This is a genomic window from Serratia sp. CY40230, from assembly GCF_052168835.1.
GTDB lineage: Bacteria > Pseudomonadota > Gammaproteobacteria > Enterobacterales > Enterobacteriaceae > Serratia > Serratia nematodiphila.
In genome coordinates, this window is record NZ_JBJNLX010000002.1 from 341327 (window position 1) to 397388 (window position 56062).

Genomic DNA, 56062 nt, shown 5'->3' on the forward strand with positions numbered 1-56062 from the left:
GACAGCATACGACACGGTAACCGTCAGCGGTCTGGCCGGAGACAGGCAGCGGCTGCCCGAACGACGGCATTCCGTGCCGGGCCCCACGTCCTGGCGTGCGCCCTTAGTCGGTTTAACATCGATCCCCTGATAAGTGACACCCACTTCGATCGAGTTATGGATCTGACTCATGCGAGCCTGAGGATCCCAATATAAGTAGGCGTTTTCACCTTGCGGCATACCATCCGTATCCGAGCACTGAAAAACGGAAGTAAAGGTCTGCGAACGCCACAGCAACGCGCCCGGCGCGGTATTGGCGGTCGACACCTTGATGGCTTTATCCAGCACGATATCCTGGCGAATGCTGCCGTTCTGCTTACACGACAGCGCATAGCTGCTCTGCGAAAACGCGCCCAGCGTGACCAGCAGCCCAGCCGCCAACCCGAGATTCTTATGCTTTAACAAAGAAGACATATCCTTTCCTTTTACGGTTTTCCGCAGGTCAGCGAAAGTTCCTGATAACCCATCAACTGTTCGGTCGCCGCTTTCAATTCCGGCACCACCAGTGAGCAGCTCTCGCCCGCGTCGTTGCCCCATTTCACCAGCAGACGATCCCCTGCGGAGGCACCTGAGATATAAATATCGCCGTTGGTACCGACAGTACCGTTGTTCTTGCCGTCCGCACTGAAGACGTTGGCGCCAATCGGCGGTACGCTGCCGTCGGTCATCTTGCTGTGTACCAACAGGCTTTGGCCCGTGTGCGTTTCAAACTTCACGCGGGTGATTGCGCCGTAAGTCGGCACCACGTCTCTTGCCGCCATCGGGATATCCAGGCCGTTGCCGATATCTTCGGTGCGCAGCGCCACGCGGTTATGGCGGTATGGCGACGCAGAGGTCATCACTGCGTAACCGAAGCGGTCGATGGCGACGCCCGGTTGGTTTTCGATACGAACGCCCTTGGCGTCTTTGGCTTCCACCAGCACAAACGTATTCTGCAGCGGCTGGGTCAACGTCACACCGCCGGAGTGTGCGACGATACCGCCCGCCACGCCCAACGAAGACTGCTGATAATCTTTGCTGTAGCTATAACCGGCATTGATGGTCCCCATGCTGCCCTGATAACCGACGTTGGCCGAGCTGGTTTGGCCCGAGTAACGATCATGGCCGCTTTGCACCGCATAGTTCAAGCGGTTGTCATCCAGCGCGGTGCCGCTCAGGCCGGCGCTGTAGGTGTTGCCGCTCTGCTTGCTGTGGCCGGCGTTGAAGCTGGCGGTCATGTCCGACGAATCCTTGCTGAAGAAGCTGAACGGAATCGATACGGTCAGGTTGACGCTGCGGTCTTTATAGCCGTAGTTGCTGCGGCTGTCCTGATAAAAGACGCCATAGCTGATATTTTTATAGCTGCTGTTAAAACCGGTTTGTACGGTGCGGTCTTCGCCGGATCCGCCCCAGTAAGACTGGTTGCTGAGGTTGGCGTACAGCGTCGAATTACCGGCGATGCGCTGGTTGACAGACAGCTCAACGCGCTGGCGTTTGTTGTTGAAACGGCTGGTGTAATAGCTGCGGCGGCGAGATTCCGCCCAGTCCGGCACGCCCAGGTTGCGATCGTTTTGATCGTAGTAATCGTTACGGTAATAACCGTTCTCATAGCGTTCGCGCTCGGCAACCGCATCGGAGAAATCATAATAGCCGGAGGTCGAGTAACGGTAACCGGCAATGCGGAATTCCGTCCCCCAATCGTTGAGCGACTTGGAATATAGGAAACGGAAACTCTCCCCCTGCTTGTCATCGCCGTTCACCAGGTTGGTGTCGGAATAGGACATATCAAAAGAGACAGCCCCCCAGTTCCCCAGGTTTTTACCGAGGCCCACGACCGCTGAACGGTAGTTTTCCGCCACCAGCACGCCACCGTAAGGCGTGATGTCATACGCCATACCGTGCGACAAGGTGCCTTGGACAAACTTGGGCTGATAGCGGCTGGTGCCGTCGTGGTATTTACCGGCGGTCAGCTGATAGTTCCAAATCCCTTCGCGCAGCATGTTCGGCACCGAGGAGAACGGCACGACGAAAGAGGTTCTCGAACCGTTGGCTTCGATCACCGTCACGTCCAGGTTACCGCTCAGGGTGCTTGGGAAAATGTCCGTCAGTGCAAACGGCCCTGGCGGCACGTTGGTGCTGTAAATGGTATAGCCGTTCTGACGCACTTCAACGCGCGCGTTGGTCGTCGCCACACCGCGCACCACCGGCGCATAGCCGCGCTGGCTTTCCGGCAGCATGTCGTCGGCGCTGGACATCTGCACACCGCGGAATTGAATGCTGTCGAAAACATTGTTATTGGTGTTGGTCTGGCCGATCACCAGACGGCTGCGCAGAGAAACGATGTCCGTTTCCGCCCAGCTGGAAATGTTCTTCCAATGCGTACCGGCGCCCGACTGTTGGTTCAACGTCGAGTTGTTGCGCAGGCGCCAATCGCCAATATTGAGGCCATTGTTAAGGCTCAGGAAGTAATAGTCGGAAGTCTTGTCGTTCTGATTGTTGCCGTAGCGGTTATGAGTGCCGCTAAAGTTATAGTTAACAAAGCCGGCATTGATGCCGCGATCGTAAACTTTCGGCGAAATGGCACCTTGCGGGCGCGGGATCAGAAACACCTGCGGCACTTCCAGATCCATACGCTGTACGGCGGCGTCATAGCTCAGCTTGGCGCCGGAGATCTGTTGTGGCAATGCGTAGCATTGCGCGGCACCGGCGGTGGTCAGATCGCCGGGCAGCTTTACGCCGTAATCCTGATAGTCCGCGGCCGTCAGGCACGGCGCTACCGGAGAGTCTTTGGATTCTTTCTTGAACTCGATTTCGCGGTGATCGATACGCTGCCCGTTGAGATAAATATCAAACGGATATTTACCCGGCAGAATGTCATCCCCGCTGGCCAACGACGCCACCTGGGCGATATTGTCATCGCCATGGATGAAGGAGGTGTTGAACTGCTCCTCCGCCATGGCCATATGTGAGAATGAAAAAGGCACAGCAGAAAAATAAATTACACCATTAATCAGCTTCACCAAACGTTTTGGCGCGAGGGTTGTTATTCTTTTGTGTGCCATTTCTTTCATTCCTTGAAGTGCTTCAAATCAATTCAGTGCGACGTTTTTAATCTCGGTGTGACCGCCATAGTCGTTGATATAGGTAAACGACATATTGTTGGCTGATTGCGCCCCCTGAGGCAGGGAAATACGCAGGCTGTCGTGTGGCTTGACCATGTCGGCGTTCACTTTCCAGCTCTTGCCGCCGCTCTTCAGGTTCAACACGCCCAGCGTGACGAACAGCGGGCCATCGTTAGTCACGACTAAATTGCCGCCCTGGCGCTTCCACTTCAGCGCTTCCGCCTGCTGTTGCAGGTTGGTTTTCAACGAATCCGGGCGATAGAACAGTTTGATACGAGTACGGATCGCCACCTGCAGCACGTTATCTTGCTTAGGCGTTGGCGGAATTTCCTGTACGTTGACCCAGAGCAGAGATTCTCTGTCCTGCGGCAAACCGCTGCCGGAATAGATAAAACGCAAAATGGCGTCTTTCTTGGCAGCCAGCTTCAAAATGGGTGGCGTCACCACGATCGGCAAATTCTTAGGCATCTGGCTTGCATCGCCAGTATCCAGCCAGGTTTGCACCATATAGGTATCGTCGCTGTCATTGCTGATTGAGAGCGATGCGGATTTACTTGCGCTGTTATAGATGACACGCGTCGCATCAACCTGAATGCCGGCAAAGGCATTAACAGAGAATGCGAATAAAATACCAGTCAGAATTTTTTTCATCGGAATGTCTCAACTCTCAAAATTTAGCCATCCTTGGCCAATAACTCTATCTATCCTGCCAGCGAATTATTTGTATTCGATGGTGAAGGTAGCGTTAGAGTTTGCCTGACCGGCAGTTACCAGATCCTGGAAGGATTTGTAACGAGCGCGCAGGTTGAAAGTCGCAGCGCCTGGGTTATCGCCATCAGCAGCAACAGTTACGGTAGCTGGGGTAGCCACTTCCTGAGAGATTGGCAGAGTAGAACCGTTGTTATCCAGAATTTCAACGCCAACGCCAGTCGCGCCGCCAGTTACAGCCAACAGCTCTGGGTGACCGGCTGGGGTGTTACCGTCGAAACGCAGGGTGTAGTTACCCGCTTCACATTTCTCCAGGCTGATATCGAAAGCTTTAGCACCGCTGGTAGAACCGGCAGTTGGGAAAGCGGTGGTAGGATATTTACCCAGGTAAACTTCTTTATTCTGGTCTTTATCAACAACTTTACAGGTGGACTGTACAATTTCACCGGTGAATTTAACGTTGCCGTTTGCTGCCATTGCGTTGGAAGCAGTTGCAGACAATACCAGGGCAGCCAAAGGCAATAATACTTTTTTCATTTCCAGCTCCATAGAACAATAAAATAATCGATTCAGTGGCGGGCTTATATATATATTGCCGCCACTGAGCATACACTCAGCGATAGCACTCCCTTGCTGAAAAGGAGCGTTGCCTCGATGAACTCATTGCCGGACGAAATATAGACTAAGCATATTCTTAATGTTAAATCGTTTAAAACATTCATAAGCCCCCTCTTGATAGGAATAAACTATCGGCGGATACCTATCGATCGATGTTGACGATTCATATGAATAGGAATAATCTGTGTTTGGGAAAGCTGCAGAGTTCAAGATTTTGCGTTAAGGCCTGAAAATCAGAATATTATCCCGAATATTTACATTTAGTAACAGATTGCGACGTTTGGACTTTGGCACGAATTACGCGTTTAATGGTCTGTCGACACGTTTCGGCCATCCTGACGCTTTAAATAAGAAATTTACCAATAAACCTGGAGTAACTTTCTTTTTAATCATTTAAAATCAACAAGTTAAATATCAATCCAAGGATTGGGAAATGAGCGGTTCTTTCAGAGAGAAAAATAACGGCATTAATTATGTTTTTCAGCCAATGTTCGCGAAATCGGGACAATTGCTGGCCGTTGAATGTCTGTCTCGCTTTACGTTTAATAGCGAATATGCCCATTTTTCTCCTGAACAGTTCTTTCGCCATGCCGACAGCGCCACCCGGATTGAGATTTTGATGGATCAGATCAATCTGATCGATAAATACAAACACTGGTTTCATGAAAACCAAGTGATAGCCACTTTGAATGTTGACGATTATTCCCTGCAATCGCTGGCGAATAGTCACTTTGCCGAGAGAATTAATGCCCTGCGCTGTATTCATTTTGAGATCAGCGAGAATTCAACCCGGCTGGTGAAAGATCGCGTGCACGGCGATCCGTCATTGAATAGTTATTCATTTTGGCTCGATGATTTTGGTTCTGGCTATGCGGGTTTTTCCGCGTTGTACAACAGCCAGTTCCGCTTCGTTAAGCTCGATCGTTTTCTGCTCTGGGACTTTATGAAAAAGTCCGGCGGCGAGGGCTTGATGCGCGCGTTACTGCGCTTCTTTTACCTTAATCATTACAAGGTAATTATCGAAGGAGTTGAAACTCCCGAACACAAGAAATGGCTGGATGAAATGCCATATTACGCACTGCAGGGAAAGCTGTGGAAGGAATCCAGCATCAAGGATTTGAACTCGCTTCTTACAGCTGAATACTTTTAACTCGGTATTGGTGTTTGCCCTATGTCTAAAAACAACGTTCTTGTGATTAGTGAGTGTAAGTACAGCTATGTTGGCCTGTCGGTGCTGCTGAAGAAACATTACGGCGCGTACGATATCCGCCTGTTTTCCGATTTCATGCACGGCGGCGCTAAAGCAGAGAAGATCACCAAGCACGATATCGCGCTGATTTTCACCTCGCAAAACCTGGAACAGAGCGTCAACGTGATCGAAAGCCTGGTGTCCCTGCACCAGCAATACAACAGCAAGACGCGCCTGCTGGTGTTCTATGACGACGAGCGCGTAGTGAAACTGCTGTCGATCCTGGGGATTTCCGTTGAATTGGTCTCTACCCGCATTCCGCTTTATTCGCTGCAGGAAAAAATCCAGCGGCTGCTGGAAAGCAAAGAACCGGGCGGTATCAGAGTGCAGAAAACCCGCGAGCTTAGCCCGGCGGAAAGCGATGTGATCTTCAACCTGCTGCGCGGCGACAGCCTGCTGCACATTGCGGAAAAGCGCGGCACGCACCCGAAAACCATCTTCTCGCAAAAATACAGCGCGATGAAAAAGCTGCGGCTGCGCAGCATGAGCACCATCTTCGTCGCCGGCAAATAAACATCTTGGCTTGTTGCGCGGCACGCCGCGCGGCAACCCCTCCCTTCCGCCAGGTTAAATTAATGTAACAACCGGCGACAAAGCAGCAACAGACACACAACATCCTCTCCTGTTGGTTACGATTTGCACACGGATTATCCGTGAGTCATGTCGTGTGGATTAAAATAAACATCAGGAGATGTTATGAAGTCGTCCTTATTCAGCCGCTATACCTGCTTTGTGCTGAGCATCTTGCTCACCCTGGTTTTCTTGATCATGATGCACAACCATCCCTGGTTCTGGCTGCCAGCCCTGGCCTGCGGTTGCCTGATGGTACTGGGTATCTACGATCTCACGCAGCAGCGCCACGCCATCTGCCGCAACTACCCGATCATCGGCCGCCTGCGCTTCTTCTTCGAGTTCATCCGTCCGGAACTGCGCCAGTATTTCCTCGAGCAGGATAATGAAGAGATCCCGTTTTCGCGCACCCAGCGCACGCTGGTGTATCGCCGGGCGAAAAACGAGATGGGTGACAAACCGTTCGGCACCCTGCTGGACGTCTACCAAACCGGCTATGAGTGCATCGGCCACTCCATGCGGCCGGTGGAAGCCGCCGACCCAACCAGTTTCCGCATCACCATCGGCGGCGCCGACTGCCGCCAGCCCTACTCCGCGTCGATCTTCAACATTTCGGCCATGAGCTTCGGCGCACTCTCCGCCAACGCCATCCGCGCGCTCAACCTCGGCGCGGCCAAGGGTAACTTCTACCACGACACCGGTGAGGGCAGCATCAGCCGCTATCACCGCGAAAACAACGGCGACCTGGTGTGGGAACTGGGCAGCGGCTATTTCGGCTGCCGCACCGCCGACGGCCATTTCGATCCGCGCCGCTTTGCCGAACAGGCGCAAAGCCCGCAGGTGAAAATGATTGAAATCAAGCTCAGCCAGGGCGCCAAGCCGGGCCACGGCGGCATTCTGCCGGCGAAAAAGGTAGATGCGGAAATCGCCGCCACCCGCGGCGTGCCGGAAGGCGTGGATTGCATCTCGCCGGCCTCGCACAGCGCCTTCACCACCCCGCTGGAAATGATGCAATTTATCCAACAGCTGCGCGAGCTGTCAGGCGGCAAACCGGTCGGTTTCAAGCTGTGCATCGGCCACCCGTGGGAGTTCGTCGCCATCGTAAAGGCGATGCTGCACACCCGCATCCTGCCGGATTTCATCGTGGTGGACGGCAAGGAGGGCGGCACCGGTGCCGCGCCGCTCGAACTCTCCAACTATATGGGCATGCCGCTGCGCGAAGGGCTGCTGTTCGTGCATAACACGCTGGTGGGCTGCGGCCTGCGCGACCAAATCAAGATTGGCGCCAGCGGCAAGATCATCAGCGCCTTTGACATCGCCAGCGTGCTGGTGCTCGGCGCCGACTGGGTGAATTCGGCGCGCGGCTTTATGTTCGCCGTCGGCTGCATCCAGTCGCAAAGCTGCCACACCAACCACTGCCCGACCGGCGTAGCGACGCAAGATCCGCTGCGGCAAAAGGCGCTGGTGGTGCCGAACAAGGCGGAACGCGTCTACCACTTCCATCAGAATACGGTGAAAGCGCTGGCAGACATGCTGGCGGCGGCCGGCGTCAGCCGCCCGGAGCAGCTGACCTCGCACCATATGCTGCGCCGCATCACGCCGACCGAGATCAAGGTGTACGCCGATATCTATTACTATCTGGAGCCGGGCGCGCTGCTGCAGCCGGAAATCAAAAGCGAGTTCTACGCCCGCATGTGGCGCATGGCGACGCCCACCAGTTTCGATCAGGCGATCTCGCTGCCGGCGGCATGATGGGATAAGGGATAAAAGAGAGTTGCCCCCTCGCCTTGGGGAAGAGCATATGGAGAGGGGTTGCTTGCTACGGCGGCCCTCCCCCTCAACGGCGAGAGGGCGTGTCGGTTACTGCTTGCGCACCGGCGCATCGCCGGCGACGTAGTAGTCGGCGGTGCTGCGCGGCAGCGGCGCGCGCTGGCGAATGCGGTCGGCGATCTTTTCGGCGATCATGATGGTGGTAGCGTTCAGGTTGCCGGTAATGATCAGCGGCATAATCGACGCATCCACCACCCGCAATCCTTCCATGCCGTGCACCCGGCCCTGGCCGTCGACCACCGCCATCTCGTCTTCGCCCATCTTGCACGAGCAGGACGGGTGGAAGGCGGTTTCGGCGTGCTCGCGCACGAAGGCGTCCAGCTGCTCGTCGGTCTGCACCTCCGGCCCTGGGCTGATCTCGCGGCCGCGGTATTCGTCCAGGGCAGGCTGCGCCATGATTTCGCGCGTGATGCGGATAGCGTCGCGGAACTCCTGCCAATCCTGTTCGGTCGACATGTAGTTGAACAGAATGCTCGGATGCTGGCGCGGATCCTTCGACTTCACCTGCACCCGGCCGCGGCTCGGCGAACGCATCGAGCCGACGTGGGCCTGGAAGCCATGCTCTTTCACCGCGTTGCTGCCGTTGTAGTTAATCGCCACCGGCAGGAAGTGATACTGAATGTTCGGCCAGGCAAACTCTGCGCGGCTGCGGATGAAACCGCCGGCCTCGAACTGGTTGCTGGCGCCGACGCCGGTGCCGTTGAACAGCCATTCCGCGCCGATCTTCGGCTGATTGAACCATTGCAACGCCGGGTACAGCGACACCGGTTTCTTGCAGGCGTACTGCAGGTACATCTCCAGATGGTCCTGCAGGTTTTCCCCTACCCCCGGCAGATCGTGCACCACGTTGATGTCCAGACTTTTCAGCAGCGCCGCCGGGCCGACGCCCGAACGCTGCAGAATTTGCGGCGAGGCGATGGCGCCGGCGCACAGCAGCACTTCGCGGCGCGCTTTGGCATGGGTCAACTGATTGCTGTCGCCCTGCAGATAGTTGACGCCCACTGCGCGCTTGCCGTCGAACACGATATGGTCGGTCAGCGCATGGGTGACGATCTTCAGGTTCGGCCGGGAACGCGCCTGATCCAGATAACCGCGGGCGGTGCTGGCGCGGCGCCCCTTCGGCGTCACGGTGCGATCCATCGGGCCGAAGCCTTCTTGTTGGTAACCGTTCAGATCGTCAGTGCGCGGGTAACCCGCCTGCACGCCAGCTTCCACCATGGCGTGGAACAGTTCGTTGTTACCGGCCTTCGGCGTGGTGACGCTCACCGGGCCCTCACCGCCGTGGTAATCGTTCGGGCCGATATCGCGCGTTTCCGCCTTGCGGAAATACGGCAGACAGTCCAGATAGGTCCAGTCTTCCAGACCCGGCGCCTTGGCCCAGTTGTCGAAATCCATCGCGTTGCCGCGAATGTAACACATGCCGTTGATCAGGGATGAACCGCCCAGCCCTTTGCCGCGGCCGCATTCCATCCGGCGGTTGTTCATGTGCGGCTCAGGATCGGTTTCATACGCCCAGTTATAGCGGCGGCCCTGCAGCGGAAACGCCAGCGCGGCCGGCATCTGGGTACGGAAATCCATCCGGTAATCCGGGCCGCCGGCTTCCAGCAGCAGGACGCTGACGTCGGCGTCTTCGGTCAATCGGGTGGCTAACACGTTGCCGGCGGAACCGGCACCGATAATGATGTAGTCAAATTCCATTCATTATCTCCTTACTTTATTGGCCTGCATGAGACGAAAACGCGAAACGCGGATCCGCAACAGGCGGTGTATTTGGCTCTCGGGGAGTGTCGGCCGCAGCCAACCCGGCTGCGGCTCGAAAGACGACGGGGATAGTTAAAATACCGAGGCGTAATCGCCCAGCTCAACCTGCACCGATTTGATCTGGGTGTAGTGCTCCAGCGTGGTCAGGCCGTTTTCGCGGCCGACGCCGGACTGCTTGTAGCCACCGACCGGCATTTCCGCCGCCGACTCGCCCCAGGTGTTGATCCAGCAAATGCCGGCTTCCAGCTGGTGGATCACGCGGTGCGCGCGGGCCAGATCGTGGGTCACCACGCCCGCGGCCAGGCCGAAGGTGGTGTCGTTGGCACGGCGCACCACTTCCTCTTCGCTCTGGTAGCTGAGAATGCTCATCACCGGCCCGAAGATCTCTTCGCGCACGATTTCCATGTCGTCGCGGCAGTCGCTGAATACCGTCGGCGCCACGTAAGCGCCCTTGCCGAATTCGCCATGGGTGACGCGTTCGCCGCCGCACAGCAGGCGCGCGCCGCTGTTCTTGCCGCTCTCGATAAAGCGCAGCACCGACTCCATGTGCGCAAAGCTGACCAGCGGCCCGAAGTTGGTTTGCGGATCGGTCGGATCGCCGAGGCGAATGCGCTTCACGCGCTCGAGAATTTTCGCCTCAAACTGCGCCTGCAGCGCCGCCGGCACAAAGACACGGGTGCCGTTGGTGCACACCTGGCCGGAACTGTAGAAGTTGGCCATCATGGCGATATCGGCGGCGCGATCCAGATCGGCGTCGTCGAAGATAATCAGCGGCGACTTGCCGCCCAGTTCCATGGTGACTTCTTTCAGCGTCGAACCCGACGCGTTGGCCATCACCTTCTTGCCGGTTTTCACCCCGCCGGTGAAAGAGACTTTGGCAATGCCCGGATGGTCGGTCAGGTATTGCCCCACTTCCGCCCCGCTGCCGGTCACCACGTTGAACACGCCGTCCGGCAAACCGGCTTCGGTGTAGATTTCCGCCAGCTTCAGCGCCGTCAGCGACGTGACTTCACTCGGTTTGAAAATCATCGCATTGCCCGCCGCCAGCGCCGGCGCGGACTTCCACAGCGCGATCTGAATCGGGTAGTTCCAGGCGCCGATGCCGGCCACCACGCCCAGCGGTTCGCGGCGGGTGTAGACGAACGAGGTATCGCGCAGCGGGATCTGTTCGCCTTCAATGGCCGGGATCAGGCCGGCGTAATACTCCAGCACGTCGGCGCCGGTGACGATGTCCACCGCGGTGGTTTCCGACATCGCTTTGCCGGTATCCAGCGTTTCCAGCGCCGCCAGCTCATCGTTGCGCTCGCGCAGAATATCCACCGCGCGACGCAGGATGCGCGAACGCGCCATCGCCGTCATCGCCGCCCACACCTTCTGCCCGCTGGCCGCGCTGGCCACCGCACGATCGACGTCTTCAGCGCCGGCGGACTGGACTTCAGCCAGAACTTCGCCGTTCGCCGGGTTAATGGCGTTGAAGGTTTTTCCAGCGGTGCTGTCTACATAGGCGCCATGAATATAGAGCTTCTGCAAGCCAAAACGGGACATAGGATCTCCTTGAGTTATCCTCCGGGCGGCGTCTGCCCCCGGAGTTGGAACGTGATGTATTCGGTCGTGAGCGCCAGCGCCTGCGCCTGATTGAACGCGGAGCCGCGCAGCGCGCTGCGCAGCCACAGCCCATCGATCAGCGCCGCCAACCCCTTGGCCGCCAACCGCGCCTGCGGCTGCGGCATGACGCGGCGAAACTCGGCGCACAGGTTGGAATAAAGCCGGCGGCCGTTCACCTGTTGCAGCCGGTTGAGCTGCGGCTGGTGCAGGCTGCTGGCCCAAAAGGCCAGCCAGGTCTTCATCGCCGCGCTGTTGATCTGGCTGTCGTCGAAGTTGCCGGCGACGATCGCCTGCAGCCGCGCCGCCGGGCTGTTATCGGTCAGCGCCTGCAACCGCAGCTTCACCGCCTCGCCCAGGTGGCTGATCAGATAGCGCATCGTGGCTTCCAGCAGGCCGTTCTTGTCCTTGAAATAATGGCTGATGATGCCGTTGGAAACGCCGGCCCGCCGCGCGATCTGCGCGATGGTGGCGTCATGCATTCCCACTTCGTTTACCGCGGCGAGCGTGGCATCAATCAACTGCTGCCTTCTGATTGGCTGCATTCCTACCTTTGGCATATTTCGACTCTCACAAAACCGACTTCGGCCTTATCTCAGCGGGCAAATTTCACTGCCGTTTCGCCCGTGATTCAGGTCATCATGCGGACTATTAAACTTTTTTTTGATTGAACGTTCAATAAAAATTGCATATATTTTATTGCCGCCTGGTTAAAAATTTGTACTATCTGGTTGTGGAACTGGCTGATTTTTGTGAGGTAATTAACGAATCTGACCAAAATCAGTGGCTGTAAGCGGTTCCCACCGCGAAGCGCTCCGGTGCTTCGGCAACAGGCGAAAGCGGCGTTACTCAGGCCATTCCCATGGGGATGGTCGCCGCCTTCATTCGCCCGTTTTCCGGCGGCGCCAACGCGCCCCGAAATGCGGAGCGGCACGATTTTACTCAGTTCAGAGGATGACGATGACAACACGCGAAACCTCCTCCAAACCGCAGCAGGACCGCCTCAACCCTGTGGTTTTCTTCACCTCGGCGGGGCTGATCCTGGCCTTCTCGCTGATGACCATCTTTTTCACCGACTTCTCCGGGCAGTGGATCACCCGCACGCTGAATTGGGTGTCGACCACCTTCGGTTGGTACTACCTGCTGGCGGCGACGCTGTACATCGTGTTTGTGGTGTTTATCGCCGCCTCGCGCTTCGGTTCCATCAAGCTCGGGCCGGAACAGTCCAAACCGGAGTTCAGCCTGATGAGTTGGGCGGCGATGCTGTTCGCCGCCGGCATCGGCATCGATTTGATGTTCTTCTCGGTCGCCGAGCCGGTGACCCAGTACATGATGCCGCCGGAAGGCGACGCGCAAACGCTGGAGGCCGCCCGCCAGGCGATGGTCTGGACGCTGTTCCACTACGGCCTGACTGGCTGGTCGATGTACGCGCTGATGGGCATCGCCCTCGGCTACTTCAGCTATCGCTACAATCTGCCGCTGACCATCCGCTCGGCGCTGTACCCGATCTTCGGTAAACGCATCAACGGCCCGATCGGCCACAGCGTGGACATCGCCGCGGTGCTCGGCACCATCTTCGGCATCGCCACCACGCTGGGCATTGGCGTGGTGCAGCTCAACTACGGCCTCAAGGTGCTGTTCGAGATCCCGGAAAACCTGACGGTGCAGGGCTCGCTGATCCTGCTGTCGGTGATCATGGCCACCATCTCGGTGACTTCGGGCGTCAACAAGGGCATCCGCATCCTGTCCGAGCTGAACGTGCTGCTGGCGCTGGGCCTGATCCTGTTCGTGCTGTTCTTCGGCGACACCGAGTTCCTGCTCAACGCGCTGGTGCTTAACGTCGGCGATTACGTCAACCGCTTTATGGGCATGACGCTCAACAGCTTCGCCTTCGATCGGCCGGTGGAATGGATGAACAACTGGACGCTGTTCTTCTGGGCCTGGTGGGTGGCGTGGTCGCCGTTCGTCGGCCTGTTCCTGGCGCGCATCTCGCGCGGGCGCACCATTCGTCAGTTCGTGGTCGGCACGCTGATCATACCGTTCGTGTTCACCCTGCTGTGGCTGTCTATCTTCGGCAACAGCGCGCTGTACCAGATCATCCACGGCAACGCCGAGTTTGCTCAGGAAGTGATGCAGTTCCCGGAGCGCGGCTTCTACAGCCTGCTGGCGCAATACCCCGGCTTCACCTTCAGCGCCTCGGTCGCCACCATCACCGGCCTGCTGTTCTACGTCACCTCGGCGGACTCCGGCTCGCTGGTGCTGGGTAACTTCACCTCGCGCCTGGCCGACATCAATAATGATGCGCCGAACTGGCTGCGGATTTTCTGGTCGGTGGCCATCGGCCTGCTGACCATCGGCATGCTGATGACCGACGGTGTGCCGGCGCTGCAGAAAACCACGGTGATCATGGGTCTGCCGTTCAGCTTCGTGATCTTCTTCGTTATGGCCGGGCTGTACAAATCGCTGCGGGTGGAGGACTACCGCAAGGCCAGCGCGCTCAGCACCCTGGCGCCGGTGCCGGTCTCCAGCCACGACGTGCTCAACTGGAAACAGCGCCTGTCGCGGGTGATGAACTATCCGGGCACGCAGTACACGCAGAAAATGTTGGATAAGGTTTGCCGCCCGGCGATGCAGGACGTGGCGCGCGAGCTGGAGTTGCGCGGCGCGAAAGTGGAGTTCAGCGAAGTGCCGCCGACCGAAGACGAACGCCTGAACCACCTGGAGCTGCTGGTGCACCTGGGCGAGGAACAGAACTTCATCTATCAGATCTGGCCGATGCGCTACTCGGTGCCGGGCTTCACCTACCGCGCCCGCTCCGGCAAGTCGCACTACTACCGGCTGGAAACCTTCCTGATGGAAGGCACCCAGGGCAACGACCTGATGGACTACAGCAAGGAACAGGTGATTGGCGATATTCTCGACCAGTACGAGAAGCACCTGAACTTCCTGCACATTCATCGCGAAGCGCCGGGGGGCACCCTGACCTTCCCGGATATGTGACGGTCAATCAATAACCAGAGGGCGTAGCCAGGCTACGCCCTTTTTTATGCCTGCTCGGCCGGCAAGTCGGCTTTCAGCAGCACCAGGGAGCCGGCCAACAACACCAGATCCTTGATTAAAAAGCTGGTGGCGCCGGCCATGGCGGGAAAACCGCCGGCGGAGGGCTCCCAGGCGCCCGGCGTAGAAAAGATCAGCGTCAACGTGGTCAGGTAGGTCACCGTCGATCCGATCGCCCCCAGCAACCCCAACCGCCGCGACCAGAATCCCGCCAGCAGCAGCAAACCGAAGCTCCACTCGGCGACGCCCAGCGCATAACTGGCGCCGCGAATGCCAAACGCCTGGTGCATCCAGCTCAGCAGTGGGCTGTTGCCGATCAGAGGCACCAGTCCCTGCGCCTCGTAATCAAACCACTTGGCGTAACCGAAGGCGGCGAAAATCACCACCAGCGCCGCGCGCATAAAGATAACGTCCCCGTTCGAGCGCTGAAAGCGCCGTAACCAACTCGCCAGCATCATCCTCTCTCCTTATGTTGCCCGCAGCCGCAGCGGATCTGCCGCTTGCGGCCACGGGGTGCGGCGGCTTAGTGCCCCATCGCATCCTTCTTCATCTCATCTTTCTTCATGCCGTCTTTGGCCATACCGTCTTTCGCCATGCCATCCTTTTTCATGGCGTCTTGGCCCATCTTGTCTTTCTTCATGCAGTCCTTGCCCATGCACTCTTTCTTCATGCCGTCGTGCGACATCTGGCTCATGCCGTCCTTTTTCATCGCGTCTTTGCTCATGTCATCGGCGGCGTTGGCGCCGGCCACACCCAGCATCAGCGCGCTGCACATCATCATTGCGAATAACTTTTTCATGGTATTTCCTTCCGTCATGTCAAAGGCACCTGAGTGCCGGAGAATGGCCGGCGGCCGCCTCAGCTGCCGCCAAACCAGTTGTAGCCCTGGTCTTCCCAGTAACCGCCCGGGAAGCGGTTGGTGACCTCGATCACCTGAATGTGTTTCGGATTCTTGTAGCCCAGCTTGGTCGGCATGCGCAGCTTCATCGGGTAGCCGTACTTGCGCGGCAAGATCTGGCCGTCGTAGGTCAGCGCGATAATCGTCTGCGGATGCAGCGCGGTGGCCATATCGATGCTGGTGTAGTAGTCGTCGCTGCATTTGAAGCTGACGTAGCGGGCGCTCAGATCCGCGCCGATTACCTTAAGAAAGGTGGCGAACGGCACGCCGCCCCACTTGCCGATGGCGCTCCAACCCTCGACGCAAATATGACGCGTCACCTGGCTGACCTGCGCCATCCGATGCAGCTGCGGCAGGCTCCAGGCGCGCTTGTCCTGCACCAGCCCCGCCACCTCCAGCCGATAGTCGTCGCCGTTGATGTCGGGCGCGTCCTCCTCGGCGTAAAAGGCGTTGAACGGGAATGGCCGGGTGATCATCGACTCCGGGTAGACCGGCGCCAGGCGATCGCCGTTGAACAGCCAACCCTGCACCCGATCGTTGAGGCGCGAAATGCGGCTCAGCGCCTGCTCGACGTTAGCGTTGCCGCTGAGATCGCAGCCGGTGAGCATGGCGATGCCGCCCAGCGTCAGACCGTTGCGCAGAAAGCGGCGGCGGGACGACGCGGTCAACAAGCGCTGCGCTTCTTTAACGATCGCCTGCCCTTCAACGATCGTCATGGTCTGTTTATCCTTTTTCATCGTGAACTCCTTAACGTCCGCGCAGCATGGCCAGCAGCGTGCGGGGCACCAGCGCCACCATCACCAGATGGATCGCGACGAAGGCCACCAGCGCCGACATGGCGAGAAAGTGGATATAGCGCGCCGCTTCATAGCCGCCGAGCAGCGTGCGCAGCAGTGGAAACTGCACCGATTTCCACAGCACCAGTCCGGACAACGCGCTCAGCACGCCCAGGAGCATCACCGACAGATAGGCCACGCGCTGCACCATGTTGTAGTGACGCAGATCGGCGTGCTGCAGCCGGCCGCGCAGCGCCGCGCCGACATCGGCGAGAAACTGCTTCGGGCTGAGCGGCCAATATTTGCGTTTGAAACGCCCGCTGGCGAGGTTAAGCAGCAGGTAGCACAGCCCGTTGACGCCAAACAGCCACATGCCGGCGAAGTGCCACTGCAGCGCGCCGCCCAGCCAGCCGCCAAGCGTCAGCTCGTTGAGAAAACTGAAATTGAACAGCGGCGAGGCGTTATAGATGCGCCAGCCGCTGGTCACCATGATCAGCATCGCCAGCGCATTCAGCCAATGCGTCAACCGCAGCCAGAGAGGATGTACCGTCTGTCGTTGTTCCGGGGTGAGGGTGAAGCTCATAGCGATTCCTGCCAGCTAACGATGCGATGAGCCCAGTATTCCCCGGATTTGTTCCCCAAGACCTCACGCAAAGTTAAATAAAATGTGATAACTCCGCCGGTGGCGGTTGTGTAGACTTCAGAGAGAATCGGGCAATCAGCGGTAATGAGAATGGACAAGCCAAAACGAATTTTGATCGTCGAGGACGACGGCGACATCGCCGAGCTGCTGCAGCTGCATCTGCGTGACGAGGGTTACGCCATCAGCCACGCCGCCGACGGCAATCAGGGCATGGCGATGCTGGAACAGGGCGGCTGGGACGCCTTGATCCTCGATCTGATGTTGCCGGGCGTCGATGGATTGGAGATTTGCCGCCGGGCGCGCACCATGACGCGCTACACGCCGATCATCATCACCAGCGCGCGCTCCAGCGAGGTGCACCGCGTGCTGGGGCTGGAACTGGGCGCCGACGACTATCTGGCCAAACCTTTTTCCATGCTGGAGCTGGTGGCGCGGGTCAAGGCGCTGTTTCGCCGTCAGGAGGCGATGAGCCGCAACCTGCGCCTGGACGCCGGCGCGCTCAGCTTCAACGATCTGACCATCGATCCTATCGCCCGCGAGGTGCGCCTGCACCAACAGCCGATCGAGCTGACGCCGCGCGAATTCGACCTGCTGTACTTTTTCGCCCGCCACCCGGGCCAGGTATTCTCGCGCCTCAGCCTGTTGAATCAGGTCTGGGGCTATCAGCACGAAGGGTATGAGCACACCGTCAACACCCATATCAACCGGCTGCGCATCAAGATTGAGCGCAACCCGGCGGAACCCGAGCGCATCCTCACGGTGTGGGGCATGGGCTATAAATTCGCGGCTGCGCCGCAAGAGTGAGCCATGAAAAACCTTACGTTAGCGCAACGCCTCACGATTATCTTCGCGCTGCTGATCGTCATCGGCTGCGCCTTTTCCGGCTGGATGCAGGTGCGCAGCAATACCCAGTACAGCCAGGCGGTGATCCAGCGCCTGTCCGGCAACCTGGCGCAGCATATCGCCGACAGCAATCCGCTGCTGGGGGTGAACGGGCCGGAGCCGCAGGCGGTGCATATCCTGTTCGATCAGCTGATGGCGGTGAACCCCAGCGTTGAGGTTTATCTGCTCGACAAACAGGGCACGATTATCGGCAACGCCGCGCCGGCCGGGCATCTGAAGCGGCAGCGGGTCGCGCTGGCGCCGCTGCAGGCGCTGCTCGATGGCGCGCAGATGCCGGTGTATGGCGACGATCCGCGCAGCGCGGACGGGCGCAAAGTGTTCAGCGTTGCGCCGCTGAAGGTCGACGGCCGGATCGAAGGTTACCTGTATGTGGTCTTGCTCGGTGAAGAGTACACGGCGCTGGCCAGCAACGCCCAGTTCAACTCGGCGGCCAGGATGGCGCTGTGGACCTCCGGGGTGATGGTGATGTTCAGCCTGCTGGCCGGCGGTTTCGCGTTCTACTGGGTCACTCGCCCCATCCGGCGCCTGACCCGCCAGGTCAATGCGCTGGACAGCGGCGGCATCGAGGCGGTGCAGGCCTACGCGGCGCTGCCGGCGGCGCCGGCCGGGCGCGACGAGGTCAGCCAGCTGCAACAGGCCTTTCACCGCATGGCGCAGCGTCTTGCCGAACAGTGGCAAACGCTGGCGCAGCAGGATCGGCTGCGGCGCGAATTCATCGCCAACATCTCGCACGATCTGCGCACCCCGCTCACCTCGCTGCACGGCTATCTGGAAACGCTGTCGGTCAAGGCCGCCACCCTGAGCGACGCCGATCGGCGCCGCTATCTGGAGATCGCCCTGGCGCAGAGCCGCAAAGTGGGCAAGCTGGCGCAGGAGCTGTTCGAGCTGGCGCGGCTGGAGTACGGCGTGGTGAAACCGCAGAAAGAGCCCTTCTCCCTCAGCGAGCTGTTGCAGGACGTGTTCCAAAAGTTCGAGCTGGCGGCGGAGGCGCGTAATCAGCGGCTGCATGCCGATATTGCTCCCGGCATTCCGCTGGTGTTCGCCGATCTCAGCATGATTGAGCGGGTGCTGACCAACCTGCTGGACAACGCCATTCGCCATACGCCGCCCGGCGGCGACATCGGCGTGCGGCTGTGGCGGCAGGAAGATCGGGTGATGGTGCAGGTCAGCGACAGCGGCCCCGGCATTCCGCAGACGCTGCGCGCCGATCTGTTCGTGCGGCCGTCTGTCCTGAGCGGCGCCCGGCGCCCTGCGGGCGGGCTGGGGTTAATGATCGTGCGGCGCATTCTGCAGCTGCACGACAGCGATATTCAGCTGATCGAACAACCGCAAAGCGGCGCCTGCTTCCGCTTTGCCATTCCGCCGCGTTAATCGAGGCAGCTGCGATCGACGCTGATAAATTTGTTGTTATAAATAATGAATTTCTGCCCCTTCTGCCGAATACCGGCATGGGTCAGCGTATCGCCGGGGCGCAGGTATTCGGTGACGCCCTCTTCATCCGTGCTGTTGCAGCCCGGCTTGAGCAGGAACTTGAAGTAGGTGTTGCCGGTGTTGGTGAGCGTACCGCGCTGCGCATCGAGCCGATAGGCAAAGTTTACCTGACGCGGGCGCACCACCAGAATGGTGTCCATCACCACGATCGGCTCCAGGTTGACGCCGGCGCCCCGACGCGGCCCCGGCTCGAACAATCGGGTCGGCACTTCGCGAAATGATACCCGGTAATAACGCTCGCGATTATCCTGCGGCCCGCGGTAGAAAAACTTGTAGTACTCCGCCTGCCCGGCCTGCAGCGTCAGCTGGCGCGGCGCGAACAGCAGCTCGCCGTCCGCCGGCCGGCTGCGCACCTCGCGCTCTCCCGGCCGATCGATGGCGCGAATGCTCACCTGATACAGGCGCGCGCTACGGTTGTTATTCAACACCCGCTTGGCGGTGAATGAGCGATCCTGATCCATGGCAAACGTCAGGGTACCGACATTGATCGCGGCGGCGGTAAAGGGAAAGGACAAACACAGCAACCCTATCAGCACAAGTTTCACGCCCTGCCCTCAATTGATGTTGCGCCAGGTGGCTTCGACATGAATTTCACCGGCGGCGCTGACGTCGCCATACCAACCGTTGCCGTCGACGGTTCTCAGCGAGATCGGATTGTTCATCGGAATGCTAAAGGTCACGCGGGTCTTGTTCAGCACACCCACTTCACCGGAGATATCATTCCACGGCGTGCTGCTCCAGAGCGCATTGGTCATGTCGTGCCACTGGCCATCGCAGCCGGCGGCGAAGCTCTGCTGGCCGTTGGTGCTGGTGGTGATGCCGAGGGTGGCGGGGAACGGCACCTGGGTACTGTTATCCGCCGAAGAAAAGAGGCAATAGTTCACCCCGTTGATCGCCTGAGTCGGCCCGGTCGCCATCACCCTCACCTGATCGGCGGCGGTTTTGCCGCTGGTGGTCACGAAGTAGCCGAACTCCAGCGCCGGCTCCGCCGGGCCGACATAACCTTCACGGTGTGGGCTGTTGTCGTAATCATCGGAAATAATGCTGATGCTGAAATCGCGCGGCTTGATAATCAGCTGGTTTGAAGTGGAAAACTCATACCATCCCGACTCCGGCGAGGTGGTGTTCTGAAAACGGAAATTGATCAGATCACGAGTGCCGCTGTCGGAAATCCCCAGCGCGACCATCTGTTTGAAGAAGTTACTGGAGAAGAACACATAGACGGCGTTGCTGCTCTTCAGCTCGTTAAACGTATAGTAGCTGCCGGTGCCCGACGTGTTTTTCCAGGTGTTGCCGTTCAGACTGAACTGCAGATCGGCGGCGTTCACCGCTGAGGACAGCGCCGCATGGTTAATCGCCGGGAAAATATGAATCGAGGTATTGCTCACGCTGCCGTCGGTCTGCAAATCGTAGCTGACCATCTTGCACATGATGCCTGAGCGGGCGCCGATGGTCTGGTTCTTGCAATCGGCATTGCCCTCGCCGATGATCGGCACCCCATCGCTGTTGACGAACACCTCCGATACGGCATTGGTATTGATAAAGCGCAGGTGGGCCGCCTTGCTGTGCTTGACGGTGCGCTTGTACCAGCTGCCGCTGGCCTGATCCCGACAGCGGCCGCCGGCCGCGGCGTCGTAAGCCACCGACGTTTGGCAGCCGTTGATCTGCATGCTGAAAGCTTCACCCGCCGCCATCTGCTTCAGATACTGATAGAAGCTCGGCGACATCATGCCGTGCATCCATTTTGCGCCGCCGGGCGTGACCACGGCGCCGTAAAATCCCTTTTCGTCGGTGGTCTGCGGCAGAATCAAGCTGGTATCCATATTGCAACCGGCATACCAGTTGATGCAGCGCAGGCCGAGGAACGGATTCTTTATCGGCGCATTTTCCAGCCACATGTCATAGCGCCAGTTGGCATTCAGCCCCGTGTTGTAACCATTATCCACGTATCCCAGGCTCTGCTGATAGACAGTGCCGGAACCGCCGTATTTCAGCCCGGTCCACTTATTGGCGCCGGTCATGCGCGGATCCAGCCCGCCGGCCGGCGTGACGAAAAAGTTGTCGTCGGCGTTGTTCTCCACGAAGACAAATTTCATGACCGCCGCATCCGGCCAGCTGGTCTGGCTGACCGCCGCCTGCAGCGCGGGGGCGACCAGCACCAACAACAACAGCGCAACGTTAGCTCTCATGGTCAGACTCCCCGGATGACATATTGCCTGCATAGGTTTTCAGCCCGGTGCAGATCACGTCGCCGACCCACACGGCGCCTTGCGCCTTGCTGAGATCCAAATCCACTTCGCATGTCTGATTGCCGCCGTGGGTAAAATCGATAACCGGGAATTTCTTGTCGACGTCCATGATAAATTCGCCTTTCTCATCGGTGCGGGTGCGGCCGATATGGTTCTTGATATAGGCGTTGGCCAGCAGCGTGCCGTCCTCCGCTTTGATGCGGCCAAACACCGTCACCATCTGTTTTATCTCCGGCGAGATCACCGCCACGTTGCCCGGATACAGGGTGAGCTTGCTCTTGCGCCTGGTGACGATGTCAAAGCTCTCCGCCGAGTTTTTGTTGTTCATCAGCTCTACGTCGTACTGACCGTAAGGCGACAAAGGCAGGTAATTCTTATTGCCGCTCAGCTTCACCATCCGGCCGTCAACCCGTGCGGTCAGCAGGCCGTCGTTTTCAATGCCGGTATTGAAGATAATCCCGGCGTTGCCTTCGTTGCGGCCGCTGATGGCAATATTACGCCCTTGCCAGCCCATGCTGCCGCTCGCGGTCAGGCTGCTGTTAACGTAGCCGTCGGCGGAACTGCTGACGTTGAGCGTGCCAGCCGAATACTTGGTGTCGAAGCGCGCATAGCCACCACCGTTGAAGCGGTTGTCGCCGCGAGTATCACCGGAAATCGCCCGCGACAGGTTGGCGCCCAGGGTGCGGATCGGCCCGTCCTTGATGTCCTTGCGCGCCGCCAGGTTGGCGGTGGTGTAACCGTTTTGATTGGAAACGCCGGCGCTGAGCCAGTTACCCATCGGCAGTGAAAAATCGAGCGCGATGTACTTGCCGGTATTGGCGTTGCTGCTGCCGTTGTTGTAGCGTTGCACGCCCGCCCGGACGCCCAGCGTGCCGAAGCGGCCGGTAAAGATGTTCTGGTAATAGTCGGCGTTGTAATAGTGACTGTCGTTCTTCTTATCGTCGTTGTAGCTGGCGCTCAGGGTGCCCAGCGGAGACCACAGGGCCCCCAGATTAAGGCTGCCGCCAACTGCGCGGTTATAGGCGTCATTTTGCAACAGACGATCGCCAATCTGCGTTTTCTCCTGATTGATCCATACGCTGCTGAAGCCGCCGGGCAACGCGGCGCTGACGCTGTTGACCAAACTCCAGGAGCGATCGGATGCCGCCATATTTTGCAGGTTGATCTGAATCGACTCGGTCACCGGCAGGCTGACGCGGCTCTCGCCAACGGCGTTGCCGTCAAACGAATACCCCGACAGCGCCCAATTAAGCGTTTGCAGATTGCCGGTAGCCGAAGCTCCAAGCAAATAAGAGTCCTTTGCCGGGCGGTGGCGCTCCCGTTCGCCGCGCCAGTCGTCCATGCGCAGCATCCCACCCCAGAATTGCCAGGCCAGCGGCGCATTCGCACCGCGATTGGGGCTGAACAGCTTATTCACTCGCTGCATGCGTTTATCGACCACTTTGCCGTTGACCACGACCTCCACCTCCACGTCATAGATACCGTAGGGCAAACTGCCAGTGTCCACTTCATGATTGCCCATCGTGAAGTTTTGTACGCTGAGCAGCCGCCCGTCGCGCGACAGATGCACCTCGCCGGCCGAGGGGAAAAAAACCACGATCGGCGTCAGCGATTGGGAATTATCGAATACCGTCGAGTTGGCGCGGTTGCCGTAGGACAGGCCATAAATCTTGCTCGAGTTGATGGTCGTGACCGGCCCCAGCGACTGCAGATTCCAGCTGTCCAGCATGCCGGCGGCGAAACGGCGGCCGGCGAAATCACGCTCGAACATCGCTTTGTACAGCGTGGCGTTTTCATCGCCGCTGCCGATACCGTAGATGGAACCGTTCAACTCCACGTGGTGTTCACGCAACGCCGTGACGCTGTTGAGCGATAAATAACTGGAGGTGTTGCCTTCGCTGGCGCGGGCCCGGTTATCGTAGACCCCGAGGTTATAATCCAGCGTGCTGCTTACGGCATCCACGCTGGACGCGCCGATGTCGCTGGAACGAGCGCGCAGCACCGTCCCCAACGCGGATTCTTTCACCACCAGCTGCAGGTTGAGCTGCCGGAAATCCAGCGCCAGCCAGGCGTCGTCCGCGATCCGGATATGCTGCTGCCGATCGAATGGCGCATCCTGCAAAGCCTGCAGCTGGCCGGCAATCGCCGCCGTCAGCCGGGCGCCGTCGTCGTTATCCTCCAGCGTCACCCGACGAATCTTTAGCCGGTCCTGATCCAGGTAGAGAAAGGCATGGCCGATGCGGCTGTCGTCTTTGACGCCATCGCTCTTTTCATAATGCAACAACAGCGGAATACTCATCCCCTCGCGCAACGCCAGGCTGAAAGTGTGCGGGATCAGCACGCCGTTAATCTGCGTCAAACCGGCCGCCATCGCCATACGGCCAGGCAACAGCGTCGGGAGCGCCAGCGCACCGGCGGCCAAAAGCGTTCTCAACAGCACAGCGTTCACATGCCACTCCTTGCGTGATTGTTTTGCATCCATCGTGGATAACGCGCGCATTACTTCACCGGGATAAACTGTTCGCCGTGCCACAGCGCGACGCGTCCTTTTTTATCGTTGACGTCAACCTTGCTGAAGGCGCGATCCTTCCCCGGCATCACGAAATAGTTTTCCTTGCAGTCGCTGCCGTCTTGCTTGTTCCTGCAATTGCCGTAGGCCACCACTTTGAACGTGGCGTTGCCGGTGTTTTTGATCCGTCCGTTAGCGAACTGATAGGCGAAGCGATCCTGCCGAGGCGCCACCACCAAAATGGTGCCGATGCGCGCCGACGTGGTGGCCACGGCATTACGCCGAGCGGAGTTTTGCCCCGCCTCGCTCAACGCCTGATCGAACCAAACGATGCGGTAGTAACGCTCCTGGGCATCATTCGGCCCCTTGTAGTAAAAGCGGATCACATCGCTGGCGTTGGCCGGCAAGATCAGGCTGGCGGGCGACAGCAGCATTTCATTCCGGCTGCTCATCGGGATCACCGTACCGGAGGCCAGGGGACTGGAAATGCGTTCGATCTTGATGGTCACCAGCCGGCCGCTGTCGGTGGTGTTTTTGATTTCCTTGCTCAGGCGCGCGCTGTCGCCAGGCATGAAGGTGCTGATCTCACCCACATCGAGCGCCAAAGCCGGCCGCAGCAGCATTAACATCAGGGTGACGGCGAGAGAAAAGCGTGTCATTGCGGTATTCCACTGGCGTTGATGAGCGATAAATAGCAGGAGGTCTCCCCCCTGCCAGATGCAGAATCGTTCGGGGGATTAGGAAGTCCAGGTCGCGTTGAACTCGACGCTGACGTCGCCGCTCCAGATACCTTCCGGCAGCGTGCTGAAATCCGTCACGGCAGTGGTGCCGTTTGACGTCGCGCCGATGATGCTGAAGGTGAACTGATCCTGCGCGCTGGTGCGGCCGGCCTGGTTGTAGGCATTGGACAGGGCGCTCAGATTGCCGCCCAAAATGCCGGCGGTGGTGTCGATCATGGTGGTTTCAGCCGTTTTCCCGACCACCGCTCCGTTATAGTTCACCCCGACTTCCAGCGTAGAACCGGAAGTGTCCAGCTGAGTCAGCGTATTGGAGACCAATTTTGAGGTCAGTTTGAAAGCGGTGGCCGTGGTGTCGCCTTCCACGGTGACGTCAAACAGGCCTTTCTGGCTGTTGAAACCCTTAATGCCTTCTGCATAGTTGAAGGCCAGGCTGCCAATCGGCGTCACAACCAGTTTGCTGGTGGTGTCTTTCTTGGCAGTTGCAGACCAGGTTGCCAGCGCCTGAGCGGTAACGTCGGCGGCTTGAGCAGTGCTGACCGCTGCAAAGGCGGAAACGATCGCCAGAGCCAGTGTCATTTTCTTCATGGTATAACTCCCTTCAATGTTGAATATGTTTTCTTTCTTTCGTCCATTCTCAGCCAGCCGTTTGCATCACTGCGTTTAGCCAGTCTGCTTGACGCCACAAGAATATCCCCGACCGATCAAAAAAGAATCATTAACTGTTAAAGTTCAAATATTTAGATTTAAATTCCAACATTAATGTTTTAACCCCCATCAATCACATTAAAAAACGGGTTAAGCCTTTGATGAAAGCACAATCAAATTGTGGTTTAACCCCTGCAGAGTGGTTATTGTTTAACCACAAATACGCTCTGTTCGCCCTTCCCATGGCCGTGTGAAATTTCAGCGCCGGCGTTGTTCGGTGAGGGAAAAGATTGATTGGATTTACGCAGGGGGCAGCAGCCAATCCAGATCGGCCGCTGTAGAGAAAAAGGGGGCTTCTCGCCCTGTGTCAGGAAGGGTACCGGGTTCTCAGGGAAAGAATAAGCCGCATAAAGCCGGCCTGATTGAGACCCAGTTTTCGCATAATATTCAGTTTATGGGAGCTTATGGTTTTGTAACTTCTCCGGGTCACGTTGGCGATGCTTCGTGGGGATGCGCCAGCAACCATCATGGCCAAAACTCGCCATTCACTGTCAGATAATGCGGCTGCCGAATACACCAAGCCGGCGCGAATATGCGGGGAACGATAGCCGGAGAACATGCCCGCAGCCGCAATGGCGTCACTCAGGCAGTGCAATGGCTCCCCCTTTGCCACTATCGCTATGCGGGCATCTGCCGCCAACAACGCTAATATACCGGGGTGTTCTACCGCGGTGAAAATCACCAAGGGAATTTCCGGCCAAACATTTTTTGCCGTCAGAACGAACCGTAATACATCATACAAATATTCTCTCTGATGATATAACTCCATTATAAGCGCGCGAGGCTTTCCCTCTTTCAATACTCCTTCCAGCTCCCTCAAGGTGTCGATAAAATAGCTGTCACTTGATTGGGTAACGAGAAATGCTTCCATTCCTCTTCTCACTAAATAGCTGGGTTCGAAAAATAGCAGCGCATCACCGAAATCGGCTTTAACCATACATAATCACCATAATGAGGTAGAAAGCGGTAGAGAAAGGGAAATACCTCTCGTAAGCGCCACACGGCAACCCGCCAAATGAAAGTCGAACGTTCTATTTCAACACTGTAATATTTTTGTCATATCCACCATCCTTCAATCGCGTTGGGCGGCGGCTATCAATGGTCAATTAATAAACTCGGCATTGTCGCTTTCCAATCCTGAACAGATCTCCATTTTATGTTCACGCAAGATCTTGCAGCGCAGCAGGAATAAGCGGGAAATACCGGAAATGTAAGCCCTGACCTGATTGCTGCGCACCACCAGCAAAAACTCATCGCCGTTGCATTCTCCCGTTTGGTGCGCGGCGTAAGCCAGAATATCCCGATTCAGGCTGGCGTTGACCGTCGCCGAGGCATCAGGCAACGACATGAAAACCTTACAGTTACCTGACTTTCCCAGGTAACTCTCCTGCCGGGCCCCCGAGCCGCTGAAATAGGCCGTGACAGCAATAGCCATGAGGATCCCCCCCAGAACCATCGCGCTGAACATCAGCCACCCACGGCGGGAATAACCAAGATGAGAAGAGACCCCGTCGATGACGGTGTCGGACGCCGGATTGACCGCCGCTGCGGGCGCAGATCCCGGCACAGCCGCGGCAGGCTCCGCGTCGTGAATATCTTCCGCGTCCTCATAAGACTCGATGGTAATCTCATCACGCAACATAAAGCCCACTTTAGGAACCGTAACAATGACCTCATCCTCGACGCCAAGGTTTTTAATCACCCGACGCAATTTGCTGACGCACTGATTAAGATTATTATTGCTGGACACCATGCCGTAATCGTCCCAGACCTTCTTGAATATCAGTTCACGCCCTACGGCCTCGCCATGGTGGGCAATCAACAGCAGCAACAACCGTTTGGAAGGACTGGATATGGATATGGGATCGTCAGAAAAATCTGTTGGGCTAAGGGTTCTGGTGTCTGCGTCAAAGAGAATATGGTCATTAAATCTATATTTCATTTTATTCACATGTTTTCACTATAGCGATAATTTATAGTTTGGCGTCAAATGTTAATGAAATATTAAATAAATATTTAATCAGGTAATTCGCGAAAATACCCAAGCACAGGCAAGAAAAACCACTCAATTAACGCCACGAAATACGCTTTGTCACCTCACCACCGTTTATATAGGATTTTTCTTGCAAACCATAACCAAAGGTTAACCAATCACCACATTCATTGATATATTGACGCGACAAAAACCACAAAGTTAGTTTTTTGTGTCGCAAATTATCAATTTTAAGGAAAATCATCTCAAAAAAAGACCGCAGAACTAAATTTTAATAAAAAAATAATAACACGTGAATGTTGAGCGTAATCACAGACCGCAGTCCATCCGCATTAGCCTGATGAATTAACGCGTTTGCCGCGACGCAAATGTTAAATTTTAGGTTCAGCCAAGGCGATGGGAAACAATAATGAAAGGAAAAACTTACGAATGACGCCTGTCGCGTTTTCCACAACAGGCGAAAACATTCGCGGTAGCTCATTGAACTGATGAGGGGAATATCAGGCTAAAGGTCAAGCAAGCAGAACCTCGGCCATCGGAACACTGCGCGCGCACCTCACCGCCGTGCAGCGTCATGATGGCGCGTACGATAGACAGCCCGAGGCCGCTGGCATGGCTGCCGGCGCTGCGCGCGGGATCGGCGCGGTAGAAACGATCGAACAGTTTTTCCAGCTGTGCCGGCGCGATCGGCGGCCCCTGATTGATGACCTGCACCCACCAGGCATCGGCGAGCCGTTCAGCCCGCAATACGATCAGGCTGTTTTCATCGGCATAGCGCACTGCGTTGGCCACCAGATTGCTCAGCGCCCGCTGGAACAACATCGCGTCCGCCTTCAGCTCGCCTTCCCCTTCGCAGTTCAGCGCGATGCCGCGTTCTTCCGCCAGCCCTTCGAAGTAATCCGCCACCCGCCGCAGCTCGACCGCCACATCCAGACGACTGTAGTTCAGCGCGGACTGCGCCTCACCGGCGCGCGCCAGAAACAGGATGTTTTCCACCATGCGCGAAATACGCTCCAGCTCATCCATATTGTTCGACAATAGGGTTTCGTACTCCTCCACGCTGCGGGGTTGATACAGCGCCACCTGACACTGGCCCATCAACGCGCCCACCGGGGTGCGGATCTCATGGGCCAGATCGGCGGAAAACTGCGTCAGCCGCTGATAGCCTTCATTCAACCGATCGAGCATCGCATTAAACGCCCGGGTCAATTGCTGTAACTCCTTCGGCGCCCCCTGTTCACTGAGGCGCGTCGACAATGTATTGGGCGCGATCTCCGACGCCTGCGCCGCCATGCGCCATAGCGGCCGCAATCCGCGGCGCATGACCCCATAGCCCAGCAGCGCAATCAGCAGGAAAGCCACAACGACCGCCGTGACAATGCGCCACAGGTAGCGCGCCAGCATTTTCTGTTCGTTGACCATCACGTGCGCGGCGGAAATCTGCAGCAAACTGCCGTCTTCCAGGCGCACCATTGCCGACGCCGCGCGCAGCGGCACCCCCTGCGCCGTTTCCCCGCCGCGCACGGCGGCCAGCGTCTGCGCCTGTTCGGGCGGCGTCGGCGCGATCGGCGGCAGGGCCACCCTGGCCGGATTCACATTGATGAGCGGTTTTTGCCCCGGAATTTGGAAAATCAACACATCCTGTTCATTGCCCAGCATATTTTCGAACAGGCCGTTATTAGCCGTCAGACGCGCCAAAGGAAAGCGCTGCCCCAGTAAATGGCGGAAATACTCTACGCGCCCGGTCACCTGCAGATCGCTGCGGAGCGTCATTTCCTGACGCATGGCGCCGAACAGATACCAGCCCGCCCCGCTCACCACGCAGGCGGCCACCAGCGCGAACAGCATGGCGGTGCGCAGCGTCAGCGACACCGGCCGACGTGAAGCGCGGGCGTTCACGAGCGCGGCTCGCAAACATAGCCGATGCCGCGCACGCTGTGGATCAGCTTGACGTCGAACGGCCGGTCGATTTTGGCGCGCAGGCGTTTGATCGCCACATCAACCACATTAGTGTCGCTGTCGAAATTCATGTCCCACACCTGGGAGGCGATCTGCGTGCGCGACAGCACTTCACCTTCGCGCCGTACCAGCAGATGCAGCAACATGAATTCTTTATTGGTCAACGGGATCACCTGATCCTGGCGCACCGCCCGGCGGCGCAACACGTCCAACTGCAGATCGGCGATGGCGTAATGATCGGCTTCGCGCGCCGGCCCGCGGCGCAGCAAGGTGCGCAAACGCAGCACCAGCTCGGTAAAGGAAAAGGGTTTGATAAGATAGTCGTCCGCGCCCAGCTCCAGACCGTGGATGCGATCCTGTACGCCGTCGCGGGCGGTGAGAAACAGGATCGGCACGTCGCTTTTCTTGCGCAATACCTCGATGATCTGCCAGCCGTCCAGCCCCGGCAGCATCACGTCGAGCACGATCGCATCGTAATCCTGCTCCAACGCGCGAAACAGCCCATCGGTGCCGGTGCGCGCCAAATCGACGCCGTAGCCCGCTTCCCCCAGCCCTTTCTTCAGGTAATCCCCTGTGCCGATATCGTCTTCAACTACCAGTATTCGCATGCTCGCCACCTCGTTACGTCTGCAAAAATACTAGCAGCTTCGGCGGACAAACTTGATGACATTAATGTCATTAAACGGCCATGGCGCTGACCCAGTAGGTCAACCATGCTTAACCGGCAAACTCATTTCAGGAGAACGTTATGATTACCCGTCATCGTATAGCCGGTTTACTGTTATCCACCTTGCTGCTGTCCAGCGGCTTGGCCGCCGCCGCCCAACCGCCGGGCAAGGTGATTGCGCCGCTGCGCGGCACCATCAGCCAGGTTGCCGACGGCAATTTGCAGCTGACCGATCGCAAGGGCGAGACCCTCAGCGTCAAGCTGAACGATCAGACCAAAGTGCTCAGCGTCTCCAAAGCCACGCTGGACGACATCAAACCGGACAGCTTTATCGGCACCGCCGCCGTGCCGCAGCCGGACGGCACGCTCAAAGCGCTGGAGGTACACGTGTTCGCCGCCAGCCTGCGCGGCACCGGCGAAGGGCACTCTGCCTGGGAATCCGCCGACGGCAAAGTGGACACCATGACTAACGGCACCGTCGGCAAACTGGTGAAATCCAACGGCCGTACCCTGACCGTCACCTACGGCAACCAGCAGAAAACCGTTGTCGTGCCGGAAGACGTGCCGATCGTGACGCTGGATCCGGGCGATCTGAACCTGCTGAAACCGGGCGTGCACATCGTGCTGTTCTCCGCCGCCAACGAAAAGGGCGAGCGCGTCGCCACCCGCATTTCCGCCGGCAAAGACGGCACCGTGCCGCCGATGTAACCGGAGGAATGCCATGAAGACCAACGCGTCGCCGCCGGTGCATCGCTGGCCGGTTCGCATCACTCATTGGATCAACCTGTTCGCCATGGTGTGCATGTTCATGAGCGGTTGGGAAATCTACAACGCCTCGCCGCTGTTCGATTTCCGCTTTCCGCCGCAGATGACGCTGGGCGGTTGGCTGGGCGGCGCGATTGGTTGGCATTTGGCGGTGATGTGGCTATTGGCGCTCAACGCCATCTGCTATCTGCTGTGGAGCCTGTTCAGCGGTCATTTTCGCCGCGATCTGTTGCCGCTTCGCATCGGCGCGCTGCGGCAGGATATCTGGCTGGCGTTGACGCTGCGCCTGCGCCACCGGCATGGCCACTATAACGCCATTCAGAAACTGATGTACCTCGGCGTACTGGCGCTGGGCCTATTGCTGGTGCTGTCCGGCCTGGCGATTTGGAAGCCGGTTCAGCTACAGGGATTGGTCGCCCTGTTTGGCGGCTTCGATTTCGCGCGCTACGTGCATTTCTTCGCCATGGCCGGCATCGGTCTGTTCGTGGCGATCCACGTCTTCATGGTGATCGTCGTGCCCAAAACGCTGTGGGCGATGATAACGGGTGGCAAACATGAATGAGAAAAAGCAGCGGGCAACCGCGCCAAAACTGGAACCGGACCAAAAAAAGCAGTTGGTCAATCTGCAGCGCCGCCTGATGCTGCGTTCCTGCCTGACGCTGGGCGGCATCGCCATGCTTACCGGTTGCAACCTGCAAGACGGCGATCGGGTGGATAAGGTGCTGTGGGCCATGTCGCGCTGGAACGACCGGGTGCAAGCCTGGCTGTTCAGCCGCCAGCGGCTGGCGCAAACTTATCGGCCCGATCAAATTACCCACCCTTTCCCCTTCAACGCGTTTTACCCGGAATATAACGTCCCCGAGATCGATCTCGCCGGCTATCGGCTTGAGGTCGCGGGGAAAGTGGAGAAAAAAGCGCCCTGGACGCTGGAACAGCTGCAGCGGCTGCCGCAGCAAAACCAAATCACGCGCCTGATCTGCATTGAGGGGTGGAGCGCCATTGGCCAATGGGGCGGCGTGCCGCTGCGCACCTTTCTGCAGCATGTCGGCGCGGATCTGAATGCCGGTTATGTCGGCTTCAAATGCGCCGATCGTTACTACTCCAGCCTCGACATGGCCACCGCGCTGCACCCGCAGACCATCCTGGCGCTGGATTTCGGCGGCAAGGCGCTGCCGGCGGACTATGGCTACCCGCTGCGGCTGCGCGTGCCAACCAAGTTGGGGTTCAAAAACGCCAAACATATCGCCGCGATCTTCGTCAGCGACGTCAATCCGGGCGGCTACTGGGAAGATCAGGGCTACAACTGGTTCAGCGGCATTTAGTTTTGCGCGGCGCTGCGCATAAGCCTCATCGGCGGCTGGAGGAGCCTCTCCGTCGCGGTTAATAATCTGTTCGTCACAAAGGGGATAACTATAGGAAAAATAATAGTAAAAAGGATTTTATCATGGAGATTGATGTTAAGGAGATCAATGCACGACCTGTCACGGAGTATAGGTACCGAATAACGGTTTATAAAAAAGCCAGCAGCGTGGCTGCGTATTACCTTGATTTTAAAAAAGCGACGTTAAGGATGCGTCAATGGCTTATTGGGGCTTATCCTGCCTCGGAAGTATTGGACCATGCTTACGTCATGGAACTGTACGATGTAAGAGCATTGGAAAACCGCGCCGAAGTAACCAGATCCTTATTTGATACCTATACCAGGATGGCATACACCCGATATGAACGAGAACAACTCTTCATTAATGGCATCGGCCTGGCGATCGTCACTTTTGTGGCGCAATACCAAGCGAGATTGGTTTTCAGTGTACCGCTCAGGCCAGCGCTAGCCAGAATTTATGACTCGCTCTTGAAAAAACACGCGCATCACGTACATTATTTGTACAACCAAGCGCTTATTGAGGACGGATTATATGTCATCGAAATCCCACCTGTTAACGGCAGAATCCCACCCAAACCCTATGAGCATAAAGGAACGGCATCAAAAAGAGATGCAAGCCTTCCACGAAGAATGGGCTGAACAAAGGCGCCGCGAATGGCGTGAACGCGGCGGCGTTGAAGCCAGTGAAGCGCCCGCTCGTGGCATCGATACCGAACTTTCATCCTGATTCCGCTTCGTTCTTATTCCTCTTCTCCCGCCGTCAGCAATGCAATCCCCGCTTGCTCAATGGCCTCCCGCGCGGCGGCGGGCAACCCCTCGTCGGTAATGACGGCGTCAAAGGCGGCGATCGGCAGCGCCAGGTAGGTCGCGACCTTGCCGTATTTGGACGTATCGCTGAGCAGAATGCGGCGGCGGCTGGCCTCGACGATGGCCTTCTTCACCATAACCTTGTCTTCGTTCGGCGTCGACAGGCCGCGCATGCTCCACGAAGAGGCGGAGATGAACGCCAGATCGATAAACAGACCGCGCAGCGCCTGCGCCGCCGCTTCGCCGACGCAGGAGCGGTTTTCCCGGCACACGGTGCCGCCGGTGTGGATGATTCGGCACTGGCTGTGTTCGATCAGGAAGCCGGCGATGACAAAGTCGTTGGTCACTACCGTCAAATCGTCACGTTCACCGATCTGTTTCGCCAGCGCCAGCGTGGTGGTGCCGGCATCCAGATAGATACAGCTGTTGGCGGGAATTTGCCGTGCCGCCAGCCGGCCAATGGCGATTTTCTGCCGGCCGAACATCCCCTCTTTGGCCTGGTGCGAAGGTTCGCTCGCCACCCGCTCGGGCGCCTGCACACCGCCCGAGACCGACTGCACCGCGCCCTGTTCCTCCAGTTTTTGCAAATCACGGCGGATCGTCATGTGCGACACCCCCAGCCGTTCGGTCAGCTCGGCAATGCTGACGACGCCGCGTTCGGATACCAGCGCAAGAATTTGTTGATGGCGTTCTACAGGTATCACGGTTCCCTCTCGTTGCTGCGGTGATAATAATTGTGATTTTACGTCAATTTTCGTTCGCCGATAGCCCTAATTTTTCGCGGCGTGACGGCGCACGCAGTTAGGCCAGGTAAACATAAACTTATTTAAAAACATAATAGTAATGTTGATTCAGGCCAGAAATCAGACGAAAAATCCGTTTCACACATTGTTAATTATTGTGATATCGATCGCGGATAAACCGTCACCAAGCGCTTACATTTAACACAACAAAACAAATTATCACTAAAATTAACAGGAGTGCAGTATGACACACCCAGGGAATTATGCCGTCTGCATCATCGGACTGGGCGCGATGGGCATGGGCGCGGCGCGTTCGTGCCTTCGCGCCGGATTGACCACCTACGGGGCGGACCTGAATCCGCAGGCGCTGGCGACGCTGCAACAGGCCGGCGCGCAACAAGCGTCTACCAGCGCGTGCGACTTCGCGGCCGAGTTGGACGCCGTGCTGCTGCTGGTGGTGAACGCCGCCCAAGTGAAGCAGATCTTGTTCGGCGAACAAGGCCTGGCGCCAAAGCTCAAGCCAGGCACTGCGGTGATGGTCTCTTCGACCATTTCCGCCGATGACGCCAAACAGATCGAGCAACGGCTGCTGGACTACGGGCTACCAATGCTGGACGCGCCGGTTTCCGGCGGAGCGGCCAAGGCGGAGGAAGGCCAGATGACGGTGATGGCCGCCGGCGCCGACGCTACCTTCGAGCGTCTGCAACCCGTGCTGAACGCCATCGCCGGCAAGGTTTACCGCATCGGCGAGACCATCGGTCTGGGCGCGACGGTAAAAATCATCCACCAGCTGTTGGCCGGCGTGCACATCGCCGCCGGAGCCGAAGCCATGGCGCTGGCCGCCCGCGCCGGCATACCGCTGGACGTGATGTACGACGTGGTCACCCACGCCGCCGGCAACTCCTGGATGTTCGAAAATCGCATGCGCCACGTGGTCGACGGCGACTATACGCCCAAATCGGCGGTGGATATCTTCGTCAAGGATCTCGGGCTGGTGGCGGATACCGCCAGGGCGCTGCACTTCCCGCTGCCGCTGGCCTCCACCGCTTTCACCATGTTTACCGCCGCCAGCAACGCCGGTTACGGTAAAGAAGACGACAGTGCGGTAATCAAAATCTTTGCCGGCATCGATCTGCCGCAAAAAAAGGAGGCGCTCTGATGCTGCTTGGCGTAATCGCGGATGACTTTACCGGCGCGACCGACATCGCCAGTTTTCTGGTGCAAAACGGCCTGCCGACGGTGCAGCTGAACGGCGTGCCGCAGGACGAAACGCAGGTAAACGCACAGGCGGCGGTCATCAGCCTGAAATCGCGTTCCTGCCCGGCAGAACAGGCGGTCGAACTGTCGTTGCAGGCGCTGGCCTGGTTGCAAAAACAGGGCTGCCGCCAGTTCTACTTCAAATACTGCTCCACTTTCGACAGCACCGCACAGGGCAATATCGGCCCGGTGACCGACGCCCTGCTCACCGCGCTGGGGGAAAATTTCACGGTTGTCTCACCGGCGCTGCCGGTAAACGGCCGCACGGTCTATCAGGGCCACCTGTTCGTCGGGGAACAGCTGCTGTCTGAATCCGGCATGCGTCATCATCCGGTCACGCCGATGATCGACAGCAACCTGCTGCGCCTGATGGAATCCCAGGCCGCCGGGCGCTGCGGGCTGGTGACGGCGGCGGAACTGGATCGCGGCGCCGAGGCGGTCAGCGAGAAGCTGCGCCAACTGGCGCAGGAAGGCGTGCGCTACGCGGTGCTGGATACGCTCAACGAGCGGCATCTGCTCATCCAGGGTGAAGCGTTGAAAACGATGAAGCTGGTGACCGGCGGTTCGGGCCTGGCGATCGGCCTGGCGCGGCAATGGGCGCAGAACGGCGATCGCGCGGCAGAAGCGGCCGGCGCGCCGCAGGGGGAAAAGGCGGTGGTACTGTCTGGCTCCTGCTCCGTCATGACTAACCGGCAGGTGGCGCACTATCGCGAACGCGCGGCGGCGCAGGCCATCGATATCGGCCGTTGCCTCGATCCCCAGACGCGCGCCGCCTACGCCGCCGAGTTGGCGCACTGGGCGCAGCATCACGCCGGGGAGGCGCTTGCCCCGCTAATCTACGCCACTGCGCCGCCGGAAGCGCTGCAGCAAACGCAACGGCAGCACGGCGCCGCCGCCAGTGAAGCGGTGGAAGCGCTGTTCGCCGAATTGGTGGTACAACTGCACCGGTTGGGATTCAGCCGCTTTATCGTCGCCGGCGGAGAAACCTCCGGCGTGGTCACGCAGGCGCTGGGCATTCGCGGCTTCCATATTGGCCCCGGCATTTCCCCCGGCGTTCCCTGGGTGCGCGCCAGCGATCGGGCGATTTCCCTGGCGCTGAAATCAGGCAATTTTGGCGATGAAGCCTTCTTCTCGCGCGCGCAAACGGAGTTTCCAGTATGACCATGACGACCGAACAGCAAGCGCGCGAAGAGATGGTGCGTCTCGGCGCCTCGTTTTTCCAACGCGGCTACGCCACCGGTTCCGCCGGCAACCTCTCGCTGTTGCTGCCGGACGGCGCGCTACTGGCGACGCCGACCGGCTCTTGCCTGGGCGAGCTGCAGGCCGATCGCCTGTCTAAAGTGAACCTGAACGGCGATTGGCTGTCCGGCGACAAGCCGTCAAAAGAGATCAGCTTTCACCGAGCGCTGTATCTGAACAATCCGGAATGCAAAGCGGTGGTGCACCTGCATTGCACCTACCTCACGGCGCTCTCTTGCCTGCAAGGGCTGGACGTCGACAACGCCATCAAACCGTTCACCCCCTATGTGGTGATGCGCGTCGGCAAGGTGCCGGTGGTGCCCTACTATCGCCCTGGCGACGAAAGGCTGGCGCAGGATCTGGCGCGCCTGGCGCCGGCCCACCGCGCCTTTTTACTGGCCAACCACGGGCCGGTGGTGACCGGTAAAGACCTGCGAGCGGCGGCGGACAATACCGAAGAGATGGAAGATGCGGCGCGGCTGATCTTCACCCTCGGCGATCGTCCTATCCGCTATTTGACCGATGATGAAATTGCCGAATTACGGAGCTGACCCATGCCTAAATTTGCCGCCAATTTATCGATGATGTTTAACGAAGTGCCGTTCCTAGAGCGCTTCGCTGCCGCTGCCGAACAAGGTTTCAGCGCGGTGGAATTCCTGTTCCCTTACGAGCATCCCGCCGAGCTGTTGGCCGAAAAGCTGCGCGAACACGGCCTGCAACAGGTGCTGTTCAATACCGCGCCCGGCGATGTCGCCGCCGGCGAATGGGGGCTGGCAGCGCTGCCGGGCCGCGAGCAAGATGCGCGCGCTGATATCGATCGCGCGCTGGCCTACGCCATCGCCCTTTCCTGTCCCTGCGTGCACCTGATGGCCGGCGTGGTGCCCGCGGGCGCGGATCGGCAACGTTATCTCGACACCTTTATCGCCAATGCGCGCTATGCCGCCGACGCCTTCGCCCCGCACGGCGTCAAGGTGCTGATCGAAGCGCTCAGCCCACCGGTCAAGCCCGACTACCTGTTCGCCAGTCAACATCAGACGGCGGAAGCGGTGGCGGCAATCGAGAGACCGAACGTGTTCATCCAGTTCGACTTTTTCCACGCGCAGTTAGTGGACGGCAATATCAGCGGGCTGCTGGAAACGCTGGCCGGGCGCTACGCGCATATCCAGATAGCCTCGGTGCCGGATCGTAATGAACCGGATGAGGGCGAACTGAATTACCCGTGGCTGTTCGACAAGCTGGATGCGCTCGGCTATCAGGGCTGGATCGGTTGCGAATACCGCCCGCGCGGCGACACCGCCGCCGGACTCGGCTGGCTGAAGCCTTACCGCTAAAGCAGCACGCCGACACCAGGAAATCGATTTTATAACAATGAAACGCACCCGTATCGCCACGCGGCGATCGCGGTGCCCAACGCTTACCCAACGAAAGGCTTTTTTCATGTCTACCTCTCTGCTGTTGCTGATTGCCGTACTCGGCGTGGTGCTGCTGTTATTGATGGTGATCAAGGCGAAGGTGCAACCCTTTGTCGCGCTGTTGGTGGTCAGTCTGCTGGTGGCGTTGGCCAGCGGCATTCCGACCGGTGAAGTGATGAAAGTGATGACCGCCGGGATGGGCGGCGTGCTCGGCTCGGTAACCATCATCATCGGTCTGGGGGCGATGCTCGGGCGCATGATCGAACACTCGGGCGGCGCCGAGTCGCTGGCGCAACGTTTCAGCCAGGGGCTGGGGCCGAAACATACCGTCGCCGCGCTGACCCTCGCCGCATTTATCCTCGGCATTCCGGTATTCTTCGACGTCGGCTTTATCATTCTGGCGCCGATTATTTACGGCTTCGCCAAGGTCGCCAAAGTGTCGCCGCTGAAGTTCGGCCTGCCGATGGCCGGCGTGATGTTGACGGTACACGTCGCGCTGCCGCCGCACCCCGGCCCGGTCGCCGCCGCCGGCTTGCTCAACGCCGACATCGGTTGGCTGACCATCATCGGCCTCGCGATCTGTATTCCGGTCGGCGCGATCGGCTATTTCGCCGCCAACTACCTCAACCGCAAAACCTATCCGTTATCGATAGAGGTGCTGGAACAGCTGCAGCTGGCGGCGCCGGAGCCGCGGCCGGAAGGGCGAGCGCCGCTCAGCGATCGCATCAACCCACCCGGCGCCGGCCTGGTGGCGGCACTGATCGTCATCCCAATCGCTATCATCATGCTCGGCACCGTCTCCGCCACGCTGTTGCCGGCAGGCTCGGCGCTGCGCGATGCGCTGTCGCTGCTGGGGGCGCCGGCGGTGGCGCTGATGATAGCCCTGCTGCTGGCCTTCTATTTCCTGGCGCTGCGCCGCGGCTGGAGCCTGCAACACGCCGGTGACGTGATGGGCGCCGCGCTGCCGACCGCCGCGGTGGTGATCCTGGTGACCGGCGCGGGCGGCGTGTTCGGCAAGGTGCTGGTGGAATCCGGCGTCGGCAAGGCGCTGGCCGAAGTGCTGACGGCCATCGGCCTGCCGCTGGTGCCCGCCGCGTTTATCATTTCGCTGGCGCTGCGCGCTTCGCAGGGTTCCGCCACCGTGGCGATCCTGACCACCGGCGGCCTGTTGTCGGAAGCGGTCAGCGGGTTGAATCAGCTGCAGCTGGTGCTGGTGACGCTGGCGACCTGTTTTGGCGGGCTGGGGCTTTCCCACGTCAACGACTCCGGTTTTTGGATCGTCACGCGCTATCTGGGGCTGTCGGTGGCCGATGGCCTGAAGACCTGGACGGTGCTGACCACCCTGCTCGGCCTGAGCGGCTTTCTGTTCACCTGGCTGTTGTGGCTGGCGGTGTGATTTCTCTGGCATACTGAACGCCGTTGTTTTTCATCGCCTTTCACCCTGTGCAGGAGCAGCAACATGACCGTAATCAACACCGCGCCAACGCTTATCACCGAACGCCTGCGGCTGGACGCGCACACGCTGGACGACTTCGACTCGCTGGCCGCGCTGTGGGCCGATCCGCTGGTGGTGCGCTATATCGGCGGCACGCCGCGCGACCGGGAAGACTCCTGGGGGCGCCTGATGCGCTACGTCGGCCACTGGGCACTGTTGGGATACGGGTATTGGGCGGTGCGTGACAAACAGAGCGGCGAGTATCTCGGCAGCATCGGCTTCTCCAACTTCCTGCGCGACATCACCCCGGCGCTCGACGCGCCGGAAATGGGCTGGACGCTGGTGAGCTCGGCGCACGGCAAAGGCTACGCCACCGAGGCGCTGCGGGCGGCGCTGGCCTGGGGTAAAACGCACCTGCCTGGCAAGCAAACCGTCTGCATCATCTCACCGGAAAACCAGGCTTCGCTGGCGCTGGCGAAAAAAGTCGGCTTTAGCGAAAGCCACCGCAGCGAGTATCACCAGAGCCCGATCGTGGTGATGCACTGCCCGCTTTGAATGCCTAAGCGCGTTGCGCCGCCAACGCCGTCTGAATGAAGTTGTCCCGCAGCGCATCGGCGCGCTGCGGATCCCAGGCGATACCGACCTGCCACTCCGTCTCCTCGCCGCTCAGCGGTAAAATATCGATGCCGGCCGGCGCGATATGCGTGATGCTGTGCGGCAGCAGCGCGACACCGACGCCGGCGGCAACCAGCGCCAGCAACGTCTGGATATCGCCGGCCTGCTGCACCACGTTCGGCGTCAACCGGTGGGCGGCGATAAACCGCAGCGACTGATCGCTGAGCCCGCGCCCGCGTTTGGGAGTCAACTGCAACAGCGGCAGCTGATTGAAACGCGCCATCAGATCGTCGGCGCGCAGCGCCAGCGCGCCCGGCGCGGCCAGCACCAACCGATCGCTCAGCAATGCCACGCCGCACAGCGGCGTATTGACCGGCAAGCGCACGAACCCCGCCTGCAACTCTCCCTGCAGCAACAGCTGATACTGGCGTTCCGACGGCAAGTCCTCCAGGCCGATCGCCACTTCGGGAAACCGTTGGCGAAAGGCCGCCACCAGCTGCGGCGCCAGATGAAAGCTGGAAAGGCCAAATCCCAGCGTCAGCCGCCCCGCTTCCCCGAGCGCCACCCGCCGCGCGCGCCGCTGAAACTGCTGGTACTGCTCCACCAGCGCCTGCGCTTCCGGGTAGAGCCGCTGCCCGCCGGCGGTGAGCACCGCCCCCTGTCGGCCACGCTCGAACACTCGAACGCCGAGCTGGGTTTCCAGCGCCTGAATTTGCTTGCTCAGCGCCGGTTGGCTGATGCATAGCCGGCTCGCCGCCTGCCGATAGTTGCCCTGTTCAGCCAGCGCCACCAGGGCGCGCAGTTGTTTTATATCCATTCCATTAGGTTATCGAATAGGGAATTTAATTGATTATACAGTAATCAAACCACCTGCTGTAATCAACGCAGACCCTAATCGGAGAAACACCATGACCATCTCATTACGCGCCGCCACGGTACAATTCCAGCATCGCGCCAACGATAAGAATTACAACCTGTCGACTATCGAGCGCTTTATCGCTCAGGCGGCCGAGCAGCAGGTACAGCTGCTGGCCTTCCCGGAAATGTGTATCACCGGCTATTGGCACGTGCGCCATCTGTCCGACGCCGAAGTGCGGGCGCTGGCGGAACCGATCGCGTCCAGCCCTTCGCTGGCGCGCATTCGCCCGCTGGCTGAGCGTTACAATATGGCGATCGGCGTCGGGCTGATCGAGCTGGGCGACGACGGCCATTGCTACAACGCCTACGCCGTATGCCTGCCGGACGGCGCGCTGCATGTGCACCGTAAACTGCACGCCTTCGAACACCCGGCTATCGCCAGCGGCGATCGCTATACGGTGTTCGACACTCCCTGGGGCGTGCGCGTGGGCGTATTGATCTGTTGGGACAACAATCTGGTGGAGAATGTGCGCGCGACGGCGCTGCTGGGCGCGGAGGTGTTGATGGCCCCACACCAGACCGGCGGCACCCATTCGCGCAGCCCGCACGGCATGAAGCCGATCCCACAGGCGCTGTGGCAGCGGCGAGCGGAAGATCCGCAGGCGATAGAAGCCGCCTTTCGCGGCGAACACGGCCGCGGCTGGCTGATGCGCTGGCTGCCCTCGCGCGCTCATGACAACGGGCTGTTTTTGTTATTCAGCAACGGCGTGGGCCGCGATGACGATGAGGTACGCACCGGCAATGCGATGATCCTCGATCCCTACGGCCGCATCGTAGCGGAGACCTGGGCGGCGGAAGACCGGCTGGTCAGTGCCGATCTCGATCTGACGCTGATCCCGCTCAGTACCGGACGCCGCTGGATTTACGGACGCCGCCCCGAGCTGTACGGTTTACTGACCGAACCGCAAGGCTATGAGCGCGATGCCCGCAGCGCGCGCTTTTCGACGCAGCCGACGGGGCGCAGTGGCTAACGACAGATAAAAAAAATCCGCCCGAAGGCGGATTTTTTATCCGCGCGGCAACCTGTGCCGCGCATTCACGCCCGCAGGCATGAAGAAATCTTAGAAGCGGTAGCCTACGCCAACGTTCCAGCTGCCAACGTCCACGCTGCGGATGCGGCTCTGCTCGTAGCCAACGTCCAGGGCAACGTTTTCGATTGGGTTGAACTGCAGACCTGCACCGTAGGTGAAGCCGTAGTCGCTGTTGCCACCTTTGTTACCGCCAGCCTGGGCGTTGTCGATGTTTTTGCCGTAGCCAACACCGATCACACCATAGATGCTCGCCCAGTCGTTGAAGCGGTAAGCTGGACCTGCGGTGATGGAATCGTACTGAGATTTCTTGTAGAAACCGCTTTCAGAACGATTTTTTTCCAGGTGGGTGAAGGAGCCGATCACACCCAGTGGGTTGTTGTCGAACTCGTAACGGTATTTCAGGTTGAAACCGTTGGCCTTGTTAGCAACGCCTTGGAGATCACCCTGCGCATAGCCAGCGGATACGGTGCTCTGACCAGCGAATGCGGTACCTGCGCTAACTGCTAATACGCAAGCTGCTACTGCGGAAAGACATGCAATTTTTTTCATAACCACCTCAAACGCGTTTTATTATTAAGTACATCCATTTGTTCATGCTTTGAAAATATAACAAAAATTAGCGTGAAACTCTGCCTTGAAATGAGTGTCTAATGCTTTATATCGTGTAACAGAAGATTTCAAGAACAGTGTATCTGCTTCTTTTCGCTCTATTTTCGGCCGTATTCTACGGCTTTCTGTGACAAAAATCACCAATTTAATATCCAGATAATTCTTAAGAAAAAGCGCACTTTTTGACCAAATTCGCCACATCTCATCCGAGGATCGGCGGATTTCACCGCGATGCGCGCTTTTCTCAGACAGATTTTCGCCATTTCATTTACACTGCTCGCATCCCCGTTTCGACCGTTTTCTCAAGGCTGAGGAACGGCGCAAAAAAGGCCCGTTAAGGATGTCGTTATCTACTTCCGGCAGAGCGCCCTCCGCGCTGCTGCCCATCTGTCTGTTAATCATCGCCATGGTGTCTATCCAAAGCGGTGCCTCGTTGGCCAAAAGCCTGTTCCCGATCGTGGGCGCGGAAGGCATTACGACGCTGCGTCTTTTCATCGGCACCCTGATTCTGTTCATTATCTTCCGCCCGTGGCGTATGCGCATCGTCGCCGGCAGCCGCTTGCCGCTGCTGATTTACGGCCTGTCGCTCGGCGCGATGAACTACCTGTTCTACCTTTCGCTGCGCACCGTGCCGCTCGGCATCGCCGTGGCGCTGGAGTTTACCGGCCCGTTGGCGGTGGCCATGTTCTCGTCGCGGCGGCCGATCGACTTTCTCTGGGTGGCGCTGGCGATCGCCGGGTTGTGGTTCCTGTTGCCGCTCGGCCACGGCGTAGGCGGGATCGATCCGTTCGGCGCCGCCTGTGCGCTCGGCGCCGGCGCCTGCTGGGCGGTCTATATCATTTTCGGCCAAAAGGCCGGCGGCGATCACGGCCCCGGTACGGTGGCGCTCGGTTCGTTGATCGCTGCGCTGGTGTTCTGCCCGATCGGCGCCTGGCAAACCGGCAGCGTGCTGTTCAACCTCGATATTCTGCCGGTCGCGCTGGCGGTGGCGATCCTCTCCACCGCGCTGCCTTATTCGCTGGAGATCATCGCGCTGCCCAAAATTCCGGCGCGCACTTTCGGCACCTTAATGAGCCTGGAGCCGGCGATGGCGGCGCTGTCCGGCATGCTGTTCCTCGGCGAACACCTGAGCGGCGTACAATGGTTGGCGCTGGCGGCGATTATCGCCGCCTCCATGGGTTCCGCCCTGACCATTCGCCCCAAACCGCGCCTCGAAAGCCTTTCCTGATCGCCTGACTCGCCTGCCGTCCGCAACGCCGGAATGCAGGCGGGTTAACTGTTTTCCTCGTGACAAATCGGCATACTTCCCCTTAGCCTGTATCGCAGGTTCTTTGGACTTTCGCTCACATGGAGAATAACAGTGATTCACAACAGCCTGTTCAACCCACGCTTCGGCCGCGGACTCGCGCCGGCGCTGGTTTCAACCCTGACCGAGTTGCGCCGATGCGACCTGCCCGAACTGGCGCTGGGCCATCACCCGATCGACGGCGACAACATCTTTATGGACGTGATGACGCTGACCACCGTGCCTACGGCGGAAAAGCGCGCCGAAATGCATCAGGAGTACATCGCGCTGCATCTGCTGATCAGCGGCGAAGAACGCATCGAATACGGCCTGGCGGGCGACTGGCATCGCGAACATCCGCATGCAGAAAATAGCGATCTGCTGCTGCTGGACATCAAACGCCACCCGCAAACGCTGCACATGACGCATGGCATGTTCGCGATCTTTTTCCAGATGGAACCGCATAAGACCGGCTGCCTGTGGCAGCGGCCGCAGCACATCAAGAAAGCAGTGGTGAGGATCCATCACCGCCTGCTGCTGTGAGCCTGCGGCAGCGTCCGTAGAAAATCGGCTGCCTGGCGGGGAGAGCGCAAGCGCTTGAAACGGCCCCCTATATCGGTACGGGCCATCTCCGCCAGGTATTTTCGCCGGTTCTTCGAGTAAGTGCGGATAGTCCACAGCACGATCGACTCGCGGCTAAAGAAAGAACGGCGGAAACTTTCCCGATTGCCGGTGCCCGCCCACAGCTCGCTTTTGCTGGCCGCGCGGCGGTACGCGCGGCGCACGGCCTGCCACAGCGTGCGGCAGAAACCGTAGTCCAGCCACAGGATATAATCGACCTCGCGCCACTTGATCGGTTGCGTGCGGCTGTAGTTGCCGTCCAGCACCCAGCCACCTCCCGCTTCGGCCAGCGTCTGCTCAAGCCGCGCCAGAAACGCGCCATCGGGCGTCCCCTGCCACTCGGGCCGCCAATAGAGTCTGTCCATCTCGATATAGGGAACGTCAAGACGTTCCGCCAGTTGACGCGCCAGGGTGCTTTTGCCGCTGCCGCTAGTGCCGACGACGTTAATTTTCATCACTCGCCAATAAAGACTGGGATAATTTCCATACTTTAGCCGTATCAATTACGCCTATCAATCTGAATAGGCTTGGCATTAACACCACGATAACAAAGTGGATATTTAACCAAACCTGCGCGCCCGCAGAAAATAAGATAACGGGGATAAATTGTCACTGAAAAAAATAATAATAAAAAACAAAATAACAATAAAATTCATAAAATTACACAATAGACAAAAACCAAATAAAAATATTGTCATTAGGCCACCCCTATTTGTGCAATAGCCATTTTCGTGCGGCAAAAATAAACATCCCTGCTATAATTAATCCCGTAACGAAATAGGACAACGACTAATCAAGAGGATATCTGATATGAGTACCGCTAAACTGGTGAAAACGAAATCTTCTGATCTGCTGTATACCCGTAACGATCTGGACGAAAAAGTTAAACTGGCCGCCATCAAGGCGCTGAACCATCAGGTCGTGCAATTCATCGATCTTTCGTTGATCACCAAACAGGCGCACTGGAACATGCGCGGCGCGAACTTCATCGCGGTCCATGAAATGCTGGACGGCTTCCGCACCGCCATCATCGAGCATCAGGACACCTTCGCCGAGCGCGTGGTGCAGCTGGGTGGCGTGGCGCTGGGCACCGTACAGGTGGTCAACGATCGCACGCCGCTGAAAAGCTACCCGACCAATATCCACAGCGTGCAAGAACACCTGAAAGCGCTGGCCGATCGCTACGGCGCGGTCGCGAATGACATCCGCAAAGCCATTACCGAAGTGGAAGACGAAGACACCGCCGATATGTTCACCGCCGCCTCGCGCGATCTGGACAAATTCCTGTGGTTCATCGAATCCAATATCGAATAACGCGAAAGCGTTGCAGATCGCCCGTCGTTCCGGGCAGCGCAGGCTGGGCTTTGCCCGGCCTGTTTTCTTTTGCGCGACCGTTGCATTGTACAAAAAACGGCCCATATTAAACGGTAGGGTTTCCTTGTCAGGAGGTGATGATGGCCAGCGGCTGGGCGGCGGACGGCGCCGTACAAGATCAGATTGATTCCACCATTGACGATGCGGTGCAGCGCGCGCGTGAAGCGCTCGGGCACGGCGAGAGCGAACGCTATTGCCAGGAATGCGGAGAACCGATCCCCGAGGCGCGCCGCAAGGCGCTGAAGGGCGTGCGTTTTTGCGTCGCCTGCCAGGCCGAACAAGACAAAAAACACGCGGCCACCAGCCTGTACAACCGGCGCGGCAGCAAAGACAGCCAGTTGCGTTAGCATTATCTGCTCCCCTTTTGCCCCTCTCGCAGTCACCCTTGCACCGTCAATGGATCATGAAAGTTAGAGTTAGTTATCAATATTGAAGCAAAAACGTTAAAGAACGGTTGTTTCACAGCCAAAATTTGGTTAATGATAGCCCCGTGCACCAAGATAATTCTTACGCACCATTTCGGTGCCTCATTGTGGTGCATAACCATAACTATTCGCCGTCACGGCACAACATCACGCAGTAACTCTTTGTTTTTATATTAGTTGAAAACATGGCACGATTTTTTCATGGCACCAACTGCAATATAAAAAATGGGTAATCCGCAACCTGTACAGGAATTCCTCTCATGAAGTCGATTTTTAAAGTCTCCCTGGCCGCACTCTCTCTGGCCTTTGCCGTAAGTTCCCACGCAGCAGACAAACTGGTGGTTGCCACCGACACCGCTTTCGTTCCTTTTGAGTTCAAGCAAGGCGACAAATACGTCGGCTTCGACATCGACCTGTGGGCCGCGGTCGCCAAAGAGCTGAAGCTGGACTACACCCTGAAACCGATGGACTTCGGCGGCATCATTCCGGCGCTGCAGACCAAAAACGTCGATCTGGCGCTGGCCGGCATCACCATCACCGATGAGCGCAAGAAAGCCATCGATTTCTCCGACGGCTACTACAAGAGCGGCCTGCTGGTGATGGTCAACGCCGACAACAACAGCGTGAAAAGCATCGACGATCTGAACGGCAAAGTGGTGGCGGTGAAGAGCGGCACCGGCTCGGTGGATTACGCCAAGCAGCACATCAAAACCAAGGATCTGCGTCAGTTCCCTAACATCGACAACGCCTACATGGAACTGGGCACCAAGCGCGCCGATGCGGTGCTGCACGACACGCCAAACATCCTATACTTCATTAAGACGGCCGGCGCCGGCAAGTTCAAAACCGTCGGCGATTCGCTGGAAGCGCAGCAGTATGGCATCGCCTTCCCTAAAGGCAGCGACGAGCTGCGCGAGAAGGTGAACGGCGCGCTGAAAACGCTGCGCGAGAACGGCACCTATAACGAGATTTACAAGAAGTGGTTCGGCACCGAACCTAAGTAAGCTGTGAATTTGGCAAGCTATTAACTTAAGCACAGGGGGCGCTTAACCCCCTGCGCTTTGTTGTATCTGATACCCACGTTTGGGATCACCGGGAGAAATATCATGCAGTTCGACTGGAGCGCCATCTGGCCCGCCATTCCTATCTTGTTAGAGGGCGCCAAAATGACCCTGTGGATTTCGGTCCTCGGTCTGATTGGCGGCCTGATCATCGGCCTCGTCGCCGGCTTTGCCCGCACCTACGGCGGTTGGATCGCCAACCACATCGCGTTGGTGTTTATCGAAGTGATCCGCGGCACGCCGATCGTGGTGCAGGTGATGTTCATCTACTTCGCCTTGCCGATGGCGTTCACCGATTTGCGCATCGATCCTTTCACCGCGGCGGTGGTGACCATCATGATCAACTCCGGCGCCTACATCGCGGAAATCACCCGCGGCGCGGTGCTGTCTATCCATAACGGTTTCCGCGAGGCCGGCCTGGCGCTTGGCCTGTCGCGCCGTGAAACCATCCGCTACGTCATTATGCCGCTGGCGCTGCGCCGCATGCTGCCGCCGCTGGGCAACCAGTGGATCATCAGCATCAAAGACACCTCGCTGTTCATCGTGATCGGCGTGGCGGAGCTGACCCGTCAGGGTCAGGAAATTATTGCCGGTAACTTCCGCGCGCTGGAAATCTGGAGCGCCGTGGCGGTTATCTATCTGATTATTACCCTGGTGCTGAGCTTCGTGCTGCGTCGTCTGGAAAGAAGGATGAAAATCCTGTGATTGAATTTAAAAACGTCTCCAAGCATTTTGGCCAAACCCAGGTGCTGCACAACATCGATTTGAAGATCGACAAAGGCGAAGTGGTGGTGATCATCGGGCCGTCCGGCTCCGGCAAATCCACCCTGCTGCGCTGCATCAACAAGCTGGAAGAAGTCACCAGCGGCGATCTGATCGTCGACGGCCTGAAAGCCAACGATCCGAAAGTGGACGATCGGCTGATCCGCCAGGAAGCCGGCATGGTGTTCCAGCAGTTCTATCTGTTCCCGCACCTGACGGCGCTGGAAAACGTCGCCTTCGGCCCGATCCGCGTGCGCGGCGCGAAGAAGTCCGATGCGGAAAAGCTGGCGCGCGAACTGCTGGCCAAGGTCGGCCTGGCGGAGCGTGCCCACCATTACCCGTCCGAACTGTCGGGCGGCCAGCAGCAGCGCGTGGCGATCGCGCGCGCGCTGGCGGTGAAGCCGAAAATGATGCTGTTCGACGAGCCGACCTCCGCGCTCGATCCGGAGCTGCGCCATGAAGTGCTGAAGGTGATGCAGGATCTGGCCGAGGAAGGCATGACGATGGTCATCGTTACCCATGAAGTCGGCTTTGCCGAAAAAGTGGCGTCGCGCCTGATCTTTATCGACAAGGGCCGGATTGCCGAAGACGGCAACCCGCACGATCTGATCAATCATCCGCCAAGCCCGCGTCTGCAGGAGTTCCTGCAGCACGTGTCCTGATCCTGGCGGTTTAACGGCGGGCGCACCACGCGCCCGCCGCTTTCATTCCGCACGCTCTCCCACGCCCCGTCGCGCCACCTTTCCTACTATATTCATTGTTTTTCATCGTATTGCTTTTACATCCGCCGATCACAGAACGCCAAAGAGAGGAACCATGCCGCCAAACGCAGACTCCCGACGAGGTTCTCATCTGCGAGAACACCTGCTTTTCCTGCTGCTGTTGCTGACCCTGAACGTCTTCGCACCACCGGCGCTGGCGCAAAATGCGCCGCCCGCGCCCGCCAACAAGAGCGAGCAGCAGAAAGCCGCCTACGCCGCGCTGGCCGAGCTGCTGCAAGACGACAAAGCGCGCGCGGAACTCATCAACCACCTGAAACAGACCGCCGGCGACGCCCCCGCCGCCGCGCCGGCAACGCCGGAGGAATCGACGCCCGCTACGCTGAGCGACAGCCTGAACTCGCTGGCGCAGGAAGGCATCGGCACCTTTAACCAAAAGCTCGGCGCGCTGCAAAAGCTGATCGACTCCGGCCCGAAGCGCGTTTTCAATCCCGCCGGCTTTTTCCGCGCGCTGGGCTACTTTCTGCTGACGGTGGCGGTCACCTTTGCGCTGTTCCACCTGATCCGGCGGCTGATCGCGCCGCTGTACAAACGCATGGGCAGTTGGGGACACAATGCGCGGCTACAGCGCGGCCCGTGGTATAAACGCCCCGCCGCCATTCTCGGCGCTTTCGCCATCGATCTGCTGGTACTGCTGCTGGCGCTGGCGGCGGGCAATCTGTTCGCCCGCCACGTCCACGCCGACAGCGCCACCATTCTGCGGCTGCAGACCCTGTTTCTCAGCGCCTTCGCGGTGATTGAATTTTTCAAGGCGGTGCTGCGGCTGATTTTCGCCCCCCGCTTCGACTATCTGCGCCCCTTCCCCTTCAGCGACCGGAGCGCGCACTACTGGAACACCCGCCTCGCCTGGCTCAGCGGCCTGATCGGCTACGGCCTGATGGTGGTGGTGCCGGTGGTGGCGGTACAGATAAGCTACCCGGCCGCCGCCACCGTCAACCTGGTGGTGATGCTGGCGCTGACGCTGTACGCCATTTGGCTGATCCTGCACAACCGCAAGCCGATACAGCAACAGATCAACCTGCTGGCCGAACGGTCGATGGCGTTTTTCAGCGTGATCCTGCGCGGGCTGGGGCATATCTGGCATCTGTTGGCGATCGCCTATTTTCTGGTGTTGTTCGTGCTGTCCCAGTTCGACATCGGCAACAGCCTGCGCTTTATGATGAGCGCCACGGTGAAAAGCCTGTTGGTGGTCGGCGTCGGCGCGCTGCTGTCCGGCATGCTGACCCGCTGGATTTTCCGCCGCATTTCACTGCCGACCGACGTCAATCTGCGCTACCCGATGCTCGAGCGGCGCATCAACTCCTACATCCCCAACGGGCTGAAGATACTGCGGGTGATGGTGGTGTTGGCGGTGACGCTGTTCCTGCTCGATGCCTGGCACCTGATCAACCTGTACCAGTGGGCGGGCAGCGAAAATGGCCAGCGGACGCTCGGCGGGCTGGTGCATATCCTGCTGATCCTGTTGATTGCCGTATTCAGCTGGACGCTGATGGCCAGTATCATCGAGCACCGTCTGGCGCTGGAGCTGAGCAACGGCGTGCGGCCGAGCGCGCGCGAACGCACGCTGCTGACGCTGTTTCGCAACGTGCTGGCTATCGTTATCAGCACCATTACCGTGATGATCGTGCTGTCGCAGGTGGGATTGAACATCGCGCCGCTGCTGGCGGGCGCTGGCGCGCTGGGGCTGGCCATCAGCTTCGGCGCCCAGACGCTGGTGAAAGACGTGATCACCGGCGTGTTCATCCAGTTCGAAAACGGCATGAACACCGGCGAGTACGTCACCGTCAGCGGCATCACCGGCACCGTGGAGCGCATGACCATCCGCTCGATCGGCCTGCGCGACGACTACGGCGTCTACCACATCGTGCCGTACTCCTCGATCACCACGCTGGCCAACTATGCGCGTGAGTTCGGGGTATACCGCGCCAACTACACCGTCAGCCGCGACGAGGACATCGATCGGGTCAATGAGGTGCTGCATCAGGCCGTCGCGGCGCTGAAGCAAGATGAGCAGGTGAAGCATTTCCTGATTGGCGAGCCGGTCTTCAACGGCGTGGTGGCGCTGGGAGACCGCTCGTTCACCACCCGCGTGACGGTGCGCACACAGGCACTGAAACAGTGGGTGGTGCAATACGCCCTCGATCGGCTGGTGAAAATCCATTTCGATCGGGCCGGCATCGGCATGCCGCAGCAGGCGATGCAGATCTCCCGCGCGCCGCTGCCGCATGAAGAGCCGCCGCCTGCCGCGAGCTGAGGCTAACGCCCCTGGCCGCAAGGATGGGCGGCCAGGAAGGCCGCCACGTCCCGCCGGTAGGCGTCGTATTGCACCGAGCGCGGGGCAAACAGGCCCACCACGTTGATCAGCCACGGATGGCGCACGAACAGCGGCTTGACCATCACATGATCGGCCTCGTCGATGCGCGTCACCGTCAGCAGCGAGGCCGGGATCGTTTGCCGATACACGCGCTCGGTTTCGTCCGCGTCCACGTTGACGTCGCGCCCGCCCAGGATCAGGTGCACCGGCGTGGCGAAATGCCGCAATCCCGCCGTCGCGTCGCTGGCCATGTTGGCGCGAATAAAGCGCCAGCGGTCGGCGCTCAATGCAGCGGCGGCGCCAAACTCACGGCGGTACTGTTCGTAACCGTCCGGCTGTTCGAGCAGCGTTTGGATGTGGCGCCAGTGCGCCTCGCGCGCGGCGATCGACGCTTCATCGTCCCCTGCCGCCGCCATCGCCGCCCGGGTGTTGTAGCGCCCCTGCCGCAGCCAGTTGATCGCCGGCGAGAGTGCAAGAGTGAAAGCAATGTCAGGCCGCAAACGCGCCACCTCCGGCATCACCCACCCCGCCTGGCTGGTGCCCCACAGCCCCACGCAGCGCGCATCGAAGCGCCCGTCCCGCCGGGCCCAGTCGATGATATCTGCGGTTTCCCGCGCGCGATCCGCCATGGTCTGATGCAGCCAGTTGCCGCTGGAACCGCCTACGCCCGGCTTGTCGAAGGATAAAACCGCATAGCCCTGCTGCGCTATCGCCTCCCAAATGCCGTAATAGCCTTCGTCGCGGCTGGCGTTGGCCGGCCCATCGCCGTGTATGAACACCACCACGCCGGGCTTGACCGGCGCATGCTCCGGCAGCACCAGCGTGCCGCTCAGCCGGTTGCCGCCGGCGGTCACCGTGACCGGTTCGGTGACAAAGCGAAAGTCGTTGACGTAAATCACCCAGCCAAACGCCGCCAAAACCAGCGCCACGAGGCACAGCCCTATTTTGCGCACATCGCCTCCCCGTTGCGTTTCTCCATCAATACCCAATCGGCCTGGCCGAACAGCACCCCCAGCAAGGCGTAGTGCTCTTCGCGCCGTACCAGAAAACCGCAGCGCCGGTACAGGCGCTGCGCATCAACATTGCGCCGGCTGACGTGCAGACTCAGACGCCGGCCTGCGCCCGGTCCGGCGGCGTAGTCGTTCATCCACTGCAGCAGCCGCCTGCCTACCCCTTTACCGCGCTGACTCTCCGCCACCGCCAGGTAAGAGAGATACAGCTCATCGGCCGCCGGAGTATGCTGCAATACCACAATTTGCAGATACATGCGCCAAACGTTCAGCCAGCCGTAGCGGCGGCATAGCCGCCAAATCGGCAAGGCGCGCGGGCGTGATCCGGCGTCGCCCTCTGCCGCGGCCGCATTGAGAGCAAAGGCCGCCACCACCTGCTCATCCTGTTTCACCACGAAACTACGCTCCCGGCTGCCGCTTTGCTGCCAACACCACAGCCGATAAAACAGACGCCACTGCCGGCGGGCGCTCAAACGGCGCGCGCGCTGGAACTTGTCGCAGAACGCGGCGTAGATCAACGCCGCCGTTTGCAGGCGGTCAGCATCGCGATACGGCTCAATGTGCAGCATATCCACCTCGACTAGGGATGCCGGTAGAGCAGTTGTTCCAACAGCCGCACCGGCGTGGTCTCCTCCGGTGCAGGCGACGCAAAGATCGCCTGCCGCCAGGCCTGGCTTTCGATCACGTCCAGCACCAGCTGCGCGAGCGGTAACGGCGCTATCGCCGCCGCGATTTCACCGGTTTGCTGAGCCTCGGCGATCACCGTCGCCAGCGCCCCAATCAACTGCCGCTGGTTGGCGCTGAACGGCTCGGCCAACGCCGGGTTGCGCGCCACCTCCGCCACGATCTCCGCCGACAGCTGAACATTGGCCGGTTCGGCGACAAAGGCATGATAGGCGGTGAAAAAAATCGACAGCGCCTGTTTCGGCCGCTTTCTGTCGGCCAATAATCCGGCGGCGAACTCGGCGAATACGCCGTTTTCCAGCAGCGCGATCTCGCCGATCAGCGCCTCCTTGCCGGAAAAATGGTTATAGAGGTTGCCCACGCTGACGCCGGCCGCCTGCGCGATATCCCGCATGCTGGTCTGGTGAAATCCCTGATGGGTAAAGCTGTGCAGCGCGGCCTCGACAATCTTTTCTCGGTTTCCCATCGTCAGTTCCCGAAACGGTGAAGGGGGCGCCTGGCGCCATAAATTGATATTAATTAATGAACGAACGTTCGCTCACATCAAGTCTAGCATAGACCGGTAAAATTGAACCGCAGCTCAACGGCGCAGGAATCGGTGGGGGGAGGCAAACGCCGCCTCGTTTTCAGAGGCGGCGTCCGGCAGACTCAGTGCAGCGCATCGCCCTGCTTCACCGAGGTAAAGGCCTGCATCAGCTTCACGACGTCATGCATGCCGATATTGACCTGGTTAATCACTTCTCCGGCGTCATGGGTCAATGCCACACCGCCGCCGGCCTGTTCCACGCAGGTCGCCATGCCAGCGATCGCCGCCGCCACGCCTTGCTGGATAGACTTGGTCATGCGTTCGATCTCGGTCGCCGCCTTGCGCGACTGTTCCGCCAGCGTGCGCACCTCGTTGGCCACCACCGCAAAACCGCGCCCGTGCTCACCGGCGTGGGCAGCTTCGATGGAGGCGTTAATCGCCAGCAGGTTGGTTTGGGAGGCGATTTTACGAATGGCTTCGACGATGGTGCCGATCTGCTGCGAACACTTGCCGAGCTCGGTGACCACGTCCGAGGTTTCGCGCGCTGCCGCTTCGACCTGCTGCATGCCTTTCACCGCCTGCTGCACGATGACCGCGCCCTGCGCCGCCTGCCGGTCGGTATCCAGCGACAGATGATGCGCATTGCGCACCATCTCTTCTTCGTGCTGCTGCTGTTGCATCAGCCGGGTGATGTCCTGGGCAATTTTCACCACTTTCACCACCTGGCCTTCATTGTCGAGGATCGGGTTGTAACTGGCCTCCAGCCATACCCGTTCGCCGCGCCGGTTGACGCGCTCAAAACGCCCGGTGATGAACTCGCCGCGCGCCAGGCGCTGCCAGTGCCGCCGATAGTCGTCGGAAGCGGCGAACGCCGGCGGGCACAGCACCGCATGCGACTGCCCGCACGCCTCATCCAGCCGATAGCCCATCAGCGCCAGCATATTGTCGTTGGCGCTGACAATGGTGCCCTGCGGCGTGAAAGAAATCATCGCCATCGATCGATTCAGCGCCGCCAGCAGGCTGCGGTGTTCCTGCGCCTGGGTCACTCGCTCGGTCACTTCGCTGGCGATCTTGACGATTTCCACCACCTTACCCTGTTTATTCAGCACCGGCGCGTAGGTGCCCTGCAGCCATACCGTCTCGCCGTTTTTCGCGATGCGTTTTAGGGTGTCTGTGATGGGTTGCCCCTTATTCAGCGTCTCCCAATGCTTGCGGTACAACGGGCTGGCGACATAGTTCGGATCGCAGAAAATACGGTGATGCCGGCCAATCACGTCATCGCGTTGAAATCCCAGCGTGTTGAGGAAGAGATCGTTGGCGCGCAAGACCGTGCCGTCGGGCGAGAATACGATCATGGGAACGGCGTGTTCTATCGCGCCCAGCTCGGCGCCTTTGTGGGTAGTTAACTGACTGAATCGTAACAGCATAAGGTGTAGTCCTTGTGGCAGATGATGGCGCTTTTCTTATTTTGTCTGGCCACATGCCGCGCCCACACGCAGACGTGCCATCGCGGAAGGAACGGGCAGCGCCGAACCTTCTGGTTATTGCTATTAACCGGATTAAATTTATTTATTCAGTAAAGTAATTATTCGAATTTAAATAAACCAACAACCTAAGATTTTTATTATTAAATGCGTAATGAGAATAACGTAAGTGATGAAAATTGAAAGGTAAAATGCGGATTTTTGTCGGCGCCGGCAGGATAACCGGCGCCGTTGAGCTAACACATCACCTCTTACGCGACCAGCGGCTCCGGCTCAACCACCGTGCCGTTGAGCGTGATTTCCGGCACATAGCGCAGTTCATTGAGCAAACTTTGATGGTCCTGCCCCAAGAGCAGGATGACGCTGTCCGCGGCATCCAGACGGTGGTCATCATTGTTATCGACAATGAGGTAGCTGCTGTTTTGCTCGCCGAGAACGCTGCTGACCCCGACCTTGGCGCTCAATGCTCCAGGCTGACCGAGATCGAGCAACGCGGCCAACAGCTGGCTGGCGCTGCTGCCCTGTTCGGCCGTCAGGGCGCCGATTCTCGCCTCCACGCCTTGCGCATCGCTGACGCCATAATCCGCCAGCTTCCCGCCGCCGGCCCCCTGAACGATCCGCAGACCTGAAAGCACATCGTCGATGCTGCCCTGCGTCAGCGAAAAGTCTTTTAACGTCACGCCTGACGCCGCCGTGCTGCTCTGCAGCGTAACGTGGCTTTTCCCTGCGCCGGCGACGATCGTCGTGTCTCCCTGCACGTTAAATTGATCGCTGCCTCCTCCGCCTTTGACCAACAGCTGTTCGCCCTGTAGCCCAAGATCTTCCAGCAGCGGCGCCAATTTGGCCTGCGCGCCACCACTTAACGGCAGCAAGTCCAACATTTGAATGATCGTGCCGTCACCGCTGCCGCCATGAGAGGACGTCAGGGTGAACCCATTACCGGCAAAGGCCGAAGCGTCAACCTGGCGGACCTGAGTGTACCCCTCCGTTAGCGTCAGGTTGAAATTCGCACCGCCGGACAACGTAATGTCTTGCACCTGATCATTTTGCCCCGTCAGCGTCAAGGCGCCATTTCCCCAGCCGCCGGTGTTAATGGCAACCAATGTCAATGGATTTTCATCGCCATGCGAGTCAAGCGCCAACGAGCCGGCATTACCGCGCCCGGAGAACAACAGGTCGAAACGATCGGTGGCATTCTCAAGGAAGGCTATCTCCAGCCGGCTGTCCGCATGATCACCGATGCCGCTGATTTCAAGGCGCGCCGCATCGGCATTGGCGTTGATCACCTGGACGTTATCCGCCCGGCCGGACAGCAACAATCCCTCACGGCCAAGCGTCTGCGCCGCCCGGCTCTGCACGACCGTCCCTCCGTCCGTTCCCTCTACGGTGGCGTTGCCGCTCAGCACCCCGTAGTCAAACACATGAGCACTCGTCGCCAGCGCTTTCGTGCTGTAACC

55 protein-coding genes (2 of these 55 cut by a window edge) are annotated in these 56062 nt (G+C 59.0%); 25 read left to right on the forward strand and 30 right to left on the reverse strand.

Translation table 11 applies throughout. From position 1 onward, the window contains the following. From ACJ8IJ_RS08740 to ACJ8IJ_RS08755, 4 genes are all read right to left on the reverse strand, one after another. On the reverse strand, nucleotides 1–453 hold the start of the coding sequence (locus ACJ8IJ_RS08740) for a fimbrial protein (RefSeq protein ID WP_048322570.1). It extends 588 nt beyond the left edge of the window; the window shows 453 of its 1041 coding nt (coding positions 1–453); it begins with the start codon at nucleotides 451–453; the stop codon falls past the left edge of the window. An 11-nt stretch (nucleotides 454–464) separates the two neighbouring features. After that, on the reverse strand, nucleotides 465–3080 hold the full coding sequence (locus tag ACJ8IJ_RS08745) for a fimbria/pilus outer membrane usher protein (RefSeq protein ID WP_015377184.1): 2616 nt from the start codon (nucleotides 3078–3080) through the stop codon (nucleotides 465–467). 27 nt (nucleotides 3081–3107) lie between these two features. Beyond that, nucleotides 3108–3791 (reverse strand): fimbrial biogenesis chaperone, encoded by a 684-nt coding sequence (locus tag ACJ8IJ_RS08750; protein ID WP_004939085.1) that lies wholly within the window; start codon nucleotides 3789–3791, stop codon nucleotides 3108–3110. A 66-nt stretch (nucleotides 3792–3857) separates the two neighbouring features. Continuing rightward, nucleotides 3858–4385 carry a fimbrial protein gene (locus tag ACJ8IJ_RS08755; protein WP_004939088.1) on the reverse strand — a complete coding sequence of 176 codons (528 nt, stop codon included), beginning with the start codon at nucleotides 4383–4385 and terminating at the stop codon, nucleotides 3858–3860. 514 nt (nucleotides 4386–4899) lie between these two features. Here ACJ8IJ_RS08755 and ACJ8IJ_RS08760 point away from each other — a divergent pair. The 3 genes from ACJ8IJ_RS08760 (at nucleotide 4900) to ACJ8IJ_RS08770 (ending at nucleotide 8037) form a co-directional block, all read left to right on the forward strand. Further along, a complete protein-coding gene (locus tag ACJ8IJ_RS08760) occupies nucleotides 4900–5616 on the forward strand; it encodes an EAL domain-containing protein (protein WP_004939091.1) in 717 nt (238 codons plus the stop codon). 21 nt (nucleotides 5617–5637) lie between these two features. Then, nucleotides 5638–6228, forward strand: a complete 591-nt coding sequence (locus ACJ8IJ_RS08765) for a LuxR family transcriptional regulator (protein ID WP_004939094.1) — start codon at nucleotides 5638–5640, stop codon at nucleotides 6226–6228. A gap of 183 nt (nucleotides 6229–6411) precedes the next feature. Further along, complete coding sequence (locus ACJ8IJ_RS08770) at nucleotides 6412–8037, forward strand: FMN-binding glutamate synthase family protein (RefSeq protein ID WP_015377182.1); 1626 nt, start codon at nucleotides 6412–6414, stop codon at nucleotides 8035–8037. Nucleotides 8038–8145: 108 nt separating this feature from the next. Here the strand turns inward: ACJ8IJ_RS08770 and betA are convergent, their stop codons facing one another. The 4 genes from betA to ACJ8IJ_RS08790 all read right to left on the reverse strand — a co-directional run bounded on the left by betA (nucleotide 8146) and on the right by ACJ8IJ_RS08790 (nucleotide 12448). Beyond that, nucleotides 8146–9813, reverse strand: a complete 1668-nt coding sequence (betA, locus tag ACJ8IJ_RS08775) for a choline dehydrogenase (RefSeq protein ID WP_015377181.1) — start codon at nucleotides 9811–9813, stop codon at nucleotides 8146–8148. Between the two features lie 135 nt (nucleotides 9814–9948). Next, complete coding sequence (gene betB, locus ACJ8IJ_RS08780) at nucleotides 9949–11421, reverse strand: betaine-aldehyde dehydrogenase (RefSeq protein ID WP_004939102.1); 1473 nt, start codon at nucleotides 11419–11421, stop codon at nucleotides 9949–9951. 14 nt (nucleotides 11422–11435) lie between these two features. After that, on the reverse strand, nucleotides 11436–12038 hold the full coding sequence (gene betI / locus ACJ8IJ_RS08785; RefSeq protein WP_004939107.1) for a transcriptional regulator BetI: 603 nt from the start codon (nucleotides 12036–12038) through the stop codon (nucleotides 11436–11438). Nucleotides 12039–12109: 71 nt separating this feature from the next. After that, nucleotides 12110–12448: a hypothetical protein gene (locus tag ACJ8IJ_RS08790; protein WP_154870601.1), complete on the reverse strand. Its 339-nt coding sequence runs from the start codon at nucleotides 12446–12448 to the stop codon at nucleotides 12110–12112. Here ACJ8IJ_RS08790 and ACJ8IJ_RS08795 point away from each other — a divergent pair. Continuing rightward, nucleotides 12439–14478: a choline transporter gene (locus tag ACJ8IJ_RS08795; RefSeq protein ID WP_004939112.1), complete on the forward strand. Its 2040-nt coding sequence runs from the start codon at nucleotides 12439–12441 to the stop codon at nucleotides 14476–14478. The genes ACJ8IJ_RS08790 and ACJ8IJ_RS08795 overlap by 10 nt on opposite strands. Nucleotides 14479–14522: 44 nt before the next feature. Here the strand turns inward: ACJ8IJ_RS08795 and ACJ8IJ_RS08800 are convergent, their stop codons facing one another. From ACJ8IJ_RS08800 to ACJ8IJ_RS08815, 4 genes are all read right to left on the reverse strand, one after another. Further along, on the reverse strand, nucleotides 14523–14993 hold the full coding sequence (locus tag ACJ8IJ_RS08800) for a YkgB family protein (RefSeq protein WP_049187327.1): 471 nt from the start codon (nucleotides 14991–14993) through the stop codon (nucleotides 14523–14525). A 65-nt stretch (nucleotides 14994–15058) separates the two neighbouring features. Beyond that, nucleotides 15059–15334 carry a pentapeptide MXKDX repeat protein gene (locus ACJ8IJ_RS08805; RefSeq protein ID WP_049187325.1) on the reverse strand — a complete coding sequence of 92 codons (276 nt, stop codon included), beginning with the start codon at nucleotides 15332–15334 and terminating at the stop codon, nucleotides 15059–15061. Nucleotides 15335–15393: 59 nt separating this feature from the next. Continuing rightward, entirely contained in the window at nucleotides 15394–16170 is a 777-nt protein-coding gene (locus ACJ8IJ_RS08810; RefSeq protein ID WP_442518537.1) for a molybdopterin-dependent oxidoreductase, read from the reverse strand. A gap of 10 nt (nucleotides 16171–16180) precedes the next feature. Next, nucleotides 16181–16792, reverse strand: a complete 612-nt coding sequence (locus ACJ8IJ_RS08815) for a cytochrome b/b6 domain-containing protein (RefSeq protein WP_442518538.1) — start codon at nucleotides 16790–16792, stop codon at nucleotides 16181–16183. 150 nt (nucleotides 16793–16942) lie between these two features. Here ACJ8IJ_RS08815 and ACJ8IJ_RS08820 point away from each other — a divergent pair, with 150 nt between their 5' ends. Together ACJ8IJ_RS08820 and ACJ8IJ_RS08825 are read left to right on the forward strand one after the other, a co-directional pair. After that, nucleotides 16943–17656, forward strand: coding sequence for a response regulator transcription factor (locus ACJ8IJ_RS08820; RefSeq protein ID WP_004939128.1), 714 nt, complete (start codon nucleotides 16943–16945; stop codon nucleotides 17654–17656). A gap of 3 nt (nucleotides 17657–17659) precedes the next feature. Continuing rightward, nucleotides 17660–19126 (forward strand): sensor histidine kinase, encoded by a 1467-nt coding sequence (locus ACJ8IJ_RS08825; protein ID WP_049187323.1) that lies wholly within the window; start codon nucleotides 17660–17662, stop codon nucleotides 19124–19126. Here the strand turns inward: ACJ8IJ_RS08825 and ACJ8IJ_RS08830 are convergent. The 9 genes from ACJ8IJ_RS08830 to ACJ8IJ_RS08870 form a co-directional block, all read right to left on the reverse strand. After that, complete coding sequence (locus tag ACJ8IJ_RS08830; RefSeq protein WP_049187322.1) at nucleotides 19123–19791, reverse strand: fimbria/pilus periplasmic chaperone; 669 nt, start codon at nucleotides 19789–19791, stop codon at nucleotides 19123–19125. The genes ACJ8IJ_RS08825 and ACJ8IJ_RS08830 overlap by 4 nt on opposite strands. A 9-nt stretch (nucleotides 19792–19800) precedes the next feature. Further along, a complete protein-coding gene (gene ecpD, locus ACJ8IJ_RS08835; RefSeq protein WP_442518539.1) occupies nucleotides 19801–21435 on the reverse strand; it encodes a fimbrial adhesin EcpD in 1635 nt (544 codons plus the stop codon). Continuing rightward, nucleotides 21425–23944: a CS1-pili formation C-terminal domain-containing protein gene (locus tag ACJ8IJ_RS08840; RefSeq protein ID WP_280630772.1), complete on the reverse strand. Its 2520-nt coding sequence runs from the start codon at nucleotides 23942–23944 to the stop codon at nucleotides 21425–21427. Before ACJ8IJ_RS08840 ends, ecpD begins: the two co-directional genes overlap by 11 nt. Before the next feature lie 50 nt (nucleotides 23945–23994). Continuing rightward, a complete protein-coding gene (locus ACJ8IJ_RS08845) occupies nucleotides 23995–24663 on the reverse strand; it encodes a hypothetical protein (RefSeq protein ID WP_440484018.1) in 669 nt (222 codons plus the stop codon). A 78-nt stretch (nucleotides 24664–24741) separates the two neighbouring features. Next, nucleotides 24742–25329 (reverse strand): common pilus major fimbrillin subunit EcpA, encoded by a 588-nt coding sequence (gene ecpA, locus ACJ8IJ_RS08850; protein WP_004939148.1) that lies wholly within the window; start codon nucleotides 25327–25329, stop codon nucleotides 24742–24744. Between the two features lie 427 nt (nucleotides 25330–25756). Further along, nucleotides 25757–26386 (reverse strand): helix-turn-helix transcriptional regulator, encoded by a 630-nt coding sequence (locus ACJ8IJ_RS08855; RefSeq protein ID WP_131164484.1) that lies wholly within the window; start codon nucleotides 26384–26386, stop codon nucleotides 25757–25759. Nucleotides 26387–26551: 165 nt separating this feature from the next. Further along, nucleotides 26552–27391: a winged helix-turn-helix domain-containing protein gene (locus tag ACJ8IJ_RS08860; protein ID WP_004939153.1), complete on the reverse strand. Its 840-nt coding sequence runs from the start codon at nucleotides 27389–27391 to the stop codon at nucleotides 26552–26554. A gap of 528 nt (nucleotides 27392–27919) precedes the next feature. Beyond that, nucleotides 27920–29341: a heavy metal sensor histidine kinase gene (locus ACJ8IJ_RS08865; protein WP_442518540.1), complete on the reverse strand. Its 1422-nt coding sequence runs from the start codon at nucleotides 29339–29341 to the stop codon at nucleotides 27920–27922. Then, a complete protein-coding gene (locus tag ACJ8IJ_RS08870) occupies nucleotides 29338–30009 on the reverse strand; it encodes a heavy metal response regulator transcription factor (protein WP_021504273.1) in 672 nt (223 codons plus the stop codon). Before ACJ8IJ_RS08870 ends, ACJ8IJ_RS08865 begins: the two co-directional genes overlap by 4 nt. 140 nt (nucleotides 30010–30149) lie before the next feature. Between ACJ8IJ_RS08870 and ACJ8IJ_RS08875 the strand changes: the two genes are divergently transcribed. The 4 genes from ACJ8IJ_RS08875 (at nucleotide 30150) to ACJ8IJ_RS08890 (ending at nucleotide 32853) form a co-directional block, all read left to right on the forward strand. Further along, nucleotides 30150–30776: a hypothetical protein gene (locus tag ACJ8IJ_RS08875; RefSeq protein ID WP_275095609.1), complete on the forward strand. Its 627-nt coding sequence runs from the start codon at nucleotides 30150–30152 to the stop codon at nucleotides 30774–30776. 13 nt (nucleotides 30777–30789) lie between these two features. Continuing rightward, complete coding sequence (locus ACJ8IJ_RS08880; RefSeq protein WP_275095608.1) at nucleotides 30790–31395, forward strand: cytochrome b/b6 domain-containing protein; 606 nt, start codon at nucleotides 30790–30792, stop codon at nucleotides 31393–31395. Beyond that, entirely contained in the window at nucleotides 31388–32155 is a 768-nt protein-coding gene (locus ACJ8IJ_RS08885) for a molybdopterin-dependent oxidoreductase (RefSeq protein WP_442518541.1), read from the forward strand. Before ACJ8IJ_RS08880 ends, ACJ8IJ_RS08885 begins: the two co-directional genes overlap by 8 nt. A gap of 122 nt (nucleotides 32156–32277) precedes the next feature. After that, nucleotides 32278–32853, forward strand: coding sequence for a hypothetical protein (locus ACJ8IJ_RS08890; protein WP_004939176.1), 576 nt, complete (start codon nucleotides 32278–32280; stop codon nucleotides 32851–32853). A 101-nt stretch (nucleotides 32854–32954) separates the two neighbouring features. On the opposite strand, the gene ygbI is transcribed toward ACJ8IJ_RS08890, so the two are convergent. Beyond that, a complete protein-coding gene (gene ygbI / locus ACJ8IJ_RS08895) occupies nucleotides 32955–33725 on the reverse strand; it encodes a DNA-binding transcriptional repressor YgbI (protein ID WP_171453619.1) in 771 nt (256 codons plus the stop codon). 283 nt (nucleotides 33726–34008) lie between these two features. Here ygbI and ltnD point away from each other — a divergent pair, with 283 nt between their 5' ends. From ltnD to ACJ8IJ_RS08925, 6 genes are all read left to right on the forward strand, one after another. Then, nucleotides 34009–34923, forward strand: coding sequence for an L-threonate dehydrogenase (gene ltnD / locus ACJ8IJ_RS08900; protein WP_275095606.1), 915 nt, complete (start codon nucleotides 34009–34011; stop codon nucleotides 34921–34923). Then, entirely contained in the window at nucleotides 34923–36182 is a 1260-nt protein-coding gene (gene otnK, locus ACJ8IJ_RS08905) for a 3-oxo-tetronate kinase (protein ID WP_131164488.1), read from the forward strand. The genes ltnD and otnK overlap by 1 nt, the downstream gene beginning before the upstream one ends. Next, nucleotides 36179–36811, forward strand: coding sequence for a 3-oxo-tetronate 4-phosphate decarboxylase (otnC, locus tag ACJ8IJ_RS08910; protein WP_131164489.1), 633 nt, complete (start codon nucleotides 36179–36181; stop codon nucleotides 36809–36811). Before otnK ends, otnC begins: the two co-directional genes overlap by 4 nt. A 3-nt stretch (nucleotides 36812–36814) precedes the next feature. Next, nucleotides 36815–37591: a 2-oxo-tetronate isomerase gene (otnI, locus tag ACJ8IJ_RS08915; protein WP_275095605.1), complete on the forward strand. Its 777-nt coding sequence runs from the start codon at nucleotides 36815–36817 to the stop codon at nucleotides 37589–37591. A gap of 106 nt (nucleotides 37592–37697) precedes the next feature. Continuing rightward, nucleotides 37698–39068 (forward strand): GntP family transporter, encoded by a 1371-nt coding sequence (locus ACJ8IJ_RS08920; protein WP_275095604.1) that lies wholly within the window; start codon nucleotides 37698–37700, stop codon nucleotides 39066–39068. A 63-nt stretch (nucleotides 39069–39131) separates the two neighbouring features. Continuing rightward, on the forward strand, nucleotides 39132–39662 hold the full coding sequence (locus tag ACJ8IJ_RS08925) for a GNAT family N-acetyltransferase (RefSeq protein ID WP_004939196.1): 531 nt from the start codon (nucleotides 39132–39134) through the stop codon (nucleotides 39660–39662). Between the two features lie 4 nt (nucleotides 39663–39666). Here ACJ8IJ_RS08925 and ACJ8IJ_RS08930 read toward each other — a convergent pair whose 3' ends face one another. Next, nucleotides 39667–40539: a LysR family transcriptional regulator gene (locus ACJ8IJ_RS08930; RefSeq protein WP_164095314.1), complete on the reverse strand. Its 873-nt coding sequence runs from the start codon at nucleotides 40537–40539 to the stop codon at nucleotides 39667–39669. A gap of 91 nt (nucleotides 40540–40630) precedes the next feature. Between ACJ8IJ_RS08930 and ACJ8IJ_RS08935 the strand changes: the two genes are divergently transcribed. Continuing rightward, nucleotides 40631–41611, forward strand: coding sequence for a nitrilase family protein (locus ACJ8IJ_RS08935; protein ID WP_442518542.1), 981 nt, complete (start codon nucleotides 40631–40633; stop codon nucleotides 41609–41611). Nucleotides 41612–41701: 90 nt separating this feature from the next. On the opposite strand, the gene ompX is transcribed toward ACJ8IJ_RS08935, so the two are convergent. Beyond that, a complete protein-coding gene (gene ompX, locus ACJ8IJ_RS08940) occupies nucleotides 41702–42220 on the reverse strand; it encodes an outer membrane protein OmpX (protein WP_004939201.1) in 519 nt (172 codons plus the stop codon). A gap of 400 nt (nucleotides 42221–42620) precedes the next feature. Between ompX and rhtA the strand changes: the two genes are divergently transcribed. Continuing rightward, complete coding sequence (rhtA, locus tag ACJ8IJ_RS08945; protein WP_004939202.1) at nucleotides 42621–43508, forward strand: threonine/homoserine exporter RhtA; 888 nt, start codon at nucleotides 42621–42623, stop codon at nucleotides 43506–43508. 132 nt (nucleotides 43509–43640) lie between these two features. Beyond that, on the forward strand, nucleotides 43641–44108 hold the full coding sequence (gene nanQ / locus ACJ8IJ_RS08950) for an N-acetylneuraminate anomerase (protein WP_060558984.1): 468 nt from the start codon (nucleotides 43641–43643) through the stop codon (nucleotides 44106–44108). Here the strand turns inward: nanQ and ACJ8IJ_RS08955 are convergent. Continuing rightward, a complete protein-coding gene (locus ACJ8IJ_RS08955) occupies nucleotides 44090–44641 on the reverse strand; it encodes an adenylate kinase (protein WP_442518543.1) in 552 nt (183 codons plus the stop codon). The genes nanQ and ACJ8IJ_RS08955 overlap by 19 nt on opposite strands. Before the next feature lie 355 nt (nucleotides 44642–44996). On the opposite strand from ACJ8IJ_RS08955, the gene dps reads away from it, so the two are divergent. From dps to ybiO, 6 genes are all read left to right on the forward strand, one after another. Further along, nucleotides 44997–45500, forward strand: a complete 504-nt coding sequence (dps, locus tag ACJ8IJ_RS08960; RefSeq protein ID WP_004939215.1) for a DNA starvation/stationary phase protection protein Dps — start codon at nucleotides 44997–44999, stop codon at nucleotides 45498–45500. 140 nt (nucleotides 45501–45640) lie between these two features. After that, nucleotides 45641–45907 (forward strand): DksA/TraR family C4-type zinc finger protein, encoded by a 267-nt coding sequence (locus tag ACJ8IJ_RS08965; protein WP_048322540.1) that lies wholly within the window; start codon nucleotides 45641–45643, stop codon nucleotides 45905–45907. 338 nt (nucleotides 45908–46245) lie between these two features. Then, nucleotides 46246–46989, forward strand: a complete 744-nt coding sequence (gene glnH, locus ACJ8IJ_RS08970) for a glutamine ABC transporter substrate-binding protein GlnH (RefSeq protein ID WP_004939223.1) — start codon at nucleotides 46246–46248, stop codon at nucleotides 46987–46989. 102 nt (nucleotides 46990–47091) lie between these two features. Further along, nucleotides 47092–47751, forward strand: a complete 660-nt coding sequence (glnP, locus tag ACJ8IJ_RS08975) for a glutamine ABC transporter permease GlnP (protein ID WP_004939229.1) — start codon at nucleotides 47092–47094, stop codon at nucleotides 47749–47751. Next, on the forward strand, nucleotides 47748–48470 hold the full coding sequence (gene glnQ / locus ACJ8IJ_RS08980) for a glutamine ABC transporter ATP-binding protein GlnQ (protein WP_004939230.1): 723 nt from the start codon (nucleotides 47748–47750) through the stop codon (nucleotides 48468–48470). The genes glnP and glnQ overlap by 4 nt, the downstream gene beginning before the upstream one ends. A gap of 154 nt (nucleotides 48471–48624) precedes the next feature. Next, the gene (gene ybiO / locus ACJ8IJ_RS08985) at nucleotides 48625–50841 is read left to right on the forward strand and encodes a mechanosensitive channel protein (RefSeq protein ID WP_442518544.1); all 2217 of its coding nucleotides are present in this window, start codon (nucleotides 48625–48627) and stop codon (nucleotides 50839–50841) included. Nucleotides 50842–50843: 2 nt separating this feature from the next. Here the strand turns inward: ybiO and ACJ8IJ_RS08990 are convergent, their stop codons facing one another. The 5 genes from ACJ8IJ_RS08990 to ACJ8IJ_RS09010 all read right to left on the reverse strand — a co-directional run. After that, on the reverse strand, nucleotides 50844–51854 hold the full coding sequence (locus ACJ8IJ_RS08990) for an alpha/beta hydrolase family protein (RefSeq protein WP_442518545.1): 1011 nt from the start codon (nucleotides 51852–51854) through the stop codon (nucleotides 50844–50846). Continuing rightward, nucleotides 51842–52480 carry a GNAT family N-acetyltransferase gene (locus ACJ8IJ_RS08995; protein ID WP_442518546.1) on the reverse strand — a complete coding sequence of 213 codons (639 nt, stop codon included), beginning with the start codon at nucleotides 52478–52480 and terminating at the stop codon, nucleotides 51842–51844. The genes ACJ8IJ_RS08990 and ACJ8IJ_RS08995 overlap by 13 nt, the downstream gene beginning before the upstream one ends. An 11-nt stretch (nucleotides 52481–52491) precedes the next feature. Further along, nucleotides 52492–53061: a TetR/AcrR family transcriptional regulator gene (locus tag ACJ8IJ_RS09000; protein ID WP_442518547.1), complete on the reverse strand. Its 570-nt coding sequence runs from the start codon at nucleotides 53059–53061 to the stop codon at nucleotides 52492–52494. A 182-nt stretch (nucleotides 53062–53243) separates the two neighbouring features. Beyond that, nucleotides 53244–54548: a methyl-accepting chemotaxis protein gene (locus ACJ8IJ_RS09005; protein WP_015377151.1), complete on the reverse strand. Its 1305-nt coding sequence runs from the start codon at nucleotides 54546–54548 to the stop codon at nucleotides 53244–53246. Nucleotides 54549–54856: 308 nt separating this feature from the next. Then, nucleotides 54857–56062 carry the end of a DUF4214 domain-containing protein gene (locus tag ACJ8IJ_RS09010; RefSeq protein WP_442518548.1) on the reverse strand. 1797 nt of this gene lie beyond the right edge of the window, so the window shows 1206 of its 3003 coding nt (coding positions 1798–3003); its start codon lies off the right edge, out of view; it ends in the stop codon at nucleotides 54857–54859.

Excerpts from the sequence above, each read along its gene's own strand:
- ACJ8IJ_RS08745 (WP_015377184.1), bottom strand. The coding sequence starts at position 3,080 with ATGGCACACAAAAGAATAACAACCCTCGCGCCAAAACGTTTGGTGAAG.
- ACJ8IJ_RS08750 (WP_004939085.1), bottom strand. The coding sequence starts at position 3,791 with ATGAAAAAAATTCTGACTGGTATTTTATTCGCATTCTCTGTTAATGCC.
- ACJ8IJ_RS08755 (WP_004939088.1), bottom strand. The coding sequence starts at position 4,385 with ATGAAAAAAGTATTATTGCCTTTGGCTGCCCTGGTATTGTCTGCAACT.
- ACJ8IJ_RS08760 (WP_004939091.1), top strand. The coding sequence starts at position 4,900 with ATGAGCGGTTCTTTCAGAGAGAAAAATAACGGCATTAATTATGTTTTT.
- ACJ8IJ_RS08765 (WP_004939094.1), top strand. The coding sequence starts at position 5,638 with ATGTCTAAAAACAACGTTCTTGTGATTAGTGAGTGTAAGTACAGCTAT.
- ACJ8IJ_RS08770 (WP_015377182.1), top strand. The coding sequence starts at position 6,412 with ATGAAGTCGTCCTTATTCAGCCGCTATACCTGCTTTGTGCTGAGCATC.
- betA (WP_015377181.1), bottom strand. The coding sequence starts at position 9,813 with ATGGAATTTGACTACATCATTATCGGTGCCGGTTCCGCCGGCAACGTG.
- betB (WP_004939102.1), bottom strand. The coding sequence starts at position 11,421 with ATGTCCCGTTTTGGCTTGCAGAAGCTCTATATTCATGGCGCCTATGTA.
- betI (WP_004939107.1), bottom strand. The coding sequence starts at position 12,038 with ATGCCAAAGGTAGGAATGCAGCCAATCAGAAGGCAGCAGTTGATTGAT.
- ACJ8IJ_RS08795 (WP_004939112.1), top strand. The coding sequence starts at position 12,439 with ATGACAACACGCGAAACCTCCTCCAAACCGCAGCAGGACCGCCTCAAC.
- ACJ8IJ_RS08800 (WP_049187327.1), bottom strand. The coding sequence starts at position 14,993 with ATGATGCTGGCGAGTTGGTTACGGCGCTTTCAGCGCTCGAACGGGGAC.
- ACJ8IJ_RS08805 (WP_049187325.1), bottom strand. The coding sequence starts at position 15,334 with ATGAAAAAGTTATTCGCAATGATGATGTGCAGCGCGCTGATGCTGGGT.
- ACJ8IJ_RS08810 (WP_442518537.1), bottom strand. The coding sequence starts at position 16,170 with ATGAAAAAGGATAAACAGACCATGACGATCGTTGAAGGGCAGGCGATC.
- ACJ8IJ_RS08815 (WP_442518538.1), bottom strand. The coding sequence starts at position 16,792 with ATGAGCTTCACCCTCACCCCGGAACAACGACAGACGGTACATCCTCTC.
- ACJ8IJ_RS08820 (WP_004939128.1), top strand. The coding sequence starts at position 16,943 with ATGGACAAGCCAAAACGAATTTTGATCGTCGAGGACGACGGCGACATC.
- ACJ8IJ_RS08825 (WP_049187323.1), top strand. The coding sequence starts at position 17,660 with ATGAAAAACCTTACGTTAGCGCAACGCCTCACGATTATCTTCGCGCTG.
- ecpD (WP_442518539.1), bottom strand. The coding sequence starts at position 21,435 with ATGAGAGCTAACGTTGCGCTGTTGTTGTTGGTGCTGGTCGCCCCCGCG.
- ACJ8IJ_RS08845 (WP_440484018.1), bottom strand. The coding sequence starts at position 24,663 with ATGACACGCTTTTCTCTCGCCGTCACCCTGATGTTAATGCTGCTGCGG.
- ecpA (WP_004939148.1), bottom strand. The coding sequence starts at position 25,329 with ATGAAGAAAATGACACTGGCTCTGGCGATCGTTTCCGCCTTTGCAGCG.
- ACJ8IJ_RS08855 (WP_131164484.1), bottom strand. The coding sequence starts at position 26,386 with ATGGTTAAAGCCGATTTCGGTGATGCGCTGCTATTTTTCGAACCCAGC.
- ACJ8IJ_RS08860 (WP_004939153.1), bottom strand. The coding sequence starts at position 27,391 with ATGAAATATAGATTTAATGACCATATTCTCTTTGACGCAGACACCAGA.
- ACJ8IJ_RS08870 (WP_021504273.1), bottom strand. The coding sequence starts at position 30,009 with ATGCGAATACTGGTAGTTGAAGACGATATCGGCACAGGGGATTACCTG.
- ACJ8IJ_RS08875 (WP_275095609.1), top strand. The coding sequence starts at position 30,150 with ATGATTACCCGTCATCGTATAGCCGGTTTACTGTTATCCACCTTGCTG.
- ACJ8IJ_RS08880 (WP_275095608.1), top strand. The coding sequence starts at position 30,790 with ATGAAGACCAACGCGTCGCCGCCGGTGCATCGCTGGCCGGTTCGCATC.
- ACJ8IJ_RS08885 (WP_442518541.1), top strand. The coding sequence starts at position 31,388 with ATGAATGAGAAAAAGCAGCGGGCAACCGCGCCAAAACTGGAACCGGAC.
- ACJ8IJ_RS08890 (WP_004939176.1), top strand. The coding sequence starts at position 32,278 with ATGGAGATTGATGTTAAGGAGATCAATGCACGACCTGTCACGGAGTAT.
- ltnD (WP_275095606.1), top strand. The coding sequence starts at position 34,009 with ATGACACACCCAGGGAATTATGCCGTCTGCATCATCGGACTGGGCGCG.
- otnK (WP_131164488.1), top strand. The coding sequence starts at position 34,923 with ATGCTGCTTGGCGTAATCGCGGATGACTTTACCGGCGCGACCGACATC.
- otnC (WP_131164489.1), top strand. The coding sequence starts at position 36,179 with ATGACCATGACGACCGAACAGCAAGCGCGCGAAGAGATGGTGCGTCTC.
- otnI (WP_275095605.1), top strand. The coding sequence starts at position 36,815 with ATGCCTAAATTTGCCGCCAATTTATCGATGATGTTTAACGAAGTGCCG.
- ACJ8IJ_RS08920 (WP_275095604.1), top strand. The coding sequence starts at position 37,698 with ATGTCTACCTCTCTGCTGTTGCTGATTGCCGTACTCGGCGTGGTGCTG.
- ACJ8IJ_RS08925 (WP_004939196.1), top strand. The coding sequence starts at position 39,132 with ATGACCGTAATCAACACCGCGCCAACGCTTATCACCGAACGCCTGCGG.
- ACJ8IJ_RS08930 (WP_164095314.1), bottom strand. The coding sequence starts at position 40,539 with ATGGATATAAAACAACTGCGCGCCCTGGTGGCGCTGGCTGAACAGGGC.
- ACJ8IJ_RS08935 (WP_442518542.1), top strand. The coding sequence starts at position 40,631 with ATGACCATCTCATTACGCGCCGCCACGGTACAATTCCAGCATCGCGCC.
- ompX (WP_004939201.1), bottom strand. The coding sequence starts at position 42,220 with ATGAAAAAAATTGCATGTCTTTCCGCAGTAGCAGCTTGCGTATTAGCA.
- rhtA (WP_004939202.1), top strand. The coding sequence starts at position 42,621 with ATGTCGTTATCTACTTCCGGCAGAGCGCCCTCCGCGCTGCTGCCCATC.
- ACJ8IJ_RS08955 (WP_442518543.1), bottom strand. The coding sequence starts at position 44,641 with ATGAAAATTAACGTCGTCGGCACTAGCGGCAGCGGCAAAAGCACCCTG.
- dps (WP_004939215.1), top strand. The coding sequence starts at position 44,997 with ATGAGTACCGCTAAACTGGTGAAAACGAAATCTTCTGATCTGCTGTAT.
- ACJ8IJ_RS08965 (WP_048322540.1), top strand. The coding sequence starts at position 45,641 with ATGGCCAGCGGCTGGGCGGCGGACGGCGCCGTACAAGATCAGATTGAT.
- glnH (WP_004939223.1), top strand. The coding sequence starts at position 46,246 with ATGAAGTCGATTTTTAAAGTCTCCCTGGCCGCACTCTCTCTGGCCTTT.
- glnP (WP_004939229.1), top strand. The coding sequence starts at position 47,092 with ATGCAGTTCGACTGGAGCGCCATCTGGCCCGCCATTCCTATCTTGTTA.
- ybiO (WP_442518544.1), top strand. The coding sequence starts at position 48,625 with ATGCCGCCAAACGCAGACTCCCGACGAGGTTCTCATCTGCGAGAACAC.
- ACJ8IJ_RS08995 (WP_442518546.1), bottom strand. The coding sequence starts at position 52,480 with ATGCTGCACATTGAGCCGTATCGCGATGCTGACCGCCTGCAAACGGCG.
- ACJ8IJ_RS09000 (WP_442518547.1), bottom strand. The coding sequence starts at position 53,061 with ATGGGAAACCGAGAAAAGATTGTCGAGGCCGCGCTGCACAGCTTTACC.
- ACJ8IJ_RS09005 (WP_015377151.1), bottom strand. The coding sequence starts at position 54,548 with ATGCTGTTACGATTCAGTCAGTTAACTACCCACAAAGGCGCCGAGCTG.